At 64.5% G+C, this 51412-nt stretch carries 44 protein-coding genes, 1 tRNA gene and 1 pseudogene (1 of these 46 only partly in view); 21 read left to right on the top strand and 25 right to left on the bottom strand.

The features are described 5' to 3' along the window. Positions 1–443, top strand: the 3' end of a protein-coding gene (locus G455_RS0112480) for an NADP-dependent isocitrate dehydrogenase (protein WP_028094019.1). Its footprint begins 1771 nt before the window's first position; only the last 443 of its 2214 coding nucleotides appear in the window; its start codon lies off the left edge, out of view; it ends in the stop codon at positions 441–443. Positions 444–514: 71 nt separating this feature from the next. Here G455_RS0112480 and G455_RS25610 read toward each other — a convergent pair whose 3' ends face one another. Next, positions 515–1183 (bottom strand): TetR/AcrR family transcriptional regulator, encoded by a 669-nt coding sequence (locus G455_RS25610; protein WP_161629392.1) that lies wholly within the window; start codon positions 1181–1183, stop codon positions 515–517. A gap of 861 nt (positions 1184–2044) precedes the next feature. After that, entirely contained in the window at positions 2045–2581 is a 537-nt protein-coding gene (locus G455_RS0112490; protein ID WP_028094020.1) for an NAD(P)H-dependent oxidoreductase, read from the bottom strand. Between the two features lie 112 nt (positions 2582–2693). On the opposite strand from G455_RS0112490, the gene G455_RS0112495 reads away from it, so the two are divergent. Continuing rightward, positions 2694–3461 carry a GntR family transcriptional regulator gene (locus tag G455_RS0112495; RefSeq protein ID WP_028094021.1) on the top strand — a complete coding sequence of 256 codons (768 nt, stop codon included), beginning with the start codon at positions 2694–2696 and terminating at the stop codon, positions 3459–3461. Positions 3462–3507: 46 nt separating this feature from the next. Here G455_RS0112495 and G455_RS23995 read toward each other — a convergent pair whose 3' ends face one another. Beyond that, positions 3508–4515: a YeiH family protein gene (locus tag G455_RS23995; RefSeq protein WP_205620471.1), complete on the bottom strand. Its 1008-nt coding sequence runs from the start codon at positions 4513–4515 to the stop codon at positions 3508–3510. A gap of 109 nt (positions 4516–4624) precedes the next feature. Here G455_RS23995 and G455_RS24000 point away from each other — a divergent pair, with 109 nt between their 5' ends. Beyond that, a complete protein-coding gene (locus G455_RS24000) occupies positions 4625–5554 on the top strand; it encodes a LysR family transcriptional regulator (RefSeq protein WP_035366702.1) in 930 nt (309 codons plus the stop codon). 27 nt (positions 5555–5581) lie between these two features. Beyond that, positions 5582–6355 carry a carbon-nitrogen hydrolase family protein gene (locus G455_RS0112510; protein ID WP_028094022.1) on the top strand — a complete coding sequence of 258 codons (774 nt, stop codon included), beginning with the start codon at positions 5582–5584 and terminating at the stop codon, positions 6353–6355. Positions 6356–6449: 94 nt separating this feature from the next. On the opposite strand, the gene minE is transcribed toward G455_RS0112510, so the two are convergent. From minE to minC, 3 genes are read right to left on the bottom strand one after another with little or no spacing between them, the layout of a single operon-like run. Then, positions 6450–6728, bottom strand: a complete 279-nt coding sequence (gene minE, locus G455_RS0112515; protein WP_189658347.1) for a cell division topological specificity factor MinE — start codon at positions 6726–6728, stop codon at positions 6450–6452. Next, the gene (gene minD, locus G455_RS0112520; RefSeq protein WP_035366684.1) at positions 6725–7573 is read right to left on the bottom strand and encodes a septum site-determining protein MinD; all 849 of its coding nucleotides are present in this window, start codon (positions 7571–7573) and stop codon (positions 6725–6727) included. The genes minE and minD overlap by 4 nt, the downstream gene beginning before the upstream one ends. Further along, on the bottom strand, positions 7570–8316 hold the full coding sequence (minC, locus tag G455_RS0112525) for a septum site-determining protein MinC (RefSeq protein WP_028094025.1): 747 nt from the start codon (positions 8314–8316) through the stop codon (positions 7570–7572). The genes minD and minC overlap by 4 nt, the downstream gene beginning before the upstream one ends. Before the next feature lie 503 nt (positions 8317–8819). On the opposite strand from minC, the gene dsrO reads away from it, so the two are divergent. Genes dsrO through G455_RS0112540 form a run of 3 tightly spaced genes read left to right on the top strand, consistent with a single transcriptional unit; the run spans position 8820 to position 13779 of the window. Beyond that, a complete protein-coding gene (gene dsrO / locus G455_RS24005) occupies positions 8820–9569 on the top strand; it encodes a sulfate reduction electron transfer complex DsrMKJOP subunit DsrO (protein WP_051312445.1) in 750 nt (249 codons plus the stop codon). Position 9570: 1 nt separating this feature from the next. Beyond that, the gene (gene nrfD, locus G455_RS24010) at positions 9571–10695 is read left to right on the top strand and encodes an NrfD/PsrC family molybdoenzyme membrane anchor subunit (protein WP_051312447.1); all 1125 of its coding nucleotides are present in this window, start codon (positions 9571–9573) and stop codon (positions 10693–10695) included. 12 nt (positions 10696–10707) lie between these two features. Continuing rightward, entirely contained in the window at positions 10708–13779 is a 3072-nt protein-coding gene (locus G455_RS0112540) for a molybdopterin dinucleotide binding domain-containing protein (RefSeq protein WP_028094026.1), read from the top strand. Between the two features lie 93 nt (positions 13780–13872). On the opposite strand, the gene G455_RS0112545 is transcribed toward G455_RS0112540, so the two are convergent. From G455_RS0112545 to G455_RS0112560, 4 genes are all read right to left on the bottom strand, one after another. Further along, positions 13873–14250, bottom strand: coding sequence for a RidA family protein (locus G455_RS0112545; protein ID WP_028094027.1), 378 nt, complete (start codon positions 14248–14250; stop codon positions 13873–13875). Positions 14251–14448: 198 nt separating this feature from the next. Continuing rightward, on the bottom strand, positions 14449–15366 hold the full coding sequence (locus tag G455_RS0112550; RefSeq protein ID WP_035366685.1) for a glycosyltransferase family 2 protein: 918 nt from the start codon (positions 15364–15366) through the stop codon (positions 14449–14451). A 356-nt stretch (positions 15367–15722) separates the two neighbouring features. Further along, positions 15723–18275, bottom strand: coding sequence for an ATP-binding protein (locus tag G455_RS0112555; protein ID WP_051312449.1), 2553 nt, complete (start codon positions 18273–18275; stop codon positions 15723–15725). Positions 18276–18311: 36 nt separating this feature from the next. Next, positions 18312–18842: an oxidoreductase gene (locus G455_RS0112560; protein WP_051312463.1), complete on the bottom strand. Its 531-nt coding sequence runs from the start codon at positions 18840–18842 to the stop codon at positions 18312–18314. A 273-nt stretch (positions 18843–19115) separates the two neighbouring features. On the opposite strand from G455_RS0112560, the gene G455_RS0112565 reads away from it, so the two are divergent. Continuing rightward, positions 19116–19733, top strand: a complete 618-nt coding sequence (locus G455_RS0112565) for a response regulator (RefSeq protein ID WP_028094031.1) — start codon at positions 19116–19118, stop codon at positions 19731–19733. Between the two features lie 367 nt (positions 19734–20100). Here the strand turns inward: G455_RS0112565 and G455_RS0112570 are convergent, their stop codons facing one another. From G455_RS0112570 to G455_RS24025, 4 genes are all read right to left on the bottom strand, one after another. Then, the gene (locus tag G455_RS0112570; RefSeq protein WP_028094032.1) at positions 20101–23148 is read right to left on the bottom strand and encodes an efflux RND transporter permease subunit; all 3048 of its coding nucleotides are present in this window, start codon (positions 23146–23148) and stop codon (positions 20101–20103) included. Further along, positions 23145–24212 (bottom strand): efflux RND transporter periplasmic adaptor subunit, encoded by a 1068-nt coding sequence (locus G455_RS24015; protein WP_051312451.1) that lies wholly within the window; start codon positions 24210–24212, stop codon positions 23145–23147. The genes G455_RS0112570 and G455_RS24015 overlap by 4 nt, the downstream gene beginning before the upstream one ends. Next, positions 24209–25291: an efflux RND transporter periplasmic adaptor subunit gene (locus tag G455_RS24020; RefSeq protein ID WP_035366687.1), complete on the bottom strand. Its 1083-nt coding sequence runs from the start codon at positions 25289–25291 to the stop codon at positions 24209–24211. The genes G455_RS24015 and G455_RS24020 overlap by 4 nt, the downstream gene beginning before the upstream one ends. A 94-nt stretch (positions 25292–25385) precedes the next feature. Next, entirely contained in the window at positions 25386–26123 is a 738-nt protein-coding gene (locus tag G455_RS24025; RefSeq protein WP_051312453.1) for a TetR/AcrR family transcriptional regulator, read from the bottom strand. A gap of 577 nt (positions 26124–26700) precedes the next feature. Here G455_RS24025 and G455_RS0112590 point away from each other — a divergent pair. The 4 genes from G455_RS0112590 (at position 26701) to G455_RS0112605 (ending at position 32148) form a co-directional block, all read left to right on the top strand. Next, the gene (locus tag G455_RS0112590) at positions 26701–27720 is read left to right on the top strand and encodes an HlyD family secretion protein (protein WP_051312455.1); all 1020 of its coding nucleotides are present in this window, start codon (positions 26701–26703) and stop codon (positions 27718–27720) included. Between the two features lie 10 nt (positions 27721–27730). After that, a complete protein-coding gene (gene rbbA, locus G455_RS0112595) occupies positions 27731–30481 on the top strand; it encodes a ribosome-associated ATPase/putative transporter RbbA (protein ID WP_051312457.1) in 2751 nt (916 codons plus the stop codon). Between the two features lie 3 nt (positions 30482–30484). Continuing rightward, entirely contained in the window at positions 30485–31606 is a 1122-nt protein-coding gene (locus G455_RS0112600; protein ID WP_229861787.1) for an ABC transporter permease, read from the top strand. A 134-nt stretch (positions 31607–31740) separates the two neighbouring features. Next, a complete protein-coding gene (locus G455_RS0112605; protein WP_028094036.1) occupies positions 31741–32148 on the top strand; it encodes a GFA family protein in 408 nt (135 codons plus the stop codon). Positions 32149–32171: 23 nt separating this feature from the next. Here the strand turns inward: G455_RS0112605 and G455_RS0112610 are convergent, their stop codons facing one another. Then, positions 32172–33329, bottom strand: coding sequence for an acyl-CoA dehydrogenase family protein (locus G455_RS0112610; protein ID WP_229861786.1), 1158 nt, complete (start codon positions 33327–33329; stop codon positions 32172–32174). A 31-nt stretch (positions 33330–33360) separates the two neighbouring features. Next, the gene (locus tag G455_RS25615; protein ID WP_051312459.1) at positions 33361–33981 is read right to left on the bottom strand and encodes a TetR/AcrR family transcriptional regulator; all 621 of its coding nucleotides are present in this window, start codon (positions 33979–33981) and stop codon (positions 33361–33363) included. 131 nt (positions 33982–34112) lie between these two features. On the opposite strand from G455_RS25615, the gene G455_RS0112620 reads away from it, so the two are divergent. The 6 genes from G455_RS0112620 to G455_RS0112645 all read left to right on the top strand — a co-directional run bounded on the left by G455_RS0112620 (position 34113) and on the right by G455_RS0112645 (position 40849). Then, positions 34113–35888, top strand: a complete 1776-nt coding sequence (locus tag G455_RS0112620; RefSeq protein WP_035366689.1) for an acyclic terpene utilization AtuA family protein — start codon at positions 34113–34115, stop codon at positions 35886–35888. Positions 35889–35900: 12 nt separating this feature from the next. Next, entirely contained in the window at positions 35901–36713 is an 813-nt protein-coding gene (locus tag G455_RS0112625) for an enoyl-CoA hydratase/isomerase family protein (RefSeq protein ID WP_028094039.1), read from the top strand. Next, a complete protein-coding gene (locus G455_RS0112630; protein WP_028094040.1) occupies positions 36714–37505 on the top strand; it encodes a TIGR03084 family metal-binding protein in 792 nt (263 codons plus the stop codon). Positions 37506–37578: 73 nt separating this feature from the next. Further along, positions 37579–39147: a class I adenylate-forming enzyme family protein gene (locus tag G455_RS0112635; RefSeq protein WP_028094041.1), complete on the top strand. Its 1569-nt coding sequence runs from the start codon at positions 37579–37581 to the stop codon at positions 39145–39147. A 13-nt stretch (positions 39148–39160) separates the two neighbouring features. Continuing rightward, the gene (locus G455_RS0112640; RefSeq protein WP_028094042.1) at positions 39161–39904 is read left to right on the top strand and encodes an SDR family oxidoreductase; all 744 of its coding nucleotides are present in this window, start codon (positions 39161–39163) and stop codon (positions 39902–39904) included. 108 nt (positions 39905–40012) lie between these two features. Further along, positions 40013–40849, top strand: a complete 837-nt coding sequence (locus G455_RS0112645; protein WP_028094043.1) for an IclR family transcriptional regulator — start codon at positions 40013–40015, stop codon at positions 40847–40849. Between the two features lie 39 nt (positions 40850–40888). Here G455_RS0112645 and G455_RS0112650 read toward each other — a convergent pair whose 3' ends face one another. The 8 genes from G455_RS0112650 to G455_RS0112685 form a co-directional block, all read right to left on the bottom strand. Then, entirely contained in the window at positions 40889–41581 is a 693-nt protein-coding gene (locus G455_RS0112650) for a metal-dependent hydrolase (RefSeq protein WP_028094044.1), read from the bottom strand. Positions 41582–41652: 71 nt separating this feature from the next. Next, entirely contained in the window at positions 41653–42585 is a 933-nt protein-coding gene (locus G455_RS0112655) for an AEC family transporter (protein WP_028094045.1), read from the bottom strand. Positions 42586–42657: 72 nt separating this feature from the next. Next, entirely contained in the window at positions 42658–43458 is an 801-nt protein-coding gene (locus G455_RS0112660; protein WP_028094046.1) for an MBL fold metallo-hydrolase, read from the bottom strand. Beyond that, on the bottom strand, positions 43455–44270 hold the full coding sequence (locus G455_RS0112665) for a TatD family hydrolase (RefSeq protein ID WP_028094047.1): 816 nt from the start codon (positions 44268–44270) through the stop codon (positions 43455–43457). Before G455_RS0112665 ends, G455_RS0112660 begins: the two co-directional genes overlap by 4 nt. Before the next feature lie 73 nt (positions 44271–44343). After that, entirely contained in the window at positions 44344–45459 is a 1116-nt protein-coding gene (locus G455_RS0112670; RefSeq protein WP_028094048.1) for a DNA polymerase III subunit delta', read from the bottom strand. Continuing rightward, complete coding sequence (gene tmk / locus G455_RS0112675) at positions 45456–46082, bottom strand: dTMP kinase (protein WP_028094049.1); 627 nt, start codon at positions 46080–46082, stop codon at positions 45456–45458. The genes G455_RS0112670 and tmk overlap by 4 nt, the downstream gene beginning before the upstream one ends. Further along, the gene (locus G455_RS0112680; RefSeq protein WP_028094050.1) at positions 46079–47257 is read right to left on the bottom strand and encodes a D-alanyl-D-alanine carboxypeptidase family protein; all 1179 of its coding nucleotides are present in this window, start codon (positions 47255–47257) and stop codon (positions 46079–46081) included. Before G455_RS0112680 ends, tmk begins: the two co-directional genes overlap by 4 nt. A 10-nt stretch (positions 47258–47267) precedes the next feature. Continuing rightward, positions 47268–48068 carry an SPOR domain-containing protein gene (locus G455_RS0112685; RefSeq protein WP_051312465.1) on the bottom strand — a complete coding sequence of 267 codons (801 nt, stop codon included), beginning with the start codon at positions 48066–48068 and terminating at the stop codon, positions 47268–47270. Between the two features lie 365 nt (positions 48069–48433). Here G455_RS0112685 and G455_RS0112690 point away from each other — a divergent pair. Next, positions 48434–48523: transfer RNA gene (locus tag G455_RS0112690), tRNA-Ser, on the top strand. Positions 48524–48715: 192 nt separating this feature from the next. On the opposite strand, the gene G455_RS0112695 is transcribed toward G455_RS0112690, so the two are convergent. Continuing rightward, on the bottom strand, positions 48716–49684 hold the full coding sequence (locus G455_RS0112695; protein WP_028094052.1) for a quinone oxidoreductase family protein: 969 nt from the start codon (positions 49682–49684) through the stop codon (positions 48716–48718). A 114-nt stretch (positions 49685–49798) separates the two neighbouring features. Between G455_RS0112695 and G455_RS24035 the strand changes: the two genes are divergently transcribed. Further along, the gene (locus G455_RS24035; RefSeq protein ID WP_051312461.1) at positions 49799–50638 is read left to right on the top strand and encodes a LysR family transcriptional regulator; all 840 of its coding nucleotides are present in this window, start codon (positions 49799–49801) and stop codon (positions 50636–50638) included. Positions 50639–50742: 104 nt separating this feature from the next. After that, a pseudogene (locus G455_RS24040) lies at positions 50743–51412 on the top strand (IS110 family RNA-guided transposase); the annotation flags it as partial.

Consider the following 51412-nt stretch of genomic DNA (forward strand, 5'->3'; position numbering starts at 1 on the left):
AGTTCCTGGAAGAGGATCACCTGCGTTGGGATTCGATGGGCGAGTTCTGCGCGCTGAGCGAGTCGCTGAACTTTCTGGCAGAGGTCAAGAATAACGCCAAGGCCGCCGTTCTGGCTGCTGGGGCGGAGGACGCGACCCAGGGCATTCTGGACTTTGATCGGTCGCCCTCGCGCAAGGTGGGTGAGCCGGACAACCGCGACAGCCACTATTGGTTCGCCCGCTACTGGGCCGAAGCATTGGCTGCACAGGACAAGGATGCCGAGCTGGCAGCACATTTTGCCCCGATCGCCAAGGCGCTGGCCGAGAAGGAAGCCGAGATTCTGGCCGAACTCGCGGCGGCCCAGGGCAAGCCGGTTGATATCGGCGGCTATTACCATGGCGATGTTACCAAGAAATCCTCAGCGATGCGCCCCAGCGCCACGCTGAACGCCATCATCGGCTAAGCCGCAAGGCCCGATCTGAACCAGGAGGCGCCCGGAGATATTCTCCGGGCGTTTTCCGTTGTCTCGTGCAGCTAATCTGCGGCTATGGCGGCGACGGCGCGGTGGCGTTGGAACACCTGGAGAAGCACAGAACGCGCGTGAGCCAGCGCTTGATGGTCATTGATCGTTTCGATGGGGTGGCCGGTGAAGAACTGGCGGCGCAATGCGTAGCCGCGTAGAAAGTCAGCGATGCATTGCACGTTCTCGACAAGATGTTCGAGGCTCATCTCCACGTCGCGAAAAGCCTCGGACATATGCTGTTCCAAAGTGCTGAGCTGCTGGTTGCGATAGCCGATGACCAAATCCATCAGCTCGGGGTCGTTGCGCGCGCTCAACACCACTTCGGTCATCGCAAAATAGCGGTCTCCGCCGTAGATCGACCAGAAATGATCGACGATATAGGTCACTCGCTCCTCCAGGCTTCCACCGTGGGCGTGAGAGGAGGCGATGCTGTTGGTCAACGGGCGGAAAAGCGATTTGACCACTTCGGCAATCAGGCCGGTCTTTGATCCGAAATGGTGCTGGATTGCGCCGGTCGTTACATGGGCCCTGCGGCAGATTTCCTGCACCGTCGCTCCGCGCATTCCACGTTCTTTCAGCAGATCGACGGTTGCGTTTACCAAGGCGGCTTGCGTGTGCTCTGTTCTTTCTGTTTGGCTTCGGCGTTTCGTGTTCAAAGCGTGTCCCCATACGTGCAGCATGTTATTTATCTTTTTAAAAGGGGCCAGCCTTTCCTCCTCTCCGAGCAGGCAAGCCTGGACAAGAGAGGGGAAGGGTGACCCAAACGTCATGACCCATGCGAAGGTGACGTTCCCCAACCCGCGACCCGTGTCTGGGGTGCGTTGGTGTTTCTATGGGGACATTAACGTTTAATTGATGCAAGCATAATCCCGCTTGAAATTTGAAAAAAGTATTATTGTTTTGTCTTGGATGAAATTTTCTTCTGTTGTTCGGAAAAAGGTTCCTGTTAATTGTTGTCACCTGAAATTTTTTATTCTGAATAGATGGGGTTGCCCCATCTTTTGTGTTTTTCGTGTCTGGGGAGATTCTTGCCCTCCGGGAAGAGGCAATGTTATGCCTTGAAAAGTATTGAATTTCTGCCGAAGGAAAGGAAAGAAGGAGGTTCGATATGTCTATTTACATTCTTGGATTTGAATGTAATCGGCCCGCTTGGTTTCCGGGCGAAATGATTGGCCTCTGGTATTCTCTGGTGGGGAAAATTCTGCGGTGATTCCTTTGGAATCGCAGAGAGATTTCGGGGAAGGCTTTTCTGCCAAGGCATAAATGGAATGCGGCAGCGGTGAATGCTGGAAGGTGACAAGAGGCGGCGGCAGGGTCACAGCAGGCGCTTTGCTTGTGTTGGGCCGGGGGCGGCTATCGCCCGAGGCGCCGCGGGACATGCCGGGGACACCCGTCCCCGGGGGCTCTCATCTCCGGGGCTCCGCCTTGGCGGGCCGGTCACTCCTGAAAACGCATGCCCCGTCGGTCCCCGTGCCGACTGTTCCGACATTGGTTAAGCTGAGCCCGGTTTCGACCGGGGGCGATCATCGGGGCAATGACGTTCAGATGGTGTTGACCATCTGTGCGAAGCCTTTGACGGCCAGACGGATCCGGTCCTGCAGCGCTGGGTCGGTGATCTTGTCTTCGGTGAAATCGGCAGCGCTGGCGTAGATGGCGATTGGCGCCGAGGCGGCGCCGAAAAAGCCGAACAGCGGGCGCAGCTGGTGTTCGACCATCAGTGCATGTCGTTGCCCGCCGCCGGCGGCGCAGAGCAGCACCGGCTTGTGCAGCAGCCCCTCGGGTTCGATCATGTCGATCACATGTTTGAAGGCGCCGGAATAGGAGCCCTTGTAGACCGGAGACCCCATCACCAGAAGATCGGCGTTTTCGATGCCATCCAGAATGGCGCGGGCCGTTTCGGGCAGATCCTTGCGGCGCTGGCCGAGCGGGTTGTCCATGAATGGCGCGATATTGGCCGAGGTGACCCGAATGGGCAGGGTCCGGGCGATCTCTTCCACCACAGCGTCGATCAGAATTGCGGTTTTCGAATTGCTGCTGTGGCTGCCGCTAAAGGCGAAGAGATTAAGAGGCTCGGTCATGGTGAACTGTTCGTCCTGAAGCTGGCGGAGGAGGTTGGGGCGCCGCTCTGCGGAGCTTGAGAGGTGTCTGATTTATATATACTATATATGAAATATCGGGGCAAGAATCTGCATGACGGATGACTCTTCTGACACCGATCTCTGGCCGACGCAAAGGGTGGTGCGGGGCGTGCCTCTTTATGAGGTGGTCAAGGATCAGATTACAGAGGCAATCTTTGCGGGGCGTTGGCCGGCAGGCTTCGCCCTGCCGAATGAAGTCGATCTGGCAGAGCGTTTCGGTGTTGCCGTGGGAACCCTGCGCCGGGCGCTGGATGATCTGACCCGGGAAGGGCTTTTGGCGCGCCGGCGCAAGACCGGCACCGTAGTCACCGGCAGACCGCCGCAGATCAGCCTGCGATTTCTGCTCAGGTACTTCCGGCTGCACAGTCTCGACGGAGGATTGCTGCAGGCCGAGGTGCAGCCGCCCCGGGTCTCTCTGGGGGAGGCATCGGAGGCAGAGGTGGCGGCGTTGTCGCTGTCTTCGGGAGAGGAGGTGCTGCGGATTGCGCGGCTGCGCACGGTGGGTGGGCTGCCGGTTATGACGGATCTTTATGTGATCCCCGTCGCCCGTTTTCCGGCCCTGCCGCGCACCGCCGAAGACATGCCGGGGCTGATCTATGGGTATCTGGTCGAAACCGGCGGTTTGAAGATTTCGGCCTTGCGCGAAAAGCTGGCCGCCGTTGCTGCGTCACCGGAGATTGCCGAAGAGCTTGGGCTGGAGCCGGGCGCTCCGGTGCTGCTAATTGAAGCGACGGTCTATGACCAGAACAATCGGCCGGTGATCACAGCGCTGCATCATGCCAATACGGCGCAGCACCGTTATGTAAACGAATTGCAGTGACCCGCCCGTCTGACTTGATCGGGCGGGCGGATGTCCGGACTGCCGCTCAGCGGATCAGACTGGTGCCAAGTGCGCCGGCGCTGGCAATGAATATCCAGCCGATCGCCCCCAGCAGCAGCGGCCGCGGCCCCTTGTGCAGCAGACGTTTGAGGTGGGTCTCCATTCCCATCGCCCCGAGCGCCATGGTCAGGAGGAAGGTCGAGGCGGTGAGCAGCGCGCTACGCAGCTCGGTGGGCAGCGTGATCACCGAATTCAGCGCCGCGATTGCCAGAAAGCCGAAGACGAACCAGGGGATCGGCGCCTTCTGTGCGCCGCCCTCGACGTTGCGGGCCAGGCCGAGGCCGAGGATCAGCGGCGCCAGCAGCATCACCCGGGTCAGCTTGGCAATGGTCGCGGTCTCTCCGGCGGTGTCGCTGACCGAGAAACCGGCGCCGACGGCTTGCGCGACCTCGTGCAGGGCCGACCCGGTCCAGAGCCCGAAGGCGTGATCGTCAAAGCCGGTCAGCGGCATCATTGCCGGGAACAGCAGCATCGAGAGCGACCCGAAGATGGTGACGCAGGCGATGGCATAGGCGACATCCTCGTCACTGCCGCGGGTCACCGTGTTCACCCCCAGGACGGCAGAGGCGCCGCAGACCGAGGTGCCGGCGGCGATCAGCTCGCTCAGCTTGTCGCCGACCCCCAGCAGACGGCCAAGGAAACGGACCAGGAAGAAGGTCGAAAACAGCACCGTGATGATCATCGCCAGCCCGGCCGGCCCCACTGCGATCAGATCGCCCAGCGTCAGACGGAAGCCCAGCAAGATGATCCCCAGCCGCAGCACCGGTTTCATCGACAGCGCTGTACCCGGGCTGAGCGTCTCGGGCAGCCCGGTGGTATTGCGCAGCACGATACCCGCGACCATGGCCAGAACCATCGGGCTGAACAGGGCGGGCTTGCCTGTCACCTGCCAGACCAGCGTCGCGGCGAGCGCCAGCGCGGCGCTGGCCAGCAGTCCGGGCAGAGGCGGCCAGAGGTCGAGCGTCTTGGCGGGGGTGGCGGTGTGCTCGGTCATGGCGGGTCCTCTCTGGCCGGTTTCTGCTGGCTGGAAGATGACGCCTGTCAAACCATCAATCCAACGGATTGAATTTGTCATATCGTTCGATTTTTCTTATCATTCGATCATGACATTGGAACAAATCCGCATCTTTCTGGCTGTGGCCGAGCTTTGTCACGTTACCCGTGCCGCCGATCGGCTGGGGTTGACGCAATCGGCGGTCTCTGCCGCGATCTCGACGCTCGAGCGGCAATATGACGTCCGGCTGTTCGACCGCGTGGGGCGTGGCATCGTGCTGACTGAAGAGGGGCAGGTGATGATCGGCGCCGCCCGCGTGCTGATGAACGAGGCCGAGACCGCCCGGCTGACGCTGATGGATCTGGCGCAGGAGACGCGCGGTCAGCTCAGGATCGCGGCCAGTCAGACCATCGCCAGCTATTGGTTGCCGCGCTATCTGGCGCGGATGCACGATCTCTACCCCAGGGTCGGTCTGACGTTGCGATCGGGGAACACTGAAGACGCCGCCCGTGCGGTGGCGGAAGGCAGCGCCGATCTGGGGTTTGTCGAAGGGGAATTGCCGCCGTCAGAGCTGCGCCAGCGGGTGTTGGCGCGGGATGAACTGCTGATGGTGCTGCCGCGTGATCACACTCTGGCGCGAAAGCCGCGAATGACGGCGGCGGATTATCGTGGTCTGCGTTGGTTGATGCGGGAGCGGGGATCCGGCACCCGGACGGTGATGGAGGCGCATCTGGTGGCCATGGGGCTGGCTGAGGGCGAGGCGGATGTCGTTCTTGAACTGCCGTCGAACGAAGCGATCCTGAATGCGATTCGTGCCGGCTCTTCCGTGTCGATGCTGTCCTGGCGGGCGGTGCGGCAAAGCCGGACGGCAGGCCTGGCCTTGCGCCGGATCACCTGGGCGCCGCGTCCGCGCCGGGAGTTTCGGGTGCTCAGCCATCCTGACCGCCACCGCACCCGGGCAGCGGCAGCATTTCTTGATCTACTGACCGGGGGAGAGGGGGCAAAGCCTCTCGTCACCGGGGGGCGGAGCCGGCTATAGATCGGGCATTCGGATGACGGAGACGACATGAAACTGGCCCTGTTGCAGACCCCGCCCGCCAATGGCAACGCAGACCAGGCCCTGGCCGAGCTGGAAACCGCGATGACGGCGGCCGCCTCTGCCGGCGCCGATCTTCTGGTCACCCCGGAACTGCTGCTGCCGGGCTACAATTGCCCCGATCTTCACGCCGCCGAAGCGCAGCCGGTCGAGGCGGATTGGATCGCTCGCCTGTCGGCCCTGGCCGCGACGCATCGCTGCGGGCTGGTGGTCGGCTGGGCAGAGCGTGCCGGCGATACGATCTATAACAGCGCCAGCGCCATCGGCCCCGATGGCGCCTTGCTTGCCACCTATCGCAAGCGCCAGCTTTTCGGCCCGATGGAACGGGCAAGCTTCGTGGCCGGATGCGATCCTGCCCCGGTCTTCGATCTGGCCGGGCGGCGCTGCGGGCTGCAAATCTGTTATGATATCGAATTTCCCGAACATGCCCGCGATCTGGCCCGACGTGGCGCCGAACTGATCCTGGTGCCGACCGCCAATCCGGTGGGCTTCGAACATGTGCAGCGCCTGTTTGTGCCCGCCCGTGCCGCCGAGAACGCCATCTGTGTCGCCTATGCGAATTATTGCGGCGAGGAGAACGGGCTGGAATTCGGTGGCATGTCGGTGGTTGCCGGCCCGGATGGGGCTGAGATCGTTCGCGCCGGACGCGGCCCGGCACTGCTGATCGCCGATTTGCCGGTGCTGGGGGATTATCCGGCGGGAATGCTGTCGACCCAGCTTGACGATCTGGTCGGCGGCGCCTGACAGATCGCGATCAGGCGTTGGCCTGTCCACTGGCCCGTCGCGCCTGACCCCGCCACTGCAAGAATGGCGAGGCCGGCGCCTGAGGCCCATGTGGTCAGGACCGGTCTTTCTTCGATGAGGCTTCCGGCATCTCGATGTTGATCTCCAGGCTCGAGACCGCGTTGTCACGCTGCACCCGGATATCAACATCCTCGTCTTCGACGGTGACGTATTTCCGGATCACCGCAAGAATGTCGTTCTGAAGCTGGGGCAGGAAGTCGGCCGCATCGGAACCGCCCGCGCGCTCATGCGCAAGCAGGAGCTGCAGGCGATCCTTGGCGGTCTGGGCCGTCTTCGCTCGGCGGGGCTTGAGGGAGAAACCGAACAGGCTCATGATGTGCGCCCGAACAGCCGCTGCAGCAGACCCGGACGCCGTTCTTCGCCGATCCGGATTTCGATGTCCTGCCCGGTCAGGCGCGCCACCGTATCCTCATAAGCCATGCCCGCGCTCGAGGGTTCGTCCAGGATCACCGGCGTGCCGACGTTCGAGGCCCGCAGCACCGCCTGGCTTTCCGGGATGATCCCGATCAGCGGCACGGCGAGGATTTCCAGCACGTCGTCCACGGTCATCATCTCGCCCTTGTCGATCCGGGCCTGATCGTGACGGGTCAGCAGGACGCGCGCCTTCACCGGTTCGGAGGAACCGCTTTCCGCGCGTTTGGTCTTGCTGGCCAGCAGGCCCAGGACCCGGTCGCTGTCGCGCACCGAGGAGACTTCGGGGTTGGTCACGACCACCGCCTCATCGGCGAAATACATGGCTAGCTGAGCACCGCGTTCGATCCCGGCGGGGCTGTCGCAGATGATGTAGTCGAACTCTTCCTTCAGCTCGTTCAGGACAGCTTCGACGCCTTCCTTGGTCAGCGCATCCTTGTCCCGCGTTTGCGAGGTCGGCAGGATATACAGCGTATCGAGCCGCTTGTCCTTGATCAGCGCCTGTTTCAGGCGGGCATCGCCCTGGATCACATTGATGAAGTCGAACACCACCCGGCGCTCGCATCCCATGATCATGTCGAGGTTGCGCAGGCCGACGTCGAAGTCGATCACCACCGTCTTATGACCGAGCTTCGCGAGACCCGCGGAAATCGCTGCCGCCGAGGTGGTCTTGCCCACCCCGCCCTTGCCCGAGGTGATCACGATGATCTTCCCCAGAGGCGGCTTCTCCTTCATTTGCGTCGTCATGTGAGCGCCTCCAAATGCAATCCCTCATCCTTTAGAAACACCTGCAGGCTCTGTCCCCGCAGTGTGTCGCCGATGCTTTCGCTGGTGCGGTAGACCCCCGCGATGGCCAGCAATTCCGCCTCCTGCCGCAGGCAGAAGATACGCGCGGATTCGTTGCCGTGGGCCCCGGCGATGGCCCGACCGCGCAGCGTGCCATAGACATGAATGTTGCCCGAGGCAATCAGTTCGGCCCCCGAAGAGACAGAACCGACCACGGTCAGATCGCCTCTTTCGGCGAAGATCACCTGTCCGGAGCGTACTGGCGTGGTGATCAGTTTGTTGTCGGGCGGTAGCAACTTGTCGATCTTGCGCCGGCCGCCGTTGCCAGCCTTCTCTGCCGGGATGTCGCGTCCGATGGTCACCGGGATCAGCCCAAGCTCCGCGGCCACCTCTGCCTGCGGATCAGAGACGTTCTGCACGCCGAAGACCTGCAGGTCGCGGCCTCGCAACTGGTCGACCAGGCCGCGAAGCGCGGCGGTTTCGGTCAGCCCGGGCACCATGCCCAGATCGAGGATCAGCGGGGCATCGAGCAAGAGCTGCGGCGCCTGCCGCAATTGCTCGTCAAGGGCTTCATAAAAGGCGGCGTCGAAATCTTCGTTTCCCAGCCTGATGGCGATCGCGGTGATGAACCGTCCGCGGATCTGGAACGGCTGGGCCGAGACCGAAGCGCGTCCGCCCCGGCCGTTTGCATTGTTTGTCCGCACCTGGACCGTGCTCCTGCTCTCGTCTGTCGGGGGCGAATCAGTTGCCCCCCATTGTTTTTTGTCACCTAGCCACCTTCGGCCCTAGGGCGCATCGTGGAACTTCATGGGCAAACGGATTGAGCGGTTTCCTGCTAGCGGTTGCCCGTCGGCGCGGAGACATTCCGCTTACCCGGGCGCTCTAGGCTGACCTGCGTCTTGACGTCGCGCCATTTGGAAGTGCGGCGGCAATATACTGCGCTTTTAGGGGGACCGCCACGGGCAATCGGAGAGGACAACCGGATCGCGAGTGCAGGGTGGCGGGGCGAGGAGCAAGCCGCGCGCCCGGCAGGATCCTGCCTTGCCGCTGTTCGGGTCGCGGCCGGCAGGCGCTTTGCCCTCCTGCCTTGATCCATGTCATGCCGGGTCTCAGGGATAACCCCTAATCGCCCGGGGTTTCCTCCGATATCGGGGCGCTTGCCCCGGTCCTAAATTATGGCTGACCGAAAGAGGAAAGGATCAGCCACATGGACACCAACCGCCGCGGCTTTCTGGGCGCGATGGGTCGGGTCTCGATCGGCGCTGCGGCCACGGTGGCCGGCGCCGGCCAATCCGCCACAGCCGCCACCGACCCGGATCACAGGACCCATTGGGGCATGGTGGTCGATCTGCGCAAATGCATCGGCTGTCAGGCCTGCACTGTCGCCTGCATCATGGAAAACGATGTGCCCGAGGATGCCTTCCGCACCCATGTCTCGGTCTACGAACTGGTCAAGGACGGTCAGGACCCGGCGATGGTGATGCTGCCGCGGCTGTGCAATCACTGCGACAACCCGCCCTGCCTGCCGGTCTGCCCGGTCGAGGCCACCTTCAAGGCCGAGAATGGCGAGGTTCTGGTCGATGCCAGCAAATGCGTCGGCTGCGCCTATTGCGTGCAGGCCTGCCCCTATGATGCGCGCTTCATCAACCACGAGACGCAGGTGGCGGACAAATGCACTTTCTGTTTCCACCGCACCAGCGTCGGCCTGTTGCCGGCCTGCGTGGAAACCTGCGTCGGCGGTGCCCGCAACTTCGGCGATCTGAACGATCCCGACAGTGAAGTATCCCGCATGTTGCGCGAGAACGAGGTTTCGGTGCTGCGCCCCGAGATGCACACCAATCCGAATGTCTATTACATCGGCCTCGACGAGGTTCTCGACGGGCGGGTGGCCGGGGAGGCCGCCTATCGCCCGCCGCTGACCGGCGAGGCCCAGGCCACCCATGGAGAGGGTCTTTGAGATGGACGTGCAAATCCACGAACTCGTCGGTGCCGTGCACGAGGCAGCCTGGCTGCCCTGGGCGGTGCAGTATTTCTTCCTGATCGCCATGTCGGTCACCGCGCTGCTGATGTCCCTGCCGGGCTTCGTCTTCGGGCGCGAGGCGGCGTTGCCCAAGGCGCGGCTGGCGCTGATGGTGGCGGTCACCACCGGCATCACGGCGCCGATCGCGCTTCTGGCCGACCTGCACCAGCCGGGGCGGTTCTGGGAATTCTTCGTCTATACCCACAAGACCTCCTGGATGGCCTGGGGCGCCTGGGTGGTGCCCTCTTATGTCGGGCTGTTGATCCTCTTCGCCTGGGCGATTCATCGCCCGGCCTTCTACCGTTGGGGGCAACAGGACTGGCGGTTCGCCTGGTTGTTCCGGCTGCTCAGCCTTGGGGGAGAGGCCAATTGGTTTGCCCGTCCGCTGGGAATGGCCGCCGGCGTCGCGGCGCTGGCTATCCTGGTCTATACCGGGATGGAGGTGACGATCGTGCGCGCCCGGCCGCTGTGGAACACCCCCTTCCTGCCGCTGCAATTCGCCGCCACCGGTTTCGTCGGCGCGCTGGGGGCGATGCTGGTGCTAGAGCGAGTGCTGAGCCGCGACGGCGCGCTTGAGGCGCGGTTGAATCGCAACCTTGCTGCCGCGCTCGCCGTGGTGGGGGCGCTGGGGCTCGCCTGGTTCGCGCTGGCCAGCTCGGGCCTGTCGCCTCGGCATGCCGAGGCGCTGGCCTCGGTCGCGGGCTTCCCGGTCTGGCAGAAGATCGCCACCTGGGGCGCGCTGTCGATTGCGGTGCCCTTCGTGCTGGCGTTGGTCCTGCCGCGCAACAGCGGTTGGGTCACCGGGCTGATCGCCATCCATGCCGCCTGGATGTTCCGCTGGACCGTCTTCATGGGCGGGCAGGCGGTGCCCAAGGTCGGGTCCGGCCTTTACGACGCGCTGATGCCCACCGGCATCGCCGGGCTGATGGGGGTGATCGGCACCTTCGGGCTCTGGCTCTTCCTGATCATTGCCTACACCACCTTCATTCCCTGGGCCGAGGCCGGCCAGCCCGATGACGGGCGTGGCGCCAAGGCCCCCGGACATCCCGTCCGCTCTGTCTGAGGAGACACCATCATGTCCACTCGCCGCAATATCCTGAAAGGCGCAGCCGCTGCCGGTGCCCTCGGCACCTTCGGGGCCGGCTATGCCGAAACGCTGAAGAAACTGGCCAAGGGCAAATGGTCGGGCGAGGTGCCCAACGCCGCCCTGACCGGCAATTCGCTGACGCCCGAATATGTCATCGACCCCGACACCGGCGATCTGGCGATGAACCCCGATATCGCCATGAGCTATACGATGTGCATCGGCTGCACCACCATGTGCGGCGTGCGGGTCAAGGTCGACAAGGCGCAGAACAAGGTGCTGCGCGTCACTGGCAACCCCTATAGCCCGATGAGCACGGATCCCTTCATCCCCTATGAAGCTTCGGTCAAGGACAGTTTCCTGGCGATGGCTCAGACCGGCAAGGGCGATGGGCTGACCAATCGCTCCACCGCCTGCGGGCGGGGCAATGCGGTGCTGCAGCAGGTCGACAACCCGCGCCGCGTCTTGAAGCCGTTGAAACGGGTGGGTCCGCGCGGGTCGGGAAAATGGCAGACCATCAGCTTCGAGCAACTGATCGAGGAGGTGGTCGAGGGTGGCGATCTCTTTGGCGAGGGCCGGGTGGCCGGACTGCGGGAAATTCGCGACCTGAAGACCCCGATCAAGAACGGCGCGCCGGAACTGGGCCCCCGGGCGAACGGGCTGGTGGTGATGAACTGCGTCGATGACGGCCGCGACAACCTGTTGCTGCGCTGGCTCAAGCAAAGCTATGGCTCGACCAACTTCACCCGCCATGGCTCTTATTGCGGCGGCGCCTATCGTTCGGGGTCCGGTGCGATGTTCGGCGATTTCAAGAAGATGCCGCACGCCAAACCGGATTTTCTCGAAGCGGAGTTCGTGATGTTCGTGGGCACCGCCCCGGGCAATGCCGGTAACCCGTTCAAGCGGGTGGGAAATCTGATCGCCAAGGCGCGCTCTGACGGCAAGTTGGATTACGTGGTGGTCGATCCGGTGCTGAACAATGCGCAGAACGGGCCTTCGGGAGACCGGTCGCGCTGGGTGCCGATCAAGCCGGGCACCGACGGCGCGCTCGCCATGGCGATCATCGGCTGGATGTTCGATCACGACCGGATCAACCATGCCTATCTGGCCCAGCCCAGTGCCGCCGCCGCAGAAGCGGCGGGAGAGCCGAGCTGGACCAATGCCACCCATTTGGTGATCGTAGAGGAGGGCCATCCGCGCTATGGCCGCTTCCTGCGCGGCTCCGACATCGGGCTGGCGGTGGAGGGCGATGCCTATTCCGACGTCGATCCCTTCCTGATCGCCTCCGAGGCCGGCCCGGTGCCGGTGGGTGCCGAAGCGGCGCCGCTGTTCTTCGATGGCGTGGTCGCGACGGCGAAGGGGCCGGTGGCGGTGAAGACCTCTCTCACCCTGCTGCGCGAGGCGGCGGCGAGCCGCACGTTGATGGAATATTCCGAGGCCTGCGGCATCCCCGTCGAGACCATCGAGGGGCTGGCCACCGAACTGACCAGCCATGGCCGCAAGGCGGCGGTGAATTCCCACGGCGGGATGATGTCGGGCTCGGGTTTCTACAACGCCTATGCGCTGATGATGATCAACACGCTGATCGGCAACCTGAACTGGAAGGGCGGCACCATGATTGCCGGCGGCTGGTTCCCGGACAACAAGGGCCCGGCCTATGACCTGGCCAAGTTCCCCGGAATGGTGACGCCCAAGGGGCTGCCGATCGGGCGCAACGTGCCTTATGAAAAGACCAGCGAATTCAAGGCCAAGAAAGCCGCAGGTCAGGCCTATCCCGCCGATGGCCCGTGGTATCCGAACGCGCCGGGGCTGGCGACCGAATGGATCAGCTCCATGGTCAATCATTATCCCTATGGGGCCGAGGCGCTGATCTTCCGCAACACCAACCCGATCTATGGCGTCCCCGGTATTTCGCATGTGGTGGACAGGCTGAAGGATCCGAAGGTGGTGCCGCTGATCATCTCGGTCGACCCGTTCATCAACGAAAGCTCGGCGATCTCGGATTACATCGTGCCGGATTCGGTGATGTATGAAACCTGGGGCTTCACCAAGCCCTGGGGCGGGGTGGCGACCAAGGCGACCACGGCGCGCTGGCCGGTGATCGAACCGAAGATGGAGAAGAACGCCGAAGGCCAGCGGGTGGGGCTTGAGACCTTCCTGATCGCGACCGCCAAGCGGATGGACCTGCCGGGCTTCGGCGATCAGGCGATCCCGGATGCCGATGGCACCCTGCACCCGCTGAACCGGGCCGAGGATTGGTATCTGCGCGGCGCCGCCAATGTGGCGATGATCGGCAAGACACCGGTGCCCGAGGCGACGGATGAGGATCTGGAATTGTCGAACGTCGCCCGTATCCGCGCGGATCTGGAGGCGGTGCTGAAACCCGAGGAATGGCGTCGGGCGGCGACCATCTATGCCAAGGGCGGGCGGTACGAGAATATCGAACGCAGCTATCAGGGCGACAAGGCGACCTATGCCTTCGGGGCCCCGATGCTGGTCTGGAACGAAGGGCTGGGCAGCTTCCGCCGCGCCACCACCGGCACCCGGATGCCCGGCAGTCCGACTTGGTTCGAGGCGGAATTCGCCGATGGGTCGAAGGTGGCCGATCACTACCCCGCCGCCGACTGGCCGGTGAAGGTGATGAGCTTCAAGTCGCCCTTGCAGAACTCTTATTCGGTGGGCGCCAAGGCGCTGCTGAGGATCATTGCCTCCAACCCGGTGGTGCTGGGCCGTGCCCTGGCCGAGGCGCATGGCATTGCCAACGGCGACATGGTGCGGCTGACCACGCCGGGCGGCAGCCTGGAAAGCGTCGCGGTGGTGCGCGACGGCATCGCCCCTGACACCGTGGCGATCGAGCACGGCTATGGCCACAAGGGGTTCGGTGCCCAGGACATCATGATTGACGATGATATCTGGCCGGCGGATCCGCGGCTCGCTACCGGAGTGCTTTTGAACGACATGGGGATGGTCGATCCGACCCGGGCCAATACCGGCGTCTGGGTCGATCCGGTCTCGGGCACGGCGGTGCGGCAGGGGCTGCCGGCGCGGATTGAGCGGATCTGAAGCTCTGAAATAAGTGGCGCGACGCGCGAGGGGATCGCGCGCCGCGCCTGCGACCTGCCCCCAGAGGGAGAGGGGGCGGGGATGGCTTTGGGGTCAGGCCGTCAGATCGGCGGTAGCCATCATTTCGATCCGCATGCCCGGTGCGACCAGTTCCTTGACCACCACGGTGGCACGGTTGGGATAGGGTGCCGCGAAGTGGCGGCGATAGACCTGATCGACGGTCTTCATGTCCTCGCCCTCGATCAGGAAGATCTGCACCTGCAGCACATGATCCAGGGTACCGCCAGCCTCGGCCAGAACCGCCTTGAGGTTTTGGATGGTCAGTTCGGCCTGTTCCTCGATCCCGGCCTGCAGAATGCTGCCGTCCTGCTGGACCGGTCCGTGATTGGTATAGACCATATCGCCGGATTTCACCCCCCAGGTGAAGGGCTGGCCGGGTTCGGGCAGACCGCCGGTCAGGATCTGTTTCATGCGCTGGTCTTCCTCGGTTGCCTGACTGCCATATCAGCAGGCCGCGGGGAGTAGCAATGCCAGATGGGGGAAGGGGGGAACTGCCGTGGCGAAACGCGCAGGCTCCGGCGGGGGTGTGCCCGGTGCGCCGGGCGGCTGGGCCGTGAGACCCCGGCAGGATGCGCGGCGCCCTTGGGGGGCGGGTGCCGCGCAAGAGGATCAGGCGAAGAGCATGCGGCGCAGCGTCGGGGGCAGGAAGGGTGCGCTCAGTGCGGCGCCCAGGGTCAATGTCCCGCGCCGCAGATCGGAAAAGAATCCGGCGGGGCTGGCGCTCAGGCCGGTCAGGGCCAGCCGCAGCACATCGCGCACCGGAGCGCCCTGCCGCAGGGCCCGCTGCGCAAGATAGCGCAGGTGGATCGCTTCGGCGCGGGGGTCGATACGGTGGCCGAAACGCAGCGCGGTGGCCAGAACCGCCTCGCGGTTTGCGCGCAGGCTGTCCAGATCCTCGGAGAAGTCCCGGATGTCGAGCGGGTGGTGCACCAGCGCGTCTTTCATACCGACGACCCGGAACCCGCAGGCGCACAGTCGGATCAGCCATTCCAGATCCTCGTCGCGTTGCAGTGCAGTGTCGAACCCGCCGGTGGCGGCGAAGACATCGCGGCGCACCACGAAGTTCGACAGCGTCACGACAGGATTATCGGCGACAAGCGCCTGAACGGTCAGGTCGTCCTCCAGCGTGGCCGAGATGCCGCGCGGAACGGCGCCGTCGAAAAGGGCCACCCGGGCGTAGGCAGCATCAATGCTGGGGTCGGCAAACAGGCGTTCCATCCGCGCCAGTTTCGAGGCTTCCCAGATGTCGCCGGGGTCGCAGAAGGCGATCAGGTTGCCCTGGGCCTGGGTCAGGGCGATGTTGCGCGCCGCGGACCGGCCGGAGCCGTCGGCCCGGATCAACCGGAACCGGCTGTCGTTCCCGGTATAGAGGGTGGCGATTTCGCGGCTCAGATCGTTGGAACCGTCGTCGATGATCAGGGCTTCCCAATCCGGGTGGGTCTGGAAGCGGATGCTTTTCAGCGTTTTTTCCAAGATGGCTTCGTCATTGAAACAGGGGATGACGATGGTGAAGGGCAGAGGCAGCATCAGGGATCATCCTCAACAATTGGGGAAAACAAAAACAGGTCCGAGAGGCGACTGCCACGACGACCGGGCGCCCATCGTCCAGCCTGCCGGTGAGGGCAGGCCGGAGACCGCGTTGCGGCGGTTGTGGGGGCTGGGGCGGTTGAAGATCGTCATGGCAGTCGCAGTCCTTGGGTGTATGCCGGTGTTTCGGCATGAACCGTTCTATCGCAGGACAGCACTGCTTTCTTCTGCGCGGGAGGAGAGGACGAGGGCGCAAGTGGGCAAGGACCTATCCGAAAGGATAAGGGTGACATTGGCGCATGTTGGCGGGACGAGGGCGGGAGACCGGCCGGGTAAACCGGTGCGGGTCGTCCTGATCAGGCAGCGTGGCGCCAGGCTTCCAGCGCCTGACGGCTACGCGCCCAGAGATCGGCCAGCGCGGCAAGATCGGCCGAGGGTACCGGCTGGCCGCGTTTGAGTGTCATTTCGATCCGGTTCAGCGCCCGACGCAGGGCCACCATTCCGAAGGTGCCGCAGGAGCCGGCGCATTTGTGCACGATGATCTCAAGTTCGGGTTGGTCGGGTGGGGCATCGGCCAGCGAGGCGACGATTTCGTCGGTCTCGGTCAGGAAGCTGTGGTAGAGATGCTGGCTAGCCTCGAGGCCGAGACCGGCCCAGAGGGTGGCGATCTGATCGGTGTCCAGCAAGGTAACCTGTCTGGGTTTGGCGGGCGAGGTGAAGGATGCCGGCGGCTCTTTCGTGGTGGCGCTGGCCAGAACCTCGCGCAGTTCCTCCCGATCCAGCGGTTTCGAGATGTAATGCGTCATCCCGGCGTCTTGAAAGCGGGCGATTTCCTCGGGCAGGGCATGGGCCGTGACTGCGATGATGGGGGCCTGCGCCGACGGGCCGCTGCCGGCGCGGATGCGGCGCGTGGCGCGGGGACCGTCGAGAACCGGCATCGAGATATCCATGAGAATCGCATCGAAGTGGTGTTTCTCCGCCCAGTCCACTCCGGCGCTGCCATCGCTTGCCTCGGTGACCCGGTGGCCGTCGGCCAGCAGCATTTCGCGGGCGACAAAACGGTTGATCTCGTTATCCTCGACCAGCAGCAGATCGAGAGGGGCGGGCAACGCCCGGGTTGCCTGTTGGCGCGGGAGTGACCGGGCAGGGGGCGCCGTCGGTTCCAGGGGCAGCCGCAGCCAGAACAGGCTGCCTTCCCCTGGTTCGCTTTCTGCGCCGATCTCTCCGCCCAGCATTTCGGCCAGTCGTCGGGCGATGCCAAGCCCCAGACCGGTGCCGCCGGCCTGGCGGGCGTAAGAGGAATCGAGAGTCTCGAAATCCTGAAAGATCCGTTCCAGATCCGCCTCGGCGATGCCGATTCCGTCGTCGATGACCCGAAACTCGACGGTGCGGCCGTCTTTCAGCCATTCCGTTTCGATCTCGATCTCGCCGTCGCGGGTGAATTTCACCGCGTTGCCGACGAGGTTGAGCAGAACCTGCCGCAGCCGGCGCGCATCGCCGATCACGGTATCGCTCGGCGCGCCGATCCAGCGCCAGCCCAACCGGTTGCGGTTCTGCTCCGCCATGGGAGCGGCCGTCTCGATCACCCCGTCCAGCAGCCGGGGGAGGGAAAAGGGTTGGGTTTCGGGGCGCATCTTGCCGGCTTCGAACTTGGCAAGGTCAAGCACGTCGTTCACCAGACCCAGCAGCAGCCGGCCCGAAGATTGCATGCGGTCCAGCAGATCGCTTTGCGGTTCAGTCAGGTGGTGGTCGCGCAAAAGTTGCATCGACCCCAGCAGCCCGTTCAGAGGCGTGCGCATCTCGTGGCTCATCACGGCGAGGAATTCTGCCTTCGCGCGCTCTCCCGCCAGGGCCCGGTCGCGGGCAATGGTCAGCCCTTCCTCGGCGGCTTTCCGGCGTGAGATGTCGCGCAGATAGGCGACGAACAGCCGACCGCTGTCAGCCTCGGCCCGGTCAATGGAGAGCTCGGCCGGGAATTGCCTGCCGAGGCGGTCGACAGCGGTGATTTCCAGAAGTTTCTCATGCGCTTGCGGCGCTCGGGCACGGTCGAGGAACCGCAGTTGCCCGCCCCGTAGGCTTTCGGCCATGGTGGCCGGGAACAGCAGGTCGATGGCATTCTGGCCGCGAGCCTCTTCGCGAGAATAGCCGAAGATGCGCTGGGCGGCGGGGTTGAATTCCCGGATCGTCCCGTGGGCATCGGTGACGACGATGGCATCGAGCGAGGTTTCCACGATGGTACGCAGCCGTCCCGCGGTGCGTTGCAGATCGCGCGCGCGGGTCTGAGACAGCCGCGCCAGCCGGAAGAACGACACCGACAGCAATACCAGCCCGGCCATCAGCCCGGCCAGCACTGCGGCGATTATCAGCAGGGTGCGGATCAGGCCGGTGCGGCGGCTGTCCGAGATCTGGGCGAAGGCCGCCAGGCCTTCGAGAGAAAGGTTGCGCACATCCTCGGAGATCCTCTCGGCGGTTTGTGCAAGTTGTGGCAGGGCGGCGGCCAGCCTGGCATCGGGGCTGTCGATCAGTGGCACCGCCTGATCGAGGAATTCGCGGACATGGCTGCGGGGCAGGTCATAGGCGGGATCGGCACGCAGCGTGCGAAACACTTCGCCTTTTTCCAGCGTCGCCATGCGGCTGAAGAAGATGTCAAAGCGCCGCCGGACTTGATCCAGGCGTGAGGGATCGTGTCGCGCCTGCTCCAGCTCCAGACGGAAATGCAGGAACTCCACATCCGCCTGGGCCAGGCTCCATTGCAGGTTGTCGGAATTGGCCCGCGACAGCGCGTCCAGCTCGCGCAGCACGATCCAGGCCAATCCCCCGACCAGCGCGATGCACAGTACCAGGACCAATACCACGGCACTGGTCCGGCCCCATGGCATCCTTGCCTCGGGTTCCGTGGTCGGGATCATGCTGCGATCCTGTGGCAGTCGCTCCTCCTGTTCGACCTATTCGACGATGATCCGATCTAGCTGCCAGATACTGCGGGCATAGATGACCTCTCCTTGATAGGCGGGATTGGTATCATAGGGGTAAACGATCCACAGTGGCCCCTTGTCACGAACGGACATCGGTGCGCCGTTGCGCAGATAGGCGACGATGGGTCCGTTTTCGACCCAGTCAGAACTGGGGATGTCGACGGCGTAGTCATTGATTGCGGTGGCCTTGAGCCTGTGCCCCGAGGCGCCCACGGCCCGCATCAGCCGGATCAGCGGGATACCGGTGAACTGCTGAACCCCATCGGTCCAGATGGTGGTGGTCGCGATGGTGACCGGTTGCATGCTTTCCAGTAGCCTGCGATCGAATTGCGCGGTTGCACCGACATTGGTCTGGGTGATCTCTCCCGAAACGGTAAGAAGGACCTCGCCCTCCGGAGGGGCGAGGTCCTGCGCCATGGCGCGGAGGGGGAGAGAGAGCGCCATGACAAGGGTGAGCCGGACCAGCAAGGCAAGGGTCGGTTGCAACAGGCTTCGGGGCATATGAATCTCCATCAGGTTGAAGCAGATCATAGCATGAAACGCACCATCCGGGGGGGGAGCATTGGCAGAGGTATCCTATCCCGAAGGATAGGAGCTGCGCCGAAAAGGCATGATTCGCCTCGGTTCTGCCGTTTTCTTGCGATTCATCCGGGGAACCGACACGGTCGCCCGGGGAACTTGTTTTGGTTGACCTCCACGCGTTGGGGTTGAATGATACATAATCAGGCCCGTCCGGCACCTGCCTTTGCGGGGATGCCGGCGTAAGGAGGGTGCATGCGAATTCTGATCGCCGACGATCACATGCTGCTGCGCGATACGCTCGTTCTCTATTTCCAGAACGAGGAGGGGATCGAGACCGCCACCGCCGCGGATTTCGACGAGGCAGAGCGGCTGCTGCGCGAGGGGGATGGTTTTGATCTGGTGCTGCTGGATTATGCCATGCCGGGGATGGAGGGGCTGTCCGGCCTGACCCGGATGATGCAAATCCCGGGGCATCACCGGGTTGCGTTGATTTCGGGCACCGCCAGCCGCGAGGTGGCTGAACAGGCGCTCGAAGCTGGCGCCGCCGGGTTTCTGCCCAAGACGCTCTCGGCGCGCTCTCTGGTCAACGCGGTGCGTTTCATGGCGCTGGGCGAACAATACGCGCCGCTGGATTTCCTGCGCGCCGCCGAGGAGGAGCAGCAAAGCCATCCGCTGGCAGACAAGTTGTCTTCGCGCGAGTTGGAGGTCCTCGAGGGGCTGACCCAGGGCAAATCCAACAAGGAGATCGCCCGCGATCTCGATATCCGCGAACCGACAGTCAAGCTGCACGTCAAGACGCTTTATCGTAAGATCGGTGCGGCGAACCGGACGCAGGCGGCGATGATTGCCAAGGATCAGGGGCTGTTCTGATCTTCCCCATTCGGGCACGACCCTCTCCGAAAGGATAGGGGGGCTCTCCCTCCGGGATGAAAAGCTATCCCGGCGTGCCGTCGCCTGCGGGCCCTGTCACGGCTAATCTCAATACTCGAAAGGTCGGGGCTGATAGGGATCGCCCGACCGATCCGCCTGGAACGTCCGGTCCCCGCCGGAGGCCCTGGGTGAGTTTGAGGTCGGTCGCACCGGAGCATGATCCGGGACAGCCGGCATTGCCGTCCGGTTCGGGGCTGATGTCCCATGAACCCAACCCGCTCTTCAGCTTCGGATCGGACGGCTTTTTATCAGGATATTGGTACCAAGCCGGCCCCGATGCGTTCAGGCATCGGGGCCGGTCTTTTGATCAGTGCAGATCATCCTGGCTGTGGCGTACCCGGAACACCGCGCAATACAGCGCCGGGGCGAACAGCAGGGTGATCAGCGTGCCGGCGATAATGCCGCCCATCATCGCAAAGGCCATCGGCCCCCAGAATACCTGCCGTGAGATCGGGATCAGCGCCAGCGAGGCCGCCGCCGCAGTCAGCAGGATCGGCCGCGCCCGGCTGTCCGAGGCCTCGAACACCGCGTCCCAGCGCGAGCGGCCCTTTTCGATCAGAACCTGGATTTCCTCCACCAGGATGATCGAGTTGCGGATCAGGATGCCAACCAGCGCCAGCACGCCGAGGATTGCCACGAAGCCCAGCGGCGCGCCCGAAGGCACCAGCGCGGCGACCACGCCGATCAGCCCCAGCGGCGCCACTGCCAGCACGATGAACATCAACCGGAAGCTTTGCATCTGGATCATCACCAGCGACAGCATGATCAGCACCATAAGCGGCACCACCGCGGCGATCGGTTGCTGGCTTTCCGCGCTCGATTCGGCGACCCCGGCGGTGACGATCTTGTAGCCGGCGGGCAGAGCTTCGGCGAAGGCCTCGACCTGCGGGGCAAGGGCGGCCACCAGGGTCGGCGGCTGATCGTCGGTCAGCACCGCCGCCTTGATGGTGATCGTCGGTAGCCGGTCGCGCTGGTGGATCACCGGTGGTTCGTGTTCCCATTCCAGCCGGGCGAAAGCGGTCAGCGGCACCGGCGTCCCGTCCGGACTGCTCAGTTGCAGCGATTCCAGGGCCGCGATCGAAGCGCGATCACTGCTGTTGCCGCGGGCGATCACGTCGATCAGGGTCTGGCCGTCCCGCAGTTCGGTGATGCTGCCGCCGCTGTAGAGCATCGCCAGCGCCTGGGCCACGTCGGTCTGGGTGAGCCCCAGCTTGCGCAGGCGTTCCTGATCCAGAACCACCCGGGCAACCCGCACCGGTTCGCCTTCATCCAGGGTGATATTGCCCAGCCGTTGATCCTGCGAGATCAGTGCCGCCAGGGCGCGGGAATGGTCCAGAACGATCGAGCGGTCCGGGCCGGAAACCCGATATTGCACCGGTTTGCCGACTGGAGGCCCCAGTTCGATCAGCTTGGGATAGATGTCCATTCCGGCCCGATCCGCGGCATAGTCGTTGATCGCGTCGCGCAGCGCGTTGCGCTCTGCGATCCCCTTGGTCATGATCACGATCTGTCCCATGTAGGGCGCCGGCGTCGGAGCATCCAACGAGAGCAGGAACCGCGGCGCCGACCGGCCGACATAGCTGGACCAGAAGTCCACTTCGGGCCGCTCGGATAGCCAATGATCGAGATCGGATATCGCGGTATTGGTGGCCTCGATACTGCTGTTCTGGCGCAGGTTGATGTCGACCAGAAGCTCAGGCCGGTCCGAGGCCGGGAAGAACTGTTGTTCGACGAAGCGCATGCTCCAGATCGACAGACCGAACAGCGCCACCGTGATTGCGATGGTCAGCCATTTGGCCCGCATCGCGGCGCGCAGCACCACATGGAAACCGCGCCGCAGCCGGCCGGCCTTGACGTCGTGATGTTTCCATTTCGCCGGCAGGAAGGTCGCCCCCAGCAGGGGCGCGAACAACACCGCGACGATCCAGGACAGGATCAGCGAAATGGCGATCACATAGAACAGAGAGATGGTGTATTCCCCCGCCTGGGAGGAGTTCAGCCCGATCGGGATGAAGCCTGCCACGGTCACCAGCGTGCCCGACAGCATCGGGAAGGCGATCGAGGTCCAGGCATAGGAAGCGGCCTTGGTCAGGCTTTCGCCCATCTCAAGCCGCGAGATCATCGTTTCGATGGAAATCATCGCATCATCGACCAGCAGCCCCAGCGCGATGATCAGCGCGCCCAACGAAATACGCTGCAGCGTCACCCCCATGATTTCCAGGATCACGAAGGTCATCGCCAGGACCAGCGGGATCGCCATGCTGACCACCAGCCCGGCGCGAAGCCCCAACGACACGAAGCTGACGGCCAGAACGATCACCACCGCCTCGACCAGGGCCCGCAGGAAGTGATCGACCGATTCCTCGACCACCTTGGGTTGATCGGCCACTTTGTGCAGCTCGATGCCCAGCGGCAGTTCCCCGGCGATCTTTTCCATCATCCCGTCCAGCTCCTCGCCGAATTGCAGGATGTTGGCGCCCTGGCGCATGCCCACGATCAGCGCCACCGCATCCTGTCCGTTATAACGGAACAGGGTACTGGGCGGATCGGCATAGCCGGCGGTGACAGTCGCCACGTCCGACAGGGTGAAGAAAGTGTCGCCGACCCTGAGCGGCGCATTGGCCAGTTCCTCGGCCGAGGCGAAGCGACCGCTGACGCGCACGGCGATTTGCTCGTCCTTGGTCTGGATCACGCCCGAGGGCACGATGGCGTTCTGTGCCGCCAGCGTATCGAGCACCGAGGCGCGATCGAGCCCCAGCGCCGCCAGCTTGCGGGTCGAGAACTCCACATGAACCTCGGGCGCCTGGGTGCCGACCAGTTCAACCTTGCCGGCATCTTTCAGGGTCAGGACGGCAGAGCGGATGTCTTCGACGCGGTCCTTGACCTCCTGCGGAGAAAATCCGTCATAGGTAAAGGCATAGATGCTGCCATAGACATCGCCAAACCCGTCGTTGAAGGCGAAGCCGGCGAATTCAGAGGGGAAGTCTCCGCGGATGTCGGCCATCATGTTGCGGATTTTCAGCCAGGTCTGGGTGACCGCTTGGCCCCTCACCTCGGGCTGCAGTTCGACATAGACCACGGCACTGCCCGGGAAGGTCTCGGACCGGGTGTATTTCAGGTTCGGTAGTTCCTGCAGCTTCTTCTCGATCCGGTCGGTGACCTGTTCGCGGGTCTCCTCGGCGGTGGCGCCGGGCAGGAAGGCGCTGACCACCATCACCTTGATGGTGAAGGACGGATCCTCCTCGCGGCCGAGGTTCATATAGGAAAACGCCCCCGCGATCAGCGAGACGATGATCATGAACCAGACCAGAGAGCGATGCTTCAGTGCCCAGTCGGAAAGGTTGAACCCCTTCATTCCTCAATCCTCTTTCCAAGGGTCTGGCCGGCCTGAACCGAGTGGATGCCACGCACCAGAATTTCATCTCCGGCGGTGAGGCCAGCTGTGACCACGACCCGCTCGCCGATTTCGGCTCCCAGGGTGACGGGCACCATCTCGGCGGTCCGGTGTGCACCGACCCGCCAGACCGTCGGGCCAGAGGGGCCGGTGAACAGCGCGCTTTTCGAGACGGTGAGCAAAGGGGTGGCAGGCACGTCGAGCGCGGCGGTGACCAGCGATCCCAGACGCAGGCTCGGGGCGTTGCCTTCAAGGGTGATGCGCAGCCGGTGGCTGCGGGTCGAGCTGTCGGCGACCGGTTCGATCAGCCGTAGCTTGCCCGGGACCGCAGGGCCGTTCGGGCTGCGCGGGCGGATCGAGAAGCGGGCGTCGGGTTGCAGGATCGCAAGCACCTCGGTCGGCACGTCGATCACCGCCTCGCGGCCGGCTTCGGTGGCCAGCGTCAGGACCGGGGTCCCCTGCGATACGGTGGTGCCGGGGTCGGCTTCGACCTTGATCACAACCCCGTCGGCTGGTGCGCGCAGGGTGCCATAGCGTTCGGCGTCCTCGGCACTGGTCAGATCGGCCTCGGCGGCGCGCACACTGGCGGTGGTGGCCTGGTGCTGGGCGGTCGCAGCCTCGAGCTGGGCCGCCGAGGCGACACCTCGGCGGTTCAGCTCCTCGACCCGCGTCAGGCTCTGGGCGGCAAGCTCGGCCTCGGCCTGGGCTGCCTTCAGTGCCGCACGGGCGGTGGTCACGTCTTCGGCCAGAGTAATCTGATCGAGTGTCGCGAGTACCTCGGCGGTCTTGACGGTATCGCCCAGCTCGGTCGGGCGGGTGGCGATCCGGCCCGAGGTCTGGAACGCCAGGGTGGTTTCCACCGTGGCCTTGATCACGCCGGGGAAACTGCGCAGCCGGGTCGCTTCGCTGGTGACGATCTCGGTTACTACCGGGCGCGGGGTCGGGGCTTCTGTCTCGGCATGGGCGGGCAGAGCCATCGCCAATGCCAGGACGAGCGCCGTAGAGGCAAGCAATCTGCGGGTCATTCGGCATCTCCCTGTGACAGCGGGCGGACGATGCGCCCGGGGAAAAGCAGGTTCGACCCGGTGGTGGCGACGATGGTGCCCTCGGGCAGCTCCTGCTCCAGCTCGATGGTGGAGGAGGTATAGCTGAGGATGGTCACCGGTGTCAGGCTGACGGCATGGCTGTCCGGATCGACCACCCAGACTGCCGGTTCGGTGCCCTGCACCGCAAGCGCTGACCAAGGCAGGCTGATCGACATCGTGTCAAAGGTTTGGAAGGTGGAGGAGACCGCCGCCCCGAGGCCGGGTTGTTCGGCCTCGCCGTCCAGCTTGGCTTTCAGTTCGACCGTGCCGCTGTTCTCGTCGGCGAGCGGCGATAGTTCGGAAACCGTCGCGTCGAACAGCCGTTCCGGCCCGTCCAGCGTCCGTACCAGCAACCTCTGGCCGAGAAACGCATTGGCTTCCGGCAGGTCGGGAATGTGAAAGACCGCCTCGCGCAGCCCGTCGCGGGCCAGTGTCAGAACCGCCTGCGCGGCGCTGACGACCTGGCCCGGTTCGACCGACCGCTCGGTGACGATGCCCGAGGCCGGGGCATAGATCACCGTGTCGCTGACCGCCTGGCGGGCCTTGGACACAACCGCCTCGGCCTGATCGCGCGAGGAGAGCGCCGCCAGAAGCGTCTGTGTCGCCGCGTCCAGCCCGGCGCGGGTGCCGGCGCCACGGTCGGCCAGTTCCTTGGCCCGGTCATGGGCAAGCTGCGCCTGATTGAGCGAGGCCTCGGCCGCGGCAAGCTGGGCCTCGGCGGCGCGGGCGGCGGCCTGTGCCTGGGTCGGGTCGACGGTGGCCAGTATCTCGCCCTCGGCGACGTGATCGCCGACCTGCACGTTGACGGCGACCACCCGGCCGCCGCTGCGAAAGCTGACGGGGACGTTTTCGGTTGCCTCGATGGTGCCCGAGATTTCGAATTCGAACGCCAGTGGCGCGCTGCGGGCGATCGCGGTCTCAATGGTCAGGAGCTGCTCGGCGGGGGCGGACAGTGGTATCAGGGCGGTGAGCCCTGCGCCCAGCCAGAGCGCGAGCGGTGGCGCGGTTCTTCGGGTCATATGTCTCTTCCGCTGTTGGAGGGAGGGGCGTCCATCATTTTCAGGTATCTGTCGCGGGAATGGTTCAGGATCGGCAAAACTGGCGGCGGCGCGGTCATTGTGCATCTTCTCCCGAGTCGCCCTGTGGACGATAGCGCAGGCTGGACCTGCGCAGCAGACTGTTTTCGGGTAGCTCCATCGGCGCGACCTCCCGGTCGGCCAGACGCCAGGCTTCGGCGTCGGATAGGCCAAGACTGCGCAGCAGTGCTGCGACCACATGCCGGCCGTGCTCGGGGTCGACACTGCTTTCCGAGCTGCGGGCGATGTAGAAAAGCACCCCGCCAGAGATCAAATCCAGAGATACCTCTTGCGGCAGGTCGAAGAAACGACCCTGTTCGATCCCGTCCTGGATATGGCCTGGCAGATAGTCCAGCAGCAGCGACCGGGGCCCGACGCTGGCCATGCCCGCAGATCGGGTGAAGCGCGCGAACAGCGGAAAGGCCAGCGCGGTTTCGATAAAGAGCCGGACCCCGAGCGCCAGCCGTTCGGCCGGATCGTCCAGGCCAGACACCCGGTTGAGCACCAGGGTCAGCAACTCCCGTCCGAGTTCCTCATTGGCGGCGACCATCAGGTCGCGGTTCGATTTGAAATATTTGTAGAAGGTACCGCGCGACACGCCGGCGGTCGAGATCACATCGTCAATCACCGAGGCATCGACCCCCTTTTCGGCAAAGACCAGCATGGCGCTTTCCAGCAGCCTGCGGTGCATGGCTTCGCGTCGCCGGGCGGCGGTGCGGCTGCGATGGTCTTCTGTCGGGGGGGCGTTGTGTATGTCTGAAGGAAGGGCAGTCATGTCGGCGTCGTTCTTGTGTTTCAGCGCGACGAATGCGTCATGATGACAATACTGTCAACTTTAATTGCCCCGGAACCTGGCGCATCTTGCCGGTCTGCCGCTTCCTTGGGCCGTTCCGGTTGTGCCAAAGGCGGGCGGCAGGGCCTGGTCGGGGACGAAATAGGGCCGGAAACAGCGGCGCAAGCAGGGCAGGACGAGGCGAATACTCGGGGATTTTTCGTTTTTTCACTTTCGCTTAAAGTTCATGCGCAAGAGTGGCAGAGATGGATCGACTTGCCCGCAGAGGGCGCGTTAATCTGATAGGTATGGGGATGATCCAGATGCGGTTCATACCTATGTGTGGTGGCAGGTGACGGCGGGTCATGGCAGGTTCCGGTTGTGTTTTGCTTGGTCTTTCCGTCCGATTGCGGCAGGGGAGGATCTGCGGGGCGAGTGCGCTGCGGGCCCTCGGGGTGATACGCGTCAGCTGGTGCCGACACAGTGCAGACACGGGGCCGGCGCAGCGGCGGAAGGCCGCATATACCGTTCGTCCGTCCCGGCTCATGATCGCCGCGCGATCGCATGAAGGATAACCTATATGGCTCGACAGATTTTCACTCGCATTCTTGGCAGTGCTCTTTTGGGGGGCGCACTGGTTCTTCAGGCGGCGCCGCTCCATGCGGAAACGAATTTCGAAAAGCTGTTGCATCGGTTCGGCGGCAGCGATCGCTATGAGAATATCGCCAGTTCGAACGGGCGGCTGGAGGCGCAGAGCGTGGATGTCGCCACCAAATATGCGGGCCGGCTGACCGAGGTGGTGGCCCATGAGGGGGATATCGTCGAGGCTGGCGCGGTGGTGGCGCGGATCGACGATCGCGATACGCAGGCCCAGCTCAATGCCGCGAAGGCGGCGGTGCTACGCGCCAAGGCCTCGAAGCAGATCGCCGAGGCGGCGGTCATGCAGGCCGAAAGTGCGCTGTCGGTGGCGCAGACGAACTTCAAGCGGGTCAAGCAGCTGAATGCCGATGGTCATGCGGCCGACAGCGTTCTGGACGATGCCACCAACACGTTGAAAGCGGCAGAGGCCTCGCTCGCCTCGGCCAAGGCGCAGATTTCTGATGCCGATGCCATGATCGCCGCCAGCGAGGCGGATGTGGAGCGGCTGAACATCTCGCTCGACGATCTGACGATTCGGGCGCCGCTGAAGGGGCGGGTGCTCTACCGTCTGCACGAACCAGGTGAGGTGGTGGCCGCCGGTACCCCGGTCTTTACCATGCTGGACCTGACGCAGGTCTATATGAATATCTATCTGCCGGCGCCGGTGGTCGGGCCGTTGGTACTGAATGACGAGGCGCGGATCATTCTCGATCCGGTGTCCAATTATGTGATCCCGGCCCGCGTCACCTTTATTGCGCCACAGTCGCAATTCACCCCCAAGGCGGTCGAGACGCAGGAAGAGCGTGAAGAGCTGGTGTTCCGGGTCAAGCTGACCATCCCGCGCGAGCTGTTGGAGAAATTCGAGGATCAGGTGAAGGTCGGTGTCCGGGGGCTGGGCTTTGTCCGAACCGCCCCTGACGCACAATGGCCCGCCGATCTTCAGGTCAAGCTGCCCGAATAAGGCCTGAGGGATGCGTGCTGACACCCCCCGTGCCGGAGCTGCGGGCTCCTGGATCGCCGAATTGTCGGGCGTCACCCATCGTTATGGCGGGGTTCATGCGCTCAGCGATGTGACGCTGAATGTCCCTGCCGGATGCATGGCGGGGCTGATCGGGCCGGACGGGGTGGGCAAATCCACCCTGCTGGCGCTGATCGCCGGGGTGCGCCGGTTGCAGTCGGGACACATTCAGGTGTTGGGTCAGGATATCGCGAAATCTGCGGCCCGACGTGATAACGCCCCCCGCGTCGCCTATATGCCGCAGGGATTGGGTCGGAACCTGTCACCCACGCTCTCGGTGCGCGAGAACCTCGATTTCTTCGGGCGGCTCTTCGGTCAGAAGGCGCAGGAGCGTAGGGCCAGGATCGAGATGTTGCTGCAGGCCACCGGCCTTGCACCCTTTCCGGATCGACCTGCCGGCAAGCTGTCGGGCGGTATGAAGCAGAAGCTCAGTCTGTGTTCCGCGTTGATCCACGATCCTGATCTGCTGATCCTGGACGAGCCCACCACAGGTGTTGATCCGCTATCGCGCCGTCAGTTCTGGGAGCTGATCGACACCCTGCGCGAACGCATGCCGAACATGAGCGTGATCGTTGCCACCGCTTATATGGAAGAGGCCGAGCGATTCGATTGGCTGGCGGCGATGAACGACGGCAAGGTGATCGCCTCGGGCAGCCCCGAGGCGTTGCGCAGCCAGACCGGGGCCGAGACACTGGAACAGGCTTTCGTGAGCCTTCTGCCGGAGGAGGACCGGGGCGAGGATCAGGGCCCTGTGGTCTTGCCGCCGCGCCCCGCGGATGGTGATGGCCCGCCGGCGATCGAGGCGCTGAACCTGACCAAGAAATTCGGTGATTTCACCGCCGTCGACGATGTCAGCTTTACCATTCCGGAAGGCGAAATCTTCGGCTTTCTGGGGTCGAACGGCTGCGGCAAGTCGACGACGATGAAGATGATGACCGGCCTGCTTGATCCGACCGAGGGCGAGACGCGGCTGTTTGGGGAAACGCTGCGCGCCTCGGACATGAAAAGCCGGCTGCGCATCGGGTATATGTCGCAGAACTTTTCGCTCTATACCGAATTGACGGTGCGGCAGAACCTTGAGCTGCACGCCGAGCTTTACGAGATCGCTCCGGACCAGCGCGCCCCGCGCGTGGCCGAGGTGCTGGCTGAGTTCGAACTGGATGAGATCGCGGCGAGCATGCCCGAAAGCCTGCCGCTGGGGATCCGGCAGCGGCTGCAATTGGCGGTGGCGACCATTCACGAGCCGCGCATCCTGATTCTGGACGAGCCCACCTCGGGCGTGGATCCGGTGGCACGGGATGCATTTTGGCGGACCCTGATCAAACTGTCGCGCGATCGTGGCGTGACGATCTTCATTTCGACCCACTTCATGAACGAGGCCGAGCGCTGCGACCGGATTTCATTGATGCATGCAGGGCGGGTGCTTGAGGTCGGGGCACCGGCCGAAATCGTCGAGCGGCGTGGTGCGGCGACGCTGGAGGAGGCGTTTATCGACTGTCTCCAGGCCGAACAGCCCGAAGATGAGGCCAGCGCGCCAGTCGATCTGACAGACTACGGCGCGGATCGAAGCGGGCAGGGGGCGCTGGCGCGTTCCTTCACCCGGCTCTGGGCCTATAGCTGGCGCGAGACGCTGGAATTCCTGCGCGATCCAATCCGCCTGTTTTTCGCGCTGGTCGGGCCGCTGATCCTGATGCTGACGATGGGCTACGGGATTTCCTTCGATGTGGACGAATTGAGTTTCGCAACCTTCGATCAGGACCGCACGCCGGAAAGCCGGCTGCTGGCGGAACAGTTCACCTCGATCAAGCAATTCACCGAAAAGCCCGAGATCATGGCGCCCGCCGATCTCGACCGGCGGATGGGCACGGGCGAGGTGGCTATCGTCCTGGATATTCCGGATGGTTTCGGTCGCAAGCTGCGTCAGGGGCAAGAGCCCGAGGTGCTGCTCTGGGTCGATGGCGCCATGCCGTTCCGGGCGCAGACCGCGCGCAGCTATGCCCTGGGCCTGCTCAACCAGTTCTCCGATGAGATCAGGCGCGAAACCGGTGTGCAGGGCAGTTCGGTCAATTTCGAGACGCGTTATCTGTTCAACCAGGCATTCAAAAGCGCCAATGCCATGGTGCCGTCGATGATGATGCTGATCCTGATGCTGATCCCCGCCATCATGTCGGCGATCAGCGTGGTGCGCGAGAAAGAGACCGGCACGATCGCCAATTTCCAGTCCACCCCGGTGACGCGGGTCGAGTTCCTGCTGGGCAAGCAACTGCCCTATGTGATCATCGCCTGGACCAGCTTCTGGATGTTGGGGGCGATGGGACGGTGGGTTTTCGGGGTGCCGTTCACCGGCAGCCTGCCGGTGCTGGCGGGGATTTCGCTGCTCTATGTCTGTGCCACGACCGGTTTCGGGCAACTCGTGTCCTCTTTCACCCGGACGCAGGTCTCGGCGGTGTTCGCCACTGCGGTTCTGGCGATCATCCCGACGGTGAACTTCTCCGGGCTGATCGTGCCGGTGTCGTCGCTGCAACCGGTGGGGCGGATGGTCGGGCTGAGCTTTCCGGGCGCCTGGTATCAGCCGGCCAGTGTGGGCACCTTCGTCAAGGGGTTCGGTGGGGCGGAACTGATGATCAATGCGCTGGTGATCGCGGGGTTCGCTCTGCTGTATCTGGTGCTGTCGGTTCTGGCGATGCGCAAGCAGGAGGCCTAGGCAATGATGCAGTCCCTTTTCAACACCCTGCGTCTGACGGTGAAGGAGCTGCGGGCGATCCGTGGCGACAAGGTGATGCTGGTGCTGATCCTCTATGTCTTCACCGTGGCGACATGGATGGTCTCGGATGCGGGCTCGACCGAGATCAGGGGCCTGTCTGTCGCCGTGGTGGACGAGGACCACAGCCTGCTGTCGTTTCGCCTGACCGAGGCGATCCGCGGGCCGCTCTTTTCCGATCCCCACGTGCTCAGCCCCAAGGCCGCGGCCGAGGCGCAGACCAATGGCGAATATGTGCTGGTGGTGTCGATCCCGCCGAAGTTCGAACAGGACCTGCGCTCGGGCAAGGACGCATCGCTGATGGTGCTGATCGACGCCACCGCCGTGGCGCAGGCCGGCAACGGCGCGGCCTACATGCAGCAGCTTCTGGGGGATGAGGTCACCAAGTATTTCCAGCCGAACGACAGTGGCGCGGCGCTGGTCGATGTGGTGATGCGCAATCGCTTCAACCCGAACCTGACGTCGAAATGGTTCACGTCGGTGATGCAGTTGATGAATTCGGTGACCATCCTGACGCTGATTCTGGCGGGGTCGTCGCTGATCCGCGAACGCGAACACGGCACCATCGAACATGTGCTGGTGATGCCGGTGCGCCCGCATGAGATCGTGTTTTCCAAGATCCTCGCTTCGGGCATCGTGATCCTGGCCTCTTCGGTGGCGAGTCTGTTGCTGGTGGTGCAATGGGCGATGGGGGTTCCGGTGGCGGGGTCCTTGCTGCTCTATGTCTGTGGCGCGGCGATCTATGTGATCTCGGTCGGCAGTCTGGGGCTCCTGCTGGCGAGCTTTACCCAGAACATGGGCCAGTTCGGCCTGCTGGTGATCCCGGTGATCATCGTGATGTTCCTGCTGTCGGGGGGGATTACCCCGATGGAATCCATGCCGGCCTGGCTTCGGTTGGTGATGAAGGTTGTCAGCCCCTCGCCGCATTACGTGGAATTCGCGCAATCGGTGCTCTATCGCGGCAGCGGCCTGTCCCTGGTGGCCGGCAACATGGGGGCGATGGCGGCAATGGGCGCCGTGTTCCTGGCGGTGGTGATCGCCAGGTTCCGCAAGGTGCTGGCGAATTAACCCTAGGGGGTCCTTGTCGATCATCGGGCCGAGGGAAGAGGTAAGGGGCGCCGAGCCGGGGGTTGGGGACCGCCTCACATCCCGCCGCGCCTGGTGGCATTCAACGGTCCATCTCGACCAGAAAGGGCAGGCACATGACGGAGTTGACCACGGGAAGCTGCCTGTGCGGCACGGTCGCGTTTCAGGTTGCGGGGGATTTCGACAGGTTCTTTCTGTGCCACTGTTCGCGGTGCCGCAAGGTCACCGGATCGGCCCATGCGGCCAATTTGTTTTCGGTGACGGCGACGCTCACCTGGCTGGCGGGAGAGGACCGGATCAAGACCTTCAAAGTGCCCGGCACACGGTTTGAAAAGAGCTTTTGCATGGACTGCGGCTCTGCCTTGCCGGTGGTACGGGAAAACGGCATCGGTATGATGGTGCCGGCCGGATCGCTGGACAGCAGCCTCAGCATCCGGCCGAATGCACATATCTTCTGCGCTAGCCGTGCGGATTGGGACGACCATCTGGACCTGGTGCAACAGGTCGACGGCCTCCCCATCTAGGTTTTCGGGGCAGACGCGGGACGTCACCCCTCCAGCACGCCCATCTGCCGCACTGCCAGATCGCGCAGGATTTCCTCAGACCCGCCGCCGATTGCCATCACCTTGATCTCGCGCCAGACCCGTTCCACCGGGTTGCCGCGCAGATAGGCGGCGCCGCCGAAGATTTGCATCGCCTCAGAGGCCACGAATTCCAGCGCCTTGGTGGCCTGCACCTTGGCCTTGCAGATCTCGGCCACCGGCATGTCGCCCTGAGCCATGGTCCAGCAGATGCGTTCCAGATAGGCCTCGGTCAGGTCGATCCGGGCAGAGATTTCGGCGAATTTATGGGCGATCACCTGATGGTCGATCAGCCGCTTGCCGAAGGTGCGCCGCTCCCGCGCCCAGTCGAGCGCGGAGGTGAAGCAAAGCCGCATCATGCCGAGACAGCCGGCGGTCATCCCCAGCCGTTCATAGTTGAAATTGCCCATGATGGCGAGGAAACCCTTGTTTTCCGGGCCGATCAGCGCCTCGGCCGGCAATTCGCAATCGTCGAAATAAAGCGTCGCCTGATCCGAACAATGCCAGCCCATCTTGTCGCCGATCGAGGTGCGGGTGAAGCCGGGGGCCTCCGCGGGCACCAGAAACAGCGATATGCCGGCAAGCCCGGGCCCGCCGGTGCGGGCGCCGACGACGAACCAGTCGGCCTCCACCCCGCCGGTGATGAAGGTCTTGCAGCCGTTCAGCACCCAGCCATTGCCGCGCCGCTCCGCCCGGGTCTGCAGGTTGGCCACGTCCGACCCGCCGCCCGGTTCGGTGATCGCCAGCGCCGAGCCGATGCGGCCGGCGATGATCTCGGGCAGAACCTCGCGCTTGAAGGCCTCGGGGGCGAAGCGCACCATCGGCCCGACCGATATCACCCGTCCGCCCACCGCTGCCGCGAAGCCCGAGGCGCCGCAGCCCGAGGAGATTTCACCATAGTCGCAGCGCAGGAAAGGATCGTCGAAGCCGAGCCCGCCGTATTCCTCCGGCACGCCGAAGCCGAAGACGCCTAGCGCCCCCAGTTTCTCGTGGATGTCGTGGGGCACATGGCGCTCGGCCTCCCAGGTCTCGACATTGGGGCGGACCTCGGCGGCGAAGAACCGCTCCAGATTGGCGCGGAATTCGGCGCGCTCCGGTGTCATGAAAGGGGATTTCAGGGTCACGGCGCGATCTCCTCCATCTCGCGGGGTGAAGTCATTTGTCCGAGGGCAGGGGGTGCAGCTCGGCCTCCATCATCCGGGCGAAGCGGTCGACCATCCGTGCCAGATAGGCGGGATCGCTGGTGAATTGCGCGTGCAGGATCAGACCGCGCAGGAAGTTGCGGGTGATCGACCACAGAAGTTCGGCGTCCTCGGCATCCTCGCCGGTGTAGTTGCGGGTGATCGAGGCGCGGCTTTGCCGGTCCCAGTCGTGCAGCTGACCCTCCAGCAGGGCGTGTAGGGTGCGATCGCTGCGGCAGGCCACCAGGATTTCCACCATCGCCCGCCCGCCGGAGGAGTTCACCACCCGGTCCCAGGCCTTCAGGATCAGATCGCGCACCGGCAGCGGCGCGGCCCGGGTCCGGTGATGCTCCACCGGTTCCAGCGCATTGGCCAGAAGCTCCATCGCGGTGGCGACGACCAGCGCTTCCTTGCCGGGGAAATGGTGGGTGATGGCCCCCCGCGACAGGCCGGCCTTTTCCTGCACCCGGGCAAAGCTGGTCTCGGCATAGCCATAGCGGTCAAGGCAGGCGATCATCGCCTTGCAGATGCGCTTGCGTGTCGCTTCTGATCGTTGGTCCTGCCGGTTGGGGCTATCTTTCTGCTGGGCCGGCATCGGTGGTTTTCCTCGCGCAAATCCCCGGTTGACCGGGGCGTTGGGACTCACTTACAAGCAGAACGTTCGGTCTGTAAAGTCCGGATTGGGAGGAGAGGCCGCGGGACGGCCACCACGGGGAGGAGAGACTGATGGAGGATGTCCTGCGGATCGGCGGGGCCTGCGGTTTTTGGGGAGAGAGCCCGCAGGCCACTGCGCAACTGCTGGCGGTGCCAGGGCTCGATGCGCTGGTTTATGACTATCTGGCCGAAATCACCATGTCGATCCTGGCGCGCGCCCGGCAGAAGGACGCGACCCTTGGCTATGCCACCGATTTCGTGACCCAGGCGATGGTGCCCAATCTGGCGCGGATCGCCGAGACCGGGGTGAAGATCCTGTCGAACGCCGGCGGCGTGAACCCGATGGCCTGCGCCGACGCGCTCAGGGCCGAGATCGCCAGGGCCGGGTTGGCGCTGAAGGTCGCGGTGGTCGAGGGCGACGATCTGCTGCCGCGCATCGGCGATTATGCCGGCTGTCCCGAGATGTTCAGCGGCGCGCCGATGCCGGCGGCGGACCGGATCGTTTCGGCCAATGCCTATCTGGGCGCGGCCCCGGTGGCGGCGGCGCTGCGGGCGGGGGCGGATATCGTCATCACCGGGCGCTGCGCCGACAGCGCGCTGACCTTGGCGGCGGCGATGGCCGGTTTCGGTTGGCAGGCGGAGGAGGTAGACCTGCTGGCGGCCGGATCGCTGGCCGGTCATCTGATCGAATGCGGTCCGCAGGCGAGCGGCGGCAATTTCACCGACTGGCGGCAGGCCGGCGATATCGCCCGGATCGGCTATCCGGTGGTGGAGATGACGCGCGACGGCAGTTTCACCCTGACCAAGCCCGCGGGCACCTCCGGCCTCGTCACCCGCGCCACGGTGGGGGAGCAGATGCTGTATGAAATTGGCGATCCGCGCGCCTATCTGCTGCCCGATGTCATCTGCGATTTCTCTGGGGTGGAGCTGGCGCAGGTCGGGCCGGACCGGGTGCGCGTCACTGGCGCCAAGGGACGGGCGCCCAGTGGGCGGCTCAAGGTCTCGGTCACCTGGCAGGACGGTTGGCGCGGCGGGCATGTGTTGTTCTTCAACGGTATGGAGGCCGAGGCAAAGGCGCGCGCCTATGCCGGTGCGGTGCTGGAGCGGGTCGGCGGGATGCTGGGCAAGATGGGCGCCCCCGGCTTCCGTGAGACGCTGGTCGAGACCTTCGGTGGCCGGCCGGGCGAGGGGGCCTATCAGGAGATCACCCTGAAGCTCGCCGTGCGCCATGACGATCCGCGCGCGGTGGGCCTGTTCCTGCGCGAGGCGGTGGGGATGGGATTGGCGACACCGCCGGGGTTGCATTTCTTCACCGGGGCGGGGCGGCCGAAACCCTCGCCGGTGGTGGCGCTGTTCTCCTTCCTCTCCGATGCGGCGGATCTGGATATTCACGTGACGCTGGAGGGGGCGCCGGTGCCCTTCGCCCCGGCGCATCCTCCGGTTATCCCCGATGTCTTGCCGGCGATGCCCGAGCCTGCGGCGCCCGATCCGATGGATCAGCAGATGACTACGCGACCGTTGCTTGAGCTGGCTTGGGCGCGGTCGGGCGACAAGGGCGATGCCTCCAACATCGGGGTGATCGCCCGCCACCCGGCCTATCTGCCCTGGATCTGGGCGGGACTGACGCCCGAAGCGGTGGCCGAGGTCTTTGCGGCGGAAAACCGGGGGCGGATCGACCGGTTCTTTCTGCCCGGCATCGGAGCGATGAACATCCTGATGCACAACGCGCTTGGCGGCGGTGGCATCGCCAGCCTACGCAACGATGCGCAGGGCAAGGGGTTCGCGCAAAAGCTGCTGGCGACGCCGGTGCGCCTGCCGGCCGGGCTGATCGCCAATGATGTGGCCTGAAGGGGAGGGACGATGGAGCTACCTGCAACCGACACGCTGGATCTGGAGCTGGCCAATGGCTGGTTGACCGTCTGGTTCAATGACCCCTCCCGCCGAAACCCGCTGACCGCCGCCCGCACGGCGGAGCTGTTGGCGCTGGCCGGGCATCTGGCCCGCCGGCGCGACATCCGCGGCGTGGTCTTTCGCGGCCGCGGCGGTATCTTTTCCGCCGGCGGCGATCTCAAGGCCTTTCAAGCCGCCTTTCAGGGCCAGGCCGACCGCGAGGCGGTGCGCCGCGCCAGTCTTGAGGGCGGTGCCATGTTCAACGCCCTGGCGCGGTTGCCGCAATTCACCGTGATGGTGATCGAGGGCGCCGCCATGGCCGGCGGGCTGGGGCTGGCCGCCACCGGCGATCTGGTGATCGCCGATCGTGGCGCGCGATTCTCCCTGTCGGAAACCCGGATCGGCCTGACCCCGGCACAGATCGCGCCGCATCTGGTGGCGCGGCTCGGCATGGTGGTGGCGCGGCGCCTGATGCTGACCGGCACGATGATGGATGCGCCCCGGGCGCAGGTGCTGGGGTTGGTCGATGAGGTGGTCGAGGGCGAGGCGGGGATTGCGGCGGCGCTGGTCCGCGCCCGTGCTGATCTGGCTGCCGCTGCCCCCGGTGCGGTCGCCGCGATCAAGGCGCAGCTGGCGCTTTTGCCGGGACAGACGCCGGAGGACCGTGCGATCTTCGCCGCCGACAGCTTCGCGGATCGCATGCTCTCGGCGGAGGGGCACGAGGGGATCGCCGCGTTTTTCGAGAAGAGAAAGCCCGCCTGGGCTGAGGGAGAGGAAAGTTAGATGCAGCAGGTTCAGGATTTTCTGGCCGAGAGCGAGGCCTTGGCCGCGGTCTTGCAGGATGTGGCGGAGGCCGATTGGACCCGCCCGACCCAGTTCAAGGGCTGGACGGTGAACGATGTGATCGTGCACCTGCTGTTCTGGAACCGGGCGGCGGATCTGTCGCTGACCGATCCCGATGGCTTCACCGCGCTGATCGGGGCCGCCTTTCCCCGGATGATGGCCGAGGGAATGCGCGCGGTGGAAAACGCCGCGATCCCAGAACGGGGGTGGGCGCTTTACGACCTCTGGTGCGAGCAGTTCCGAGACATGGCGGTGCGTTGGGCCGATGTCGATCCCAAGCTGCGGTTGAAATGGGCGGGGCCGGACATGTCGGCGCGCTCCTCGATCACCGCGCGGCAGATGGAGACCTGGGCGCATGGGCAGGAGATTTTCGATCTGCTGGGGGTGGAGCGGCAGGACCAGGACCGGATCGGCAATATCGTGATCCTCGGGGTTAATACCTTCGGCTGGTCGCATCAGGTGCAGGGGCTCGACATCCCGGAGCGGTTGCCGCGGTTGCGGCTGGTGGCGCCCTCCGGGACGGTCTGGGAGTTCGGCGATGCCGATATGCCCGACCTGATCGAAGGCCCGGCGGTGGATTTCGCCCGGGTGGTCACCCAGACCCGCAATATCGCCGACACCGCGCTGGCGGTGTCGGGGCCGGTTGCCGATCTCTGGATGCGGACTGCCCAGTGTTTCGCCGGCGGCAAGGAGGCTCCGCCGCCGCCCGGCACGCGCTTTGCCGTGGTGTGATCTGCTGATGATCTTGCCAGCAGCTTGCTCTGCGCCCTAGGATCGCCTCCGGAGGAGCAGGGAGGAGCTTTCCATGATCGAATTTGAACGCCCGTCGGAGGCGGGCCAAACCCGTATGTCCGTCGTCGAGATGGTGCGCGCCGCGGCACGCGACAAGGCGCGGCAGGAGGCGGTGGTCTGCGGCGACACGCGGCTGAGCTGGGGCCAGTTCGACGCGCGGGTGAACCGTGTCGCCAACGCGCTCTTGGCCCTCGGCCTGCAGAAGGGGGAGCCGGTGGCGGTGCTGTCGCCCAATTCCGCGGAATTCGCCGAGGTCTTCATGGGGGTGCTGCGGGCCGGGGGCTGCGTGACGCCGCTTTCCACCATGGCCTCGCCCGTGGCGCTGGAAGGGATGCTGGCCGATTGCGGCGCCCGGTTCCTGTTCCTAGCCCATGCCTATCGCGACCTGGCGGCGCAGGCGGTGGCAGCGCTGCCGCTGAAGGTGATCGCGCTGGATTTCGCGGCCCCCGGCTGCGTCAGCTATGGCACCCTGCTGGACGGTTCGGGGACCGAGGATCCGATGGTGCCGATCGAGATGGGTGATCGGTTCAACCTGATCTATTCCTCGGGTACCACCGGCACGCCAAAGGGCATCCTGCACGACCACGGGCTGCGCGCGGCGCAGATGGATCGGATCGGGGTCAGCGGCTATGATCAGGACGCCCGCACATTGCTGTCGACGCCGCTTTATTCCAACACCACCATCGTCGCTTTCCTGCCGACGCTGGCCGGCGGCTCCACCGTGCATCTGATGGGCAAGTTCGACGCGCGCCGCTGGCTTGAGCTGGCCGAGGCCGAGCGGATCACCCACACCATGCTGGTGCCAGTGCAATACAAGCGCATCCTCGACATCCCGGACTTCGACGATTTCGATCTGGGCGATATGCGGGTGAAATGGTCGACCTCGGCACCGCTGCGCCATGACGTCAAGCTGGACGCGCTGACCCGCTTTCCCGGCACGTTGACTGAACTTTACGGGCTGACCGAAGGCGGTGGCATCACCATGTTGCCGGCGCATGATCACCCCGACAAGCTGCACACCGTGGGCCGCCCGGCACCGGGCAGCGATATCCGGCTGATCGACGATCAGGGCCGCGAGGTTGCCCCGGATGAGGTGGGCGAGATCGTCGGCCGCTCCCCCACCATGATGGTGGGCTATTTCGGGCGGGACGATCTGACCTCGGATTACCTGTGGCGCGACGGTCAGGGGCGGGTCTATTTCCGCTCGGGCGACATGGGCCGGTTCGACGAGGACGGCTTTCTGATCCTGTCCGACCGCAAGAAGGACATGATCATTTCCGGCGGGTTGAACATATTTGCCGACGATCTGGAACGGGTGCTGCTGGACGATCCGGGTGTGGTCGACGCGGCGGTGATCGGGGTGCCGTCGGAGCAATGGGGCGAAACGCCCCTGGGTCTGGTGGTGCTGCGCCCCGGCGCTCTGCGCGGCGCCGATGACATCCGCGCCCGCGCCAATGAGGTGCTGGGCAAGAGCCAGCGCCTTTCGGCCGTCGAAATCCGCGAGGACCTGCCGCGCAGCACCATCGGCAAGATCCTCAAGCGCGAACTGCGCGCGCCCTATTGGGAACGGCAACCGGCTTGAGGAGGGCGGAGCAATGGGAAGACTGACAGGCAAACGCGTCTGGATCACCGGTGGTGGCTCGGGCATCGGCGCCGGTGCGGCGATGGAGCTGGCCCGCGCCGGGGCCGAGGTGGTGGTTTCGGGCCGCCGGATGGGGCCGTTGCAGGCGGTGGTCGATCAGATCGCGGCCGGGGGAGGCCGCGCGCAGGCCCTTTCTGTCGACGTGAGCGATGTCTCGGCGGTGGCCGAGGCGGCCGAGCGGATCGGTGCGGTCGACCTGCTATTGGCGAACGCCGGTCTCAACGTACCCAAACGGGCACTTTTCGACCTGAGCGCCGCCGATTGGCAGAAGGTCGTCGATGTGAACCTGAACGGCGTCTATTACCCGGTGCACGCGGTGCTGCCGGGGATGCGGGCGCGGGGCGGCGGCCAGATCATCCTGATCTCAAGCTGGGCGGGGCGGTATAACGGCCGGCTGACCGGGGCGGCCTATGGCGCCACCAAACGGGCGGTGATCGCGCTGAACGAGACGATCAACGACGAGGGCGGGGGCCATGGCATCCGCTCCACCGTGATCATGCCGGGCGAGGTGGCGACCGATATTCTCGACACCCGGCCCAATCCGCCCTCGGTCGAGGTCCGGGCGCGGATGCTGCAGGTCGAGGATCTGGCGGCCACCGTCCGTTTCGTGGCCGAGATGCCGGCGCATGCCTGCGTCAATGAAATCCTGATCTCGCCCACCTGGAACCGCTTTTACCAGGGGTTTGATGAAATCTAGGGCTGGGTCGCTTCGGGATCGCTTCGGCGTCCTCCGGGTTTGCTCTGCGGCGTTGATCAATTAAGAAGGTCTTGTTCAATATTGGATGGAACCCTTCGGAGCCGGATGATGACTCTAGATGCGCCTGATCAGGACACGGGGGGCGGGCAGAAGCCGGCTCCCGATTACTCTGTTCCGCCGGTCGAGCGGGCGTTCCGGCTGCTCAGGCATATCGCGGCGGGGAATCATTGTCGCAACTCTAGCCAGACGGCGAAGGAGATCGGCATCAATCGAACCACGTTGATCCGGTTGCTGGCGACGCTGGAGGCCGAGCGGATGATCGAGGCGCTGCCTGACGCCGGCGGCTACAGGCTGGGCACCGGAGTGATCGCGCTGGCGACCCAGGCGCTGAACGAACGCGGTATTATTCCGACAGCGCGCCCGGTGCTGAAGTCGCTGGCCACCAAGCTGGGGCTGTCGGCGCATTTGGCGGTGCGCGAAGGGCGCGAGATCGTCTATCTGGCGCGCGAAACCCCGGTGTCGCATCTGGCCAGCTCAGTCCGCGAAGGATCGCGGCTGCCGGCCCATGCCACCACCATCGGGCGGATTCTTCTGGCCGAGCTGACCCCGGCAGAGCTGCGCGAGCTCTATCAGGGGCAGGCGCTGGAGGCCTATACCGACAAGACCCGCACCACGCTGGAAGAGCTGCAGCGCCAGCTCGAGACCGACCGCGCCCGCGGCATGACCTGGAGCGTGGCGAATTTCGAACATGATATCGGCTCGGCGGCGGTGGCAGTGCATGATTACCAGGGCCGTGCCATCGCCGCGATCAATGTCACCGGCCATGCCAGCGTCTTTGCCGAGGGCAGCCCCATCGTCGGTGAGATCGAAGCGGAGGTGAAGGCCGCCGCCCGGCAGATTTCCGAGGCGCTGGGGTATCGCGGCTGGTCCTCCGACCAGATGTAGGGGGCGCCGCCGCGCATCGCGGGCGGCGCCGAAACAGCCTCAGACCTCGATCGGCTGCATCACCTCGGGTTCGATCACATCCACCCCCGGCAGGGCAGCGACCAGCTTTTCGGCTGATTGCTCCAGCAGCGGGAAGGTGCGGTAATGCGCCGGGATCAGCGTCTTGAAGTCGAAATACCGCTTGGCGGCATAGGCGACCTTGTCCATGTCCATGGTGAAATAACCGCCGGCAGACAGGATGCCGATGTCGGGTTTATAATAATCCCCCATCCACTCCATATCTGCCATGATGTCGGTGTCGCCGCTGCAATAGAGCGTCTTGCCCTCGGCCTGGATCATGAAGCCTGCTTCGGAGCCACCAGCGCGCGGGCCGTCGGGGCCGGCGAGGGTCGAGGAATGTTCGGCATTGACCATCGACACCTTGGCGCCGGCCAGATCGACGGTGCCGCCCTTGTTGAAGCCGATGGTCTCGACCCCCTTGGCCTCTCCCCAATAGCTCATCAGATCGAACTGGCCGACAATCGGGATATTCAGCTTTTTCGACAGATCCAGTACATCGGCGGCATGGTCGAAATGCGCATGGGTCAGCAGGATGTGGGTGGCACCGGTGATGGCGGCCTCGTGTTGGTCCTCGGGCAGCATCGGGTTGCCGGTGAACCAGGGATCGAGCAGCAGCACCGCGTCGCCGGTCTCGATCCGGAAGGAGCCGTGGCCGAGCCAGATGATCTTCATGGGATGTCCTCCTGAATGTCTCTCAGTGATCAGAGTAGCGCACTGGCCCGCGATGACCAGCCGGGCCGGCTTCAGCCCAGGATAAAGAGCCAGAACCACACGGTGAGGATGGAGCTACCGGTGGCGATCAATACGGAAGAGGCGGCGACGCGCTTGGCTCGACCGTACATGTTGGCGAAGATATAGGCATTGAACCCCGGCGCCATCGAGGCGTTGAGCACGCCGGAGCGGAACAGATCCTGCGGCAGGCCGAAGCCCTTGCCGAACAGCCAGACAAAGGCGGGGTGCGCCATCAGCGACAGGGCGCAGACGAAAAGGATCGTCTTCATGTCGCCCTCGGGCTTGTATTGCACCAGCACGCCGCCAAGCGCGAAGAGCGCGCCGGGCAAGGCGGTGCGGGTGATCAGCGACAGCGCCTGTTCGGCGGCGCCGAACAGTTGCAGCCCGGTCAGGTTGACGATGAAACCGAGCGCGATTGCCAGGATCAGCACGTTGCGGAACATTGCCGTCAGGACCGCGCGCACCATGTGCCTGCCGCCACGCCCGCGGCTGCGCACCGCCTCCATCGCGGTGATGCCGACGCCATAGCAGAACGGCGAGTGGAAGGCGATGATGGCATAGTTGCCGGTGAGGTTTCCGGCTCCATAGGCGCGTTCTGTGATCGGCAGGCCGAGCAGGACCGAGTTCGAGAACAGGCAGCAAAAGCCGATGGCGACCGCGTCCTCCCAATCCCGGTTGAACAGGAACCGGGCGCCGAAGACCCCGAGGGTGAAACAGATCAATGCGCCGGAATAGAAGCTGGCCAGAAGGCGTGGATCGAAACTCGCCTTGAGGTCGAGATGCGAGATTGCGCTGAACAGCAGGCACGGCACCGCAAAGCCCTGGGTGAACCGCATGATGCCGTCGATGTGGTTTTGCTGGAAATAGCCCGCCCGGGTTGTGGCATAACCGGCGCCGATCACCAGAAAGACCGGAAGGATGACGTCGATCAGGCTTTGAAACATGGTCCCGGGGGCCTCTGAGTACTGTTGGGGGCCTGCGGCGAGATGAGCGGGCCAGAAAAGCCGATGGCAGCGTTATTCCAGGTCGCCGGTGATCACCATGCCGTCGAAGGCGGGCGTGATATGGTCGGGCGTTTCTGAGGCGAGCGTCGAGTAATCGAGGTCGATGTGCATATTGGTCAGCACTGCGCGCTTGGCGCCGACCTTCTCGATCCAGTCGAGCGACTGGCTCAGGTGCGAATGGGTCGGGTGCGGAGTGTAGCGCAACGTGTCGAGGATCCAACAGTCGAGATCCTGGAGTTCATCCCAGGCGTCGTCATAGATTTCGGCCACATCGGGCAGATAGGCGATATCGCCGATCCGGAAGCCAAGCGCGTCGATTGATCCGTGGTTGACCCGGAACGGGCGCAGCGGGATCGGGCCACCGGGGCCGTCGATCTGGAACGGACCGCTGATTGACCGCAGGTCGAGGATCGGCGGATAGGGAGAGTCTTCGGGTTGGACGAAGGCATAGCCGAAGCGGTTCAGCAGCGCGTTCTGGGTGTCGCCATCGGCCCAGACCGGCACCCGGGCCCGCATGTTGAAGACGATCATCCGCAAATCGTCGATACCATGGACGTGATCGGCATGGGAATGGGTGTAGACCACACCGTCGAGCCGGCCGGTATCGGTGCCCAGAAGCTGGTCGCGCATGTCGGGGCCGGTGTCGATCAGAACGCTGGTGGTGCCCTCGGGCCCGTCGCGTTCCACCAGGATCGAACAGCGCCGACGCCGGTTGCGCGGATTCAGCGGATCGCAGGCGCCCCAATGCCCGCCCAGTCGCGGCACACCGCCCGAAGAACCGCAGCCGAGGATGGTGATGCGCAGGTTGCTCATGCGCCCTCCTTGCGCCAGGCAGCGGCCTTGCTGAACAACCGGTCGAAATTCCGCTGTGTCTGCGCTGCGAAATCGGCGTAGTCGAGGCCGAAGACCTCGGCGCCGACGCGTGCGGTCAGGGCGGAGAAGGCCGGCTCGTTGCGTTTGCCGCGATGCGGCGGCGGGGCCAGATAAGGGCTGTCGGTCTCGACCAGGATGCGGTCGAGCGGGGCTGCGGCGAAGATCTCCCGCAGGTCCTTGCTTTTGGGGAAGGCGGCAATGCCGGACATCGAGAGATAGAAGCCCAGATCGAGCATCGCCTTGCCCAGCTCCGCCGAGGAGGAGAAGCAATGCATCACGCAGGAATAGGCGCCCTTGCGGTATTCCTCGGTCAGGATGCGGGTCATGTCGTCGTCGGCGGCGCGGGAATGGATGATCAGCGGCAGCCCGGTTTCGCGGGCGGCGGTGACATGGATACGCAGGCTTTGCTGCTGCACCTCTGCGCTATCGGCCGAATAGTGATAATCGAGCCCGGTTTCGCCGAGGCCCACGAATTTGGGATGCTGGGCCAGCGCGATCAGTTCATCGACCGTGGCCATTGGCTCTTCGGCGGCGCTCATCGGGTGGGTGCCGGCGGCGAAGAAGACCGGGTCGTGCGCCTCGGCGAGCGCTCGGACACGGGGTTCGTTCTTCAGCCGGGTGCAAATCGTCACCATGCGGGTGACGCCCGCCTCGGCGGCGCGGGCGATCAGGGCATCGACTTCGCCATCGAAATCGGGGAAGTCCAGGTGGCAATGGCTGTCGGTGATTTCCGGTTGGGCTTGGTCGGTCATCGTCTTCCGGTCGGTTGTCGCGCCGCGGGGCGGATCCCGGGGCGGCTGGTGCCGGAGCGGGAGCGGGCAGGGATCAGCCTGCGGCGGTCTTCTGCATCTTGAAAACCGTATCTAGGACAAGTGCGGCGGGGTCAAGGTTGACCGCCTTGCCATGGCGGCTGCGGGCGGTGATCTCGGCTGCCGTATCGGCCCAGGCGCGCGCGCAATGGGCATTGGGCGCCAGCCGGGTCAGGGTTTCGGCTTCGCCGCGGGCGGCTTCGGGTTGCGGCGGCTGGCCGGCGGCGCCGGTGCGGGCGAGGCGGGCCAGCGCAGTGTCGATCAGATCGAGCAGCAAATCGAAGCGGTCGCCGGCGCCGCGTTGCGCCGCGGTATCGGCCAGGGCCAGCGCGCGCGGCCGGTCGAGCCGGGGCAGGGTCGACAGGAGCGCGATCAGCTCACCATAAAGGTCGAGCCCGCCAAGAGCGGTGAGCCGCAGGGCGGCGCCCACCGATCCGGCGGCGAGCGCGGTCATGTGATCGGCATTGCCGGACAGCTCCACCCCGGCCTGTTCCAGTGCGGCGGCCATGTCCTGGGGCGATAGCGGCGACAGGCGCAGGGTGCGACAGCGCGACCGGATCGTCGGCAACAGACCCGAAGGACGGTGTGAGACCAACAGAAGCGTGGTGCGCGCCGGCGGCTCCTCCAGCATCTTCAGCAGGGCGTTGGCGGCGTTCACGTTCATATCGTCGGCGCAATCGACGATCACCACCCGGCGACCGCCGTCCGTGGCCGACAGGCCGAAAAAACGGTTCAGCACCCGCACGTCATCGACGACGATCTCGTCGCGCAGCCGGCCGGTCTTGTCGTTGACACTGCGGGTGATGGTGATCAGCCCGGGATCGGAGCCCGCCAGCAGCCGGTGCGCCACCGGATGCTCGGGGGAGATATCCAATGTTTCAGGCGGGGGCGGCGCCCCGAACAGCCCGTCTTCCTCGACTGGCGGCGTGGCGAGCAGGAAGCGCGCGATGCGCCAGGCCAGCGTCGCCTTGCCGACACCGCGCGGACCGGTCAGCAGCCAGGCGTGGTGGAGACGGCCAGAGGCATAGGCCTCGAGAAATGCCCGTTCGGCGGCCTGTTGGCCGAACAGATGCGGGGTTTCGCGCGGATGCGGCGCCCCGGGGACCTGATCTGCCACCGGTATGTCGTTCATGGCAGGGCGGGCTCCACCAGGGAGAGGACATCGGCGGCGACCGTCTCGATCGGGCGGGCCCCGTCGATCACCCGGAACCGGTGGGGAAATTCCGCTGCCAGCGCTAGGAATCCTTCTCGCATGCGGAGTTGCAGCTCGAGCCCGAAATCCTCGAAGCGTTCCTCATGGCCCTGGCGTCCCTTGGCGCGGGACAGGCCCAGGTCCGGGTCCATGTCAATCAGGATCGTCAGGTCGGGGTCGCGCCCGATCATCAGATCGTGGAGCTGGTCGACCAGCGCCCTGAGATCGCCGCGCGACAGACCCTGATACATCCGCGTGCTGTCGGCGAAACGGTCACAGACCACCACCTGGCCGGCGGTGAGGGCCGGATTGATCGTGCGCTCCAGATGGTCGCGGCGGGCGGCGGTGAACAGGAGGATCTCAGTCTCCGCCGACCAGCGGTCGGGGTCGCCTTCAAGAACCAGGCGCCGGATCTCCTCGGCGCCCGGCGATCCGCCGGGTTCCCGGGTCAGCACCACATCGCGGCCCTGCGCGCGCAGGGCTTCTGCCAAGAGCCGTGCCTGGGTCGATTTGCCGGACCCGTCGATCCCCTCGAAGGTGATGAAACGCCCCCGGGTTGTCACATCGTCCCCTCGGGGCCTTTGATCAGCTTGGTCAGAAGCACGCTGGCGGCGGTCTGCACCCGCACCATGAAGCCGCCGGTGGGCACATCGTTGGCCGCCACCAGCGGTCGGCGGATTTCGCCCATGCCTTCAGGGGTAAAGACCAGATCGGCCAGCTTCTGCCCCTTGGTGATCGGCGCGTGGATCGGGCCGGTATAGACCACCTCGGCCTGCACGTCGTCCGAGGACATCACCGGCAACAGCGCGGTGAGATCGCCCTCGGGCACCAATCCTACCGTCTGGTCGCGTCCCATCCAGACCTTGGCCTGGGCGACCGGGGCGCCCGCCTGGGCAAGGGTCTTTCTGGCAAATTGGCGAAAGGACCAGTTGACGATCGCCTCCGCCTCGTCGGCGCGGGCTTCCTTGGTGGAAAGCCCCGAAATCACGAAAATCACCCGCCTGTCGCCCTGCTTGGCCGACCCGACCAGGCCATAACCGGCCTCCTGGGTGTGGCCGGTCTTGAGCCCGTCGGCGCCGATGCCCAGATGCAGCAGCGGATTGCGGTTCTGCGTGTTCGACGGCGCGCGACCGTCGAAATCGAAATGGGTTTCCGAAAACAGCGGATAATATTCCGGGAAATCGCTGATGATATGCTGCGCCAGGATCGCCAGGTCATGCACAGACATCAGATGGCCGGCAGCGGGCCAGCCGTTGGAATTGGCGAAGGTCGAATGCTCCATCCCGAGCTGTCTGGCGCGCTGGGTCATGTAGCGGGCGAAACCGGCCTCGGTGCCGTCGGGGCTGAGGGCTTCGGCGATCACCGCGCAGGCGTCATTGCCGCTGAGCACGATGATCCCCTGCAACAGATCCTCGACCCGAACCCGGTCGGTGGTATCGAGGAACATGGTCGAGCCGCCATAGCTCATCGCGTGTTCCGATACCGGCAGGCGTTCGTTCAGCGTCAGTCGCCCGTCGCGCAGCGCCTCGAAGGCGATGTAGAGCGTCATCAGCTTGGACATGGAGGCGGGCGGGATCGCTTCGTCCGCATTCTTCGCCAGCAGCACGGTATTCGTGGTCTGGTCCAGAATATAGGCGGCTCGTGCCCGGGTGTCGAAAGCCGAGGCCGGCAGCGCCCAGAGCAGGGCGGAACAGGCCAACACGCTCAGCCGCAGGCTGCGGCGGAGGGGGCGGGTCATGGGGCGGGGATCAGTTCGAGACGGCATAGGCATCCGAGAATCCGATTTCCTTCACTTTCTTCAACAGGGCGCTGAGGTCGGATTTATTCCGCGCCGGTCCGACGACCACCCTCCAGAATTGTTTTCCGTTCAACTCCTGCTCCAGCACAGTGGGGAGCATGCCGGCGCTGCGCATCTGCCTGGCGGTCCGTTCGGCATTGGCCTTAACGCTGAAGATGCCGATCTGCACATAGGGTTTCGCAAGAGACGACTTCGGCGCGGCGGGTTTCGCGGACGCCGCTTTCGGCTTGGCCACGGGGGCGGTTTCGACCGTTGCCGGGACCGGTGGCTCTGGCTCAGGCAGCCCTGTCTCTTGCACTTTTGCAGCGGCCTCGGGGGCCGCAGCCGTGGGCTCTTCCGTCTCGGGCTCCAGGGTTTCGCGGCGAAGGGCGGTGACGTTAAGTTCCACCGGCGCGCCGGCCAGCATTCCCAGCGCTTCGGCCGCGTCGGACGAGGCCTGAATGCGCGGACCGGGAATGGCGCGTTCGCGGCGGAACAGGGCGCCGATGACGAATTTGCCGTTGGCCATGTTGCGGATGATCACCCGCTCGGGATCCTGAACGTCGGGATGGGCCACCCAGACCCCGCCGAGCGAGGGACGCCCGTCCCACAGGCCGGTTTCGGTGACCTGGAAGACCTCGGGCGCCTCGACGTCGCGGGCAACCAGCTTGGTGCGTGAACTCTGCACCGGTGCGGTTTCTGCGTCCTTTGCGCCGGGTTTGAGGAATTCGGGCATTTTCGGGCCCTCTTCGCAGGCGGCCAGCAGACTCATGGCGCCGAGAAGCACGATCAGCCGCGCCGGGCGCCCGACCGCATGAAACGGGTGCCGGAGACTACGATTCGCTCGATCCATATTCACTCACGTTCCTTGCCTGTCGGCGGCGGGTGCGGCCCGTCTGCCCTGTGCTCCTGCCGGTTGTCCCGGTCCTGCCGTCGCCCGGCTCTGCAATGGAATTGCGATCCACTTGGCCGGTTCGGGAGCCCCAAACCCCTGACCCGACGTCAGCGCCGCGCGACGATTGGCGCAATCATAACGCGGGGGCGGCGGTATGGAAAGCATGGCGGTTGGCGGTCGGCAGAAAATCCCCGGTTTTCCGCTTGCCTGGGACTTCGGCGCGTCCTACACCGGCCAAAGCCGGGGAGGTGGCAGAGTGGTCGAATGCGGCGGTCTTGAAAACCGTTGAGCGTGAGAGCGTTCCCAGGGTTCGAATCCCTGTCTCCCCGCCACTTGGCGCCGATTGCCATCCTCAAAGGGCAAATCGCCGCCGATCATCGTAGGCTGAAAGGACGGTCGTTCCCGTTCGGTGGTGCCAGTCCCCTTAGAGCAAAATAGACCTGCGCGGCCGATCCGGGGTGTCAGTTGTGCGGACAAAACCGCCCTTCGGCATTGCAGTGCGAAGGGCGGCTTTTGGTTTTCTTTCAGATCACGAGGAGCGGCGTGCCGATGGTGGCGCCGTTCTCGAGGGAAGACTGTGCGATACTGGAATCGGAAAGCGGGAATTGCGGCCCCTGTGGCGTCTGCGGACCGGATCGCAAGGCTTCGATTGCCTCTTTCGTCACCGCCTCGTATCGCGCCGGGTCCGCGAGATAGGCCATCACGCTGGGCGTGTGAAACCCCAGGCTCCGCTGAGGAGCTAAGTCTTCTGCTGATAGCGACTTAAGCTCTCCTCCTGCCTGACCGACACTTGCGAAGGTGCCGAACTTTGCGGTGGCTTCCAGCGACGCCCGAAACGTCGGTTCACCGATGCCATCTATCGTAAAATCGACACCGCGACCGTCTGTCCATTTGCGCACGTCTCTTGCAATATCCGCGTCGCGACCGATGATGACCTTGTCGGCCCCGCGCGCCATCGCGCGTTCGGCTTTCTCTTCGGTGCTGACAGTCGCAATGATACGCGCGCCGAGCCGCTTTGCCCAAGGCATGACAATGCTCGCTAGACCGCCAGCGCCGGCGTGTAGCAGGATCGTCGTTCCTGGTGTAACCGCATGGACTTTGCAGAGCAGCATATGCGCGGTACAGGCGCGCAGCAGACCGCTGGCGGCCAGCGTGTCGGAAAGATCCTCAGGCAGCTTGATCGCGCGCCAAGCGGGCAGAAGCCGCGCTTCTGCATATCCGCCCACGATGCCAGCATATCCGACACGATCCCCAACCGCGACATGGGTGACATCTGCACCGATGGCTTCCACGACGCCTGCACCTTCCACGCCAAGCACGGCCGGCATGGGAAGGGGATAAATGCCCTTTCGCTGGTATATGTCGATGAAGTTCACGCCTGCACCGGTCTGGCGCAAACGGATTTCTCCGGGGCCGGGATCGCCGGGGTCGCGCGATAGGAGCGACAGGTTATTTATCCCGCCGGTGGCAGATAGTTCGACAACTTGGGTCATGGAGTGTCCCTTTCGGTTCTTACGAGGCGAAATATCCGTGACACCGGGGCCGATTTAAATGCATAAACTCTGCATTCATTCGATGCGTAAATGCATCTTAAAAGGCGCAACTTGATGGATTGGGAAAATATCCGCTTCTTCCGGACATTGGTTGAGAGCGGTAGTGTCGCTGCCGCTGCGCGGGAGTTGGGCGTCGAACGAACCACGGTCACAAGGCGTATTCAGGCGCTCGAAAGCGATACGGGTCTCAATCTGTTCGACCGGCGCGGACGGTCACTAGCCCTGACTGCGGTGGGGCGCGATTTCGCCGATGCAACCCAACCGATGATGGAGGCCGCCCGTGAGGCAGAGAGATGCGCGGCGGGGATGCGCCCGGGCATGGTCGGCCGCGTCAAGATTTCAGCCCCGCCCGCCCTTGCCAAATCCCGGCTAGTTGGGCCGCTCCTGTCGTTTGGGCGCAGATACCCCGAGTTGAAGATTCAACTTACCGGTGAAATCGGTTTCGCGTCGATGCAGCGCGGCGAAGCCGACATTGCGGTTCGCCTGACGCGGCCGCAGAAGGGCGATCTGGCGATCTCCAAGCTCGGCTCTATCGCGTTTCGTCTTTACGCGCACCGGGATTATATCGCGCATACCTCAGAAGAGGACCGTCTGTATATCGGCCAAGGTGACGTTCCGGACGCAATGCCGCAACAGGTCGCACTCAACCGGATCGCTGGCGGGCGGTTCGCCTTCTATGCTGATGACGTCGACTTGCAGTTGGCAGCGGTTCTGGAGAAAGGCGGCATCGCCGCGCTTCCAGATTTTCTGGCTGCAAACCGGGAGGAGCTGGTGAAAGTCGGCTCGGAAGAACCGCTTCTTGTCCGCGATATCTGGTCCGTGACCCATAACTCGCAGCGCCACCAGGAGCGGATCAGGAGAACGATCGAACTCTTCAGATCCGCGTTGACATGATGTGTTGCCATCGCAGAGACAGATGGGGTGGATGGCCCCCGCTCCCGGCGTCGCAATGCGCCATAGTGCAGGTGTCAGAATCTGCAATTGAGAGGAGCCACCCCATGCAAGTTACCACTGTCGGCCTGGACCTGGCCAAGAACATCTTCCATGTCCACGGAGTTACCGAGACCGGAGAGGTCGCTTTCAATCGGCCTTTGCGCCGGGCGCAGGTGCTGGCGTTCTTCGAGAGACTGTCGCCCTGCCTCATCGGCATCTAAGCCTGCGCATCGAGCCACCATTGGGGCCGTGAGCTTACGAAGCTCGGTCATACTGTCCGGCTGATGCCGCCGATGTACGTCAAACCCTACGTGAAACGGGGCAAGTCCGACGCGGTCGATGCAGAGGCCATTTGCGAAGCCGTGACGCGACCGACGATGCGCTTCGTCGAGATCAAGTCCGAGGACCAGCAGGCGCTTCTCTCCTTGCATCGCGCGCGGGACTTCGTGGTTCGACAGCGCACCCAGTTGATCAACATGCTCCGAAGCCTGGCCGCGGAGTTCGGGATCACCATCGCTCGGGGCGTCGCGCGGGCCATCGATTTTGCGAAAGGGATCATTGAGGGCAAGCAGTCCGGGTTCCCTGCGCTCGCCCAGGACGTTCTGAGGGTTCTCAGCCGTCAGCTGGTCGAGCTGCACAACCGCCTTCGCTGGTACGAAATCACCATGCGTATCCAGGCCCGTCTCAGCCGCCAGGCGCAACTCCTGCAGACCATTCCCGGCGTCGGACCGGTGA

The organism is Pseudodonghicola xiamenensis DSM 18339 (assembly GCF_000429365.1).
Lineage (GTDB): Bacteria > Pseudomonadota > Alphaproteobacteria > Rhodobacterales > Rhodobacteraceae > Pseudodonghicola > Pseudodonghicola xiamenensis.

Excerpts from the sequence above, each read along its gene's own strand:
- G455_RS25610 (WP_161629392.1), bottom strand. The coding sequence starts at position 1,183 with ATGCTGCACGTATGGGGACACGCTTTGAACACGAAACGCCGAAGCCAA.
- G455_RS0112490 (WP_028094020.1), bottom strand. The coding sequence starts at position 2,581 with ATGACCGAGCCTCTTAATCTCTTCGCCTTTAGCGGCAGCCACAGCAGC.
- G455_RS0112495 (WP_028094021.1), top strand. The coding sequence starts at position 2,694 with ATGACGGATGACTCTTCTGACACCGATCTCTGGCCGACGCAAAGGGTG.
- G455_RS23995 (WP_205620471.1), bottom strand. The coding sequence starts at position 4,515 with ATGACCGAGCACACCGCCACCCCCGCCAAGACGCTCGACCTCTGGCCG.
- G455_RS24000 (WP_035366702.1), top strand. The coding sequence starts at position 4,625 with ATGACATTGGAACAAATCCGCATCTTTCTGGCTGTGGCCGAGCTTTGT.
- G455_RS0112510 (WP_028094022.1), top strand. The coding sequence starts at position 5,582 with ATGAAACTGGCCCTGTTGCAGACCCCGCCCGCCAATGGCAACGCAGAC.
- minE (WP_189658347.1), bottom strand. The coding sequence starts at position 6,728 with ATGAGCCTGTTCGGTTTCTCCCTCAAGCCCCGCCGAGCGAAGACGGCC.
- minD (WP_035366684.1), bottom strand. The coding sequence starts at position 7,573 with ATGACGACGCAAATGAAGGAGAAGCCGCCTCTGGGGAAGATCATCGTG.
- dsrO (WP_051312445.1), top strand. The coding sequence starts at position 8,820 with ATGGACACCAACCGCCGCGGCTTTCTGGGCGCGATGGGTCGGGTCTCG.
- nrfD (WP_051312447.1), top strand. The coding sequence starts at position 9,571 with ATGGACGTGCAAATCCACGAACTCGTCGGTGCCGTGCACGAGGCAGCC.
- G455_RS0112540 (WP_028094026.1), top strand. The coding sequence starts at position 10,708 with ATGTCCACTCGCCGCAATATCCTGAAAGGCGCAGCCGCTGCCGGTGCC.
- G455_RS0112545 (WP_028094027.1), bottom strand. The coding sequence starts at position 14,250 with ATGAAACAGATCCTGACCGGCGGTCTGCCCGAACCCGGCCAGCCCTTC.
- G455_RS0112550 (WP_035366685.1), bottom strand. The coding sequence starts at position 15,366 with ATGCTGCCTCTGCCCTTCACCATCGTCATCCCCTGTTTCAATGACGAA.
- G455_RS0112555 (WP_051312449.1), bottom strand. The coding sequence starts at position 18,275 with ATGATCCCGACCACGGAACCCGAGGCAAGGATGCCATGGGGCCGGACC.
- G455_RS0112560 (WP_051312463.1), bottom strand. The coding sequence starts at position 18,842 with ATGCCCCGAAGCCTGTTGCAACCGACCCTTGCCTTGCTGGTCCGGCTC.
- G455_RS0112565 (WP_028094031.1), top strand. The coding sequence starts at position 19,116 with ATGCGAATTCTGATCGCCGACGATCACATGCTGCTGCGCGATACGCTC.
- G455_RS0112570 (WP_028094032.1), bottom strand. The coding sequence starts at position 23,148 with ATGAAGGGGTTCAACCTTTCCGACTGGGCACTGAAGCATCGCTCTCTG.
- G455_RS24015 (WP_051312451.1), bottom strand. The coding sequence starts at position 24,212 with ATGACCCGCAGATTGCTTGCCTCTACGGCGCTCGTCCTGGCATTGGCG.
- G455_RS24020 (WP_035366687.1), bottom strand. The coding sequence starts at position 25,291 with ATGACCCGAAGAACCGCGCCACCGCTCGCGCTCTGGCTGGGCGCAGGG.
- G455_RS24025 (WP_051312453.1), bottom strand. The coding sequence starts at position 26,123 with ATGACTGCCCTTCCTTCAGACATACACAACGCCCCCCCGACAGAAGAC.
- G455_RS0112590 (WP_051312455.1), top strand. The coding sequence starts at position 26,701 with ATGGCTCGACAGATTTTCACTCGCATTCTTGGCAGTGCTCTTTTGGGG.
- rbbA (WP_051312457.1), top strand. The coding sequence starts at position 27,731 with ATGCGTGCTGACACCCCCCGTGCCGGAGCTGCGGGCTCCTGGATCGCC.
- G455_RS0112600 (WP_229861787.1), top strand. The coding sequence starts at position 30,485 with ATGATGCAGTCCCTTTTCAACACCCTGCGTCTGACGGTGAAGGAGCTG.
- G455_RS0112605 (WP_028094036.1), top strand. The coding sequence starts at position 31,741 with ATGACGGAGTTGACCACGGGAAGCTGCCTGTGCGGCACGGTCGCGTTT.
- G455_RS25615 (WP_051312459.1), bottom strand. The coding sequence starts at position 33,981 with ATGCCGGCCCAGCAGAAAGATAGCCCCAACCGGCAGGACCAACGATCA.
- G455_RS0112620 (WP_035366689.1), top strand. The coding sequence starts at position 34,113 with ATGGAGGATGTCCTGCGGATCGGCGGGGCCTGCGGTTTTTGGGGAGAG.
- G455_RS0112625 (WP_028094039.1), top strand. The coding sequence starts at position 35,901 with ATGGAGCTACCTGCAACCGACACGCTGGATCTGGAGCTGGCCAATGGC.
- G455_RS0112630 (WP_028094040.1), top strand. The coding sequence starts at position 36,714 with ATGCAGCAGGTTCAGGATTTTCTGGCCGAGAGCGAGGCCTTGGCCGCG.
- G455_RS0112635 (WP_028094041.1), top strand. The coding sequence starts at position 37,579 with ATGATCGAATTTGAACGCCCGTCGGAGGCGGGCCAAACCCGTATGTCC.
- G455_RS0112640 (WP_028094042.1), top strand. The coding sequence starts at position 39,161 with ATGGGAAGACTGACAGGCAAACGCGTCTGGATCACCGGTGGTGGCTCG.
- G455_RS0112645 (WP_028094043.1), top strand. The coding sequence starts at position 40,013 with ATGACTCTAGATGCGCCTGATCAGGACACGGGGGGCGGGCAGAAGCCG.
- G455_RS0112650 (WP_028094044.1), bottom strand. The coding sequence starts at position 41,581 with ATGAAGATCATCTGGCTCGGCCACGGCTCCTTCCGGATCGAGACCGGC.
- G455_RS0112655 (WP_028094045.1), bottom strand. The coding sequence starts at position 42,585 with ATGTTTCAAAGCCTGATCGACGTCATCCTTCCGGTCTTTCTGGTGATC.
- G455_RS0112660 (WP_028094046.1), bottom strand. The coding sequence starts at position 43,458 with ATGAGCAACCTGCGCATCACCATCCTCGGCTGCGGTTCTTCGGGCGGT.
- G455_RS0112665 (WP_028094047.1), bottom strand. The coding sequence starts at position 44,270 with ATGACCGACCAAGCCCAACCGGAAATCACCGACAGCCATTGCCACCTG.
- G455_RS0112670 (WP_028094048.1), bottom strand. The coding sequence starts at position 45,459 with ATGAACGACATACCGGTGGCAGATCAGGTCCCCGGGGCGCCGCATCCG.
- G455_RS0112680 (WP_028094050.1), bottom strand. The coding sequence starts at position 47,257 with ATGACCCGCCCCCTCCGCCGCAGCCTGCGGCTGAGCGTGTTGGCCTGT.
- G455_RS0112685 (WP_051312465.1), bottom strand. The coding sequence starts at position 48,068 with ATGAGTCTGCTGGCCGCCTGCGAAGAGGGCCCGAAAATGCCCGAATTC.
- G455_RS0112695 (WP_028094052.1), bottom strand. The coding sequence starts at position 49,684 with ATGACCCAAGTTGTCGAACTATCTGCCACCGGCGGGATAAATAACCTG.
- G455_RS24035 (WP_051312461.1), top strand. The coding sequence starts at position 49,799 with ATGGATTGGGAAAATATCCGCTTCTTCCGGACATTGGTTGAGAGCGGT.